The 55,498-nt window shown below is 70.1% G+C and carries 53 protein-coding genes, 1 tRNA gene and 1 pseudogene (2 of these 55 cut by a window edge); 21 read left to right on the top strand and 34 right to left on the bottom strand.

Annotated features, from left to right (window positions below; all coding sequences use genetic code 11):
- On the bottom strand, positions 1-549 hold the 5' end (the start) of the coding sequence (locus ABLE88_RS15195; RefSeq protein WP_348832521.1) for an MmgE/PrpD family protein. 816 nt of this gene lie to the left of the window's left edge; only the first 549 of its 1,365 coding nucleotides appear in the window; its start codon is at positions 547-549; its stop codon lies beyond the left edge, outside the window.
- Positions 550-725: 176 nt separating this feature from the next.
- Here ABLE88_RS15195 and ABLE88_RS15190 point away from each other — a divergent pair, with 176 nt between their 5' ends.
- Entirely contained in the window at positions 726-1,889 is a 1,164-nt protein-coding gene (locus ABLE88_RS15190; protein ID WP_348832520.1) for an acyl-CoA dehydrogenase family protein, read from the top strand.
- A gap of 60 nt (positions 1,890-1,949) precedes the next feature.
- Positions 1,950-3,041, top strand: coding sequence for a CaiB/BaiF CoA transferase family protein (locus ABLE88_RS15185; protein ID WP_348832519.1), 1,092 nt, complete (start codon positions 1,950-1,952; stop codon positions 3,039-3,041).
- 202 nt (positions 3,042-3,243) lie between these two features.
- On the opposite strand, the gene ABLE88_RS15180 is transcribed toward ABLE88_RS15185, so the two are convergent.
- Positions 3,244-3,318: transfer RNA gene (locus tag ABLE88_RS15180), tRNA-Gly, on the bottom strand.
- A 225-nt stretch (positions 3,319-3,543) separates the two neighbouring features.
- Here ABLE88_RS15180 and ettA point away from each other — a divergent pair.
- Both ettA and ABLE88_RS15170 read left to right on the top strand, forming a co-directional pair.
- Positions 3,544-5,199 (top strand): energy-dependent translational throttle protein EttA, encoded by a 1,656-nt coding sequence (gene ettA, locus ABLE88_RS15175; protein WP_348832518.1) that lies wholly within the window; start codon positions 3,544-3,546, stop codon positions 5,197-5,199.
- Positions 5,200-5,481: 282 nt separating this feature from the next.
- Positions 5,482-6,126: a hypothetical protein gene (locus tag ABLE88_RS15170; RefSeq protein ID WP_348832517.1), complete on the top strand. Its 645-nt coding sequence runs from the start codon at positions 5,482-5,484 to the stop codon at positions 6,124-6,126.
- A 318-nt stretch (positions 6,127-6,444) separates the two neighbouring features.
- Here ABLE88_RS15170 and ABLE88_RS15165 read toward each other — a convergent pair whose 3' ends face one another.
- From ABLE88_RS15165 to ABLE88_RS15140, 6 genes are all read right to left on the bottom strand, one after another.
- Positions 6,445-6,735, bottom strand: a complete 291-nt coding sequence (locus ABLE88_RS15165; RefSeq protein ID WP_348832516.1) for a GIY-YIG nuclease family protein — start codon at positions 6,733-6,735, stop codon at positions 6,445-6,447.
- A 257-nt stretch (positions 6,736-6,992) separates the two neighbouring features.
- On the bottom strand, positions 6,993-7,253 hold the full coding sequence (locus tag ABLE88_RS15160; RefSeq protein ID WP_348832515.1) for a BrnA antitoxin family protein: 261 nt from the start codon (positions 7,251-7,253) through the stop codon (positions 6,993-6,995).
- Entirely contained in the window at positions 7,237-7,539 is a 303-nt protein-coding gene (locus ABLE88_RS15155) for a BrnT family toxin (RefSeq protein ID WP_348832514.1), read from the bottom strand. The genes ABLE88_RS15160 and ABLE88_RS15155 overlap by 17 nt, the downstream gene beginning before the upstream one ends.
- A gap of 487 nt (positions 7,540-8,026) precedes the next feature.
- The gene (locus ABLE88_RS15150; RefSeq protein ID WP_348832513.1) at positions 8,027-8,407 is read right to left on the bottom strand and encodes a helix-turn-helix domain-containing protein; all 381 of its coding nucleotides are present in this window, start codon (positions 8,405-8,407) and stop codon (positions 8,027-8,029) included.
- 2 nt (positions 8,408-8,409) lie between these two features.
- On the bottom strand, positions 8,410-8,703 hold the full coding sequence (locus ABLE88_RS15145; RefSeq protein WP_348832512.1) for a type II toxin-antitoxin system HigB family toxin: 294 nt from the start codon (positions 8,701-8,703) through the stop codon (positions 8,410-8,412).
- 59 nt (positions 8,704-8,762) lie between these two features.
- The gene (locus ABLE88_RS15140) at positions 8,763-9,467 is read right to left on the bottom strand and encodes a hypothetical protein (RefSeq protein WP_348832511.1); all 705 of its coding nucleotides are present in this window, start codon (positions 9,465-9,467) and stop codon (positions 8,763-8,765) included.
- A 154-nt stretch (positions 9,468-9,621) separates the two neighbouring features.
- Between ABLE88_RS15140 and tam the strand changes: the two genes are divergently transcribed.
- Together tam and ABLE88_RS15130 are read left to right on the top strand one after the other, a co-directional pair.
- Positions 9,622-10,440: a trans-aconitate 2-methyltransferase gene (gene tam, locus ABLE88_RS15135; protein ID WP_348832510.1), complete on the top strand. Its 819-nt coding sequence runs from the start codon at positions 9,622-9,624 to the stop codon at positions 10,438-10,440.
- A 110-nt stretch (positions 10,441-10,550) separates the two neighbouring features.
- Positions 10,551-10,826, top strand: a complete 276-nt coding sequence (locus ABLE88_RS15130) for a hypothetical protein (protein WP_348832509.1) — start codon at positions 10,551-10,553, stop codon at positions 10,824-10,826.
- A gap of 10 nt (positions 10,827-10,836) precedes the next feature.
- On the opposite strand, the gene ABLE88_RS15125 is transcribed toward ABLE88_RS15130, so the two are convergent.
- The 5 genes from ABLE88_RS15125 to ABLE88_RS15105 form a co-directional block, all read right to left on the bottom strand.
- The gene (locus ABLE88_RS15125; protein WP_348832508.1) at positions 10,837-11,400 is read right to left on the bottom strand and encodes a TetR/AcrR family transcriptional regulator; all 564 of its coding nucleotides are present in this window, start codon (positions 11,398-11,400) and stop codon (positions 10,837-10,839) included.
- 12 nt (positions 11,401-11,412) lie between these two features.
- Positions 11,413-11,880 (bottom strand): nuclear transport factor 2 family protein, encoded by a 468-nt coding sequence (locus tag ABLE88_RS15120; RefSeq protein ID WP_348832507.1) that lies wholly within the window; start codon positions 11,878-11,880, stop codon positions 11,413-11,415.
- Between the two features lie 82 nt (positions 11,881-11,962).
- Positions 11,963-15,127: an efflux RND transporter permease subunit gene (locus tag ABLE88_RS15115; protein ID WP_348832506.1), complete on the bottom strand. Its 3,165-nt coding sequence runs from the start codon at positions 15,125-15,127 to the stop codon at positions 11,963-11,965.
- Entirely contained in the window at positions 15,127-16,320 is a 1,194-nt protein-coding gene (locus ABLE88_RS15110) for an efflux RND transporter periplasmic adaptor subunit (protein ID WP_348832505.1), read from the bottom strand. Before ABLE88_RS15110 ends, ABLE88_RS15115 begins: the two co-directional genes overlap by 1 nt.
- 125 nt (positions 16,321-16,445) lie before the next feature.
- Positions 16,446-17,003, bottom strand: coding sequence for a TetR/AcrR family transcriptional regulator (locus tag ABLE88_RS15105; protein WP_348832572.1), 558 nt, complete (start codon positions 17,001-17,003; stop codon positions 16,446-16,448).
- Positions 17,004-17,338: 335 nt separating this feature from the next.
- On the opposite strand from ABLE88_RS15105, the gene ABLE88_RS15100 reads away from it, so the two are divergent.
- From ABLE88_RS15100 to ABLE88_RS15090, 3 genes are all read left to right on the top strand, one after another.
- Positions 17,339-18,046, top strand: a complete 708-nt coding sequence (locus tag ABLE88_RS15100; protein WP_348832504.1) for a sulfate transporter family protein — start codon at positions 17,339-17,341, stop codon at positions 18,044-18,046.
- A 127-nt stretch (positions 18,047-18,173) separates the two neighbouring features.
- Positions 18,174-19,064 carry a cation diffusion facilitator family transporter gene (locus ABLE88_RS15095; protein WP_348832503.1) on the top strand — a complete coding sequence of 297 codons (891 nt, stop codon included), beginning with the start codon at positions 18,174-18,176 and terminating at the stop codon, positions 19,062-19,064.
- An 80-nt stretch (positions 19,065-19,144) separates the two neighbouring features.
- On the top strand, positions 19,145-20,098 hold the full coding sequence (locus ABLE88_RS15090; protein WP_348832502.1) for a glucokinase: 954 nt from the start codon (positions 19,145-19,147) through the stop codon (positions 20,096-20,098).
- 28 nt (positions 20,099-20,126) lie between these two features.
- Here the strand turns inward: ABLE88_RS15090 and ABLE88_RS15085 are convergent, their stop codons facing one another.
- A complete protein-coding gene (locus ABLE88_RS15085; protein WP_348832501.1) occupies positions 20,127-20,990 on the bottom strand; it encodes a LysR substrate-binding domain-containing protein in 864 nt (287 codons plus the stop codon).
- 97 nt (positions 20,991-21,087) lie between these two features.
- On the opposite strand from ABLE88_RS15085, the gene ABLE88_RS15080 reads away from it, so the two are divergent.
- Positions 21,088-21,999, top strand: a complete 912-nt coding sequence (locus ABLE88_RS15080) for a DMT family transporter (protein ID WP_348832500.1) — start codon at positions 21,088-21,090, stop codon at positions 21,997-21,999.
- Here the strand turns inward: ABLE88_RS15080 and ABLE88_RS15075 are convergent.
- The gene (locus tag ABLE88_RS15075; protein ID WP_348832499.1) at positions 21,977-22,771 is read right to left on the bottom strand and encodes a hypothetical protein; all 795 of its coding nucleotides are present in this window, start codon (positions 22,769-22,771) and stop codon (positions 21,977-21,979) included. The two genes, ABLE88_RS15080 and ABLE88_RS15075, sit on opposite strands and share 23 nt — an antisense overlap.
- 301 nt (positions 22,772-23,072) lie before the next feature.
- Between ABLE88_RS15075 and ABLE88_RS15070 the strand changes: the two genes are divergently transcribed.
- The gene (locus ABLE88_RS15070) at positions 23,073-23,843 is read left to right on the top strand and encodes a Bax inhibitor-1/YccA family protein (RefSeq protein WP_348832498.1); all 771 of its coding nucleotides are present in this window, start codon (positions 23,073-23,075) and stop codon (positions 23,841-23,843) included.
- Positions 23,844-23,986: 143 nt separating this feature from the next.
- Positions 23,987-24,508 carry a GNAT family N-acetyltransferase gene (locus ABLE88_RS15065; RefSeq protein WP_348832497.1) on the top strand — a complete coding sequence of 174 codons (522 nt, stop codon included), beginning with the start codon at positions 23,987-23,989 and terminating at the stop codon, positions 24,506-24,508.
- A 30-nt stretch (positions 24,509-24,538) separates the two neighbouring features.
- On the opposite strand, the gene argB is transcribed toward ABLE88_RS15065, so the two are convergent.
- Positions 24,539-25,438, bottom strand: coding sequence for an acetylglutamate kinase (gene argB / locus ABLE88_RS15060; RefSeq protein WP_348832496.1), 900 nt, complete (start codon positions 25,436-25,438; stop codon positions 24,539-24,541).
- A 264-nt stretch (positions 25,439-25,702) separates the two neighbouring features.
- On the opposite strand from argB, the gene ABLE88_RS15055 reads away from it, so the two are divergent.
- Entirely contained in the window at positions 25,703-27,292 is a 1,590-nt protein-coding gene (locus tag ABLE88_RS15055; RefSeq protein WP_348832495.1) for a DUF2339 domain-containing protein, read from the top strand.
- Between the two features lie 11 nt (positions 27,293-27,303).
- Here ABLE88_RS15055 and ABLE88_RS15050 read toward each other — a convergent pair whose 3' ends face one another.
- Positions 27,304-28,416, bottom strand: a complete 1,113-nt coding sequence (locus tag ABLE88_RS15050) for a DUF2125 domain-containing protein (RefSeq protein WP_348832494.1) — start codon at positions 28,414-28,416, stop codon at positions 27,304-27,306.
- 91 nt (positions 28,417-28,507) lie between these two features.
- On the opposite strand from ABLE88_RS15050, the gene ABLE88_RS15045 reads away from it, so the two are divergent.
- Positions 28,508-29,119: a gamma-glutamylcyclotransferase gene (locus ABLE88_RS15045; protein ID WP_348832493.1), complete on the top strand. Its 612-nt coding sequence runs from the start codon at positions 28,508-28,510 to the stop codon at positions 29,117-29,119.
- A gap of 24 nt (positions 29,120-29,143) precedes the next feature.
- Here the strand turns inward: ABLE88_RS15045 and ABLE88_RS15040 are convergent, their stop codons facing one another.
- The 5 genes from ABLE88_RS15040 to ftsE form a co-directional block, all read right to left on the bottom strand.
- A complete protein-coding gene (locus ABLE88_RS15040; RefSeq protein ID WP_348832492.1) occupies positions 29,144-29,569 on the bottom strand; it encodes a hypothetical protein in 426 nt (141 codons plus the stop codon).
- A gap of 82 nt (positions 29,570-29,651) precedes the next feature.
- Positions 29,652-30,410 carry a lysophospholipid acyltransferase family protein gene (locus ABLE88_RS15035; protein ID WP_348832491.1) on the bottom strand — a complete coding sequence of 253 codons (759 nt, stop codon included), beginning with the start codon at positions 30,408-30,410 and terminating at the stop codon, positions 29,652-29,654.
- A gap of 31 nt (positions 30,411-30,441) precedes the next feature.
- Positions 30,442-31,074, bottom strand: a complete 633-nt coding sequence (locus ABLE88_RS15030; RefSeq protein ID WP_348832490.1) for a YdcF family protein — start codon at positions 31,072-31,074, stop codon at positions 30,442-30,444.
- A 146-nt stretch (positions 31,075-31,220) separates the two neighbouring features.
- Entirely contained in the window at positions 31,221-32,195 is a 975-nt protein-coding gene (locus ABLE88_RS15025) for a cell division protein FtsX (RefSeq protein ID WP_348832489.1), read from the bottom strand.
- Positions 32,182-32,841, bottom strand: coding sequence for a cell division ATP-binding protein FtsE (ftsE, locus tag ABLE88_RS15020; RefSeq protein WP_348832488.1), 660 nt, complete (start codon positions 32,839-32,841; stop codon positions 32,182-32,184). The genes ABLE88_RS15025 and ftsE overlap by 14 nt, the downstream gene beginning before the upstream one ends.
- A gap of 133 nt (positions 32,842-32,974) precedes the next feature.
- On the opposite strand from ftsE, the gene hpt reads away from it, so the two are divergent.
- Positions 32,975-33,511, top strand: a complete 537-nt coding sequence (gene hpt / locus ABLE88_RS15015; protein ID WP_348832487.1) for a hypoxanthine phosphoribosyltransferase — start codon at positions 32,975-32,977, stop codon at positions 33,509-33,511.
- A 176-nt stretch (positions 33,512-33,687) separates the two neighbouring features.
- Entirely contained in the window at positions 33,688-34,017 is a 330-nt protein-coding gene (locus ABLE88_RS15010; protein ID WP_348832486.1) for a hypothetical protein, read from the top strand.
- Between the two features lie 54 nt (positions 34,018-34,071).
- Here the strand turns inward: ABLE88_RS15010 and ABLE88_RS15005 are convergent.
- The 3 genes and pseudogenes from ABLE88_RS15005 to ABLE88_RS14995 form a co-directional block, all read right to left on the bottom strand.
- Positions 34,072-34,644: pseudogene (locus tag ABLE88_RS15005) on the bottom strand (cytochrome-c peroxidase); the annotation flags it as partial.
- Between the two features lie 110 nt (positions 34,645-34,754).
- The gene (gene ppc / locus ABLE88_RS15000) at positions 34,755-37,535 is read right to left on the bottom strand and encodes a phosphoenolpyruvate carboxylase (protein ID WP_510182903.1); all 2,781 of its coding nucleotides are present in this window, start codon (positions 37,533-37,535) and stop codon (positions 34,755-34,757) included.
- 201 nt (positions 37,536-37,736) lie between these two features.
- Positions 37,737-38,594: a hypothetical protein gene (locus tag ABLE88_RS14995; protein WP_348832484.1), complete on the bottom strand. Its 858-nt coding sequence runs from the start codon at positions 38,592-38,594 to the stop codon at positions 37,737-37,739.
- Positions 38,595-38,884: 290 nt separating this feature from the next.
- On the opposite strand from ABLE88_RS14995, the gene ABLE88_RS14990 reads away from it, so the two are divergent.
- A complete protein-coding gene (locus ABLE88_RS14990; protein WP_348832483.1) occupies positions 38,885-39,400 on the top strand; it encodes a prolyl-tRNA synthetase associated domain-containing protein in 516 nt (171 codons plus the stop codon).
- A gap of 4 nt (positions 39,401-39,404) precedes the next feature.
- Here the strand turns inward: ABLE88_RS14990 and ABLE88_RS14985 are convergent, their stop codons facing one another.
- Positions 39,405-40,010 (bottom strand): hypothetical protein, encoded by a 606-nt coding sequence (locus ABLE88_RS14985; protein WP_348832482.1) that lies wholly within the window; start codon positions 40,008-40,010, stop codon positions 39,405-39,407.
- A gap of 72 nt (positions 40,011-40,082) precedes the next feature.
- On the opposite strand from ABLE88_RS14985, the gene ABLE88_RS14980 reads away from it, so the two are divergent.
- The gene (locus tag ABLE88_RS14980) at positions 40,083-40,637 is read left to right on the top strand and encodes a DUF2975 domain-containing protein (RefSeq protein ID WP_348832481.1); all 555 of its coding nucleotides are present in this window, start codon (positions 40,083-40,085) and stop codon (positions 40,635-40,637) included.
- 26 nt (positions 40,638-40,663) lie between these two features.
- Positions 40,664-40,906 carry a helix-turn-helix domain-containing protein gene (locus ABLE88_RS14975; RefSeq protein ID WP_348832480.1) on the top strand — a complete coding sequence of 81 codons (243 nt, stop codon included), beginning with the start codon at positions 40,664-40,666 and terminating at the stop codon, positions 40,904-40,906.
- A 44-nt stretch (positions 40,907-40,950) separates the two neighbouring features.
- Here ABLE88_RS14975 and ABLE88_RS14970 read toward each other — a convergent pair whose 3' ends face one another.
- Together ABLE88_RS14970 and ABLE88_RS14965 are read right to left on the bottom strand one after the other, a co-directional pair.
- Positions 40,951-42,642, bottom strand: coding sequence for an acyl-CoA dehydrogenase family protein (locus tag ABLE88_RS14970; protein WP_348832479.1), 1,692 nt, complete (start codon positions 42,640-42,642; stop codon positions 40,951-40,953).
- Between the two features lie 131 nt (positions 42,643-42,773).
- A complete protein-coding gene (locus ABLE88_RS14965; protein ID WP_348832478.1) occupies positions 42,774-43,991 on the bottom strand; it encodes an FUSC family protein in 1,218 nt (405 codons plus the stop codon).
- Between the two features lie 185 nt (positions 43,992-44,176).
- Here ABLE88_RS14965 and ABLE88_RS14960 point away from each other — a divergent pair, with 185 nt between their 5' ends.
- Positions 44,177-44,806 (top strand): 2-hydroxychromene-2-carboxylate isomerase, encoded by a 630-nt coding sequence (locus ABLE88_RS14960; RefSeq protein ID WP_348832477.1) that lies wholly within the window; start codon positions 44,177-44,179, stop codon positions 44,804-44,806.
- A 9-nt stretch (positions 44,807-44,815) separates the two neighbouring features.
- Here the strand turns inward: ABLE88_RS14960 and ABLE88_RS14955 are convergent, their stop codons facing one another.
- From ABLE88_RS14955 to ileS, 6 genes are all read right to left on the bottom strand, one after another.
- The gene (locus ABLE88_RS14955; RefSeq protein WP_348832476.1) at positions 44,816-45,667 is read right to left on the bottom strand and encodes a hypothetical protein; all 852 of its coding nucleotides are present in this window, start codon (positions 45,665-45,667) and stop codon (positions 44,816-44,818) included.
- A 175-nt stretch (positions 45,668-45,842) separates the two neighbouring features.
- The gene (locus ABLE88_RS14950; RefSeq protein WP_348832475.1) at positions 45,843-47,207 is read right to left on the bottom strand and encodes a M16 family metallopeptidase; all 1,365 of its coding nucleotides are present in this window, start codon (positions 47,205-47,207) and stop codon (positions 45,843-45,845) included.
- A complete protein-coding gene (locus tag ABLE88_RS14945) occupies positions 47,204-48,559 on the bottom strand; it encodes a M16 family metallopeptidase (protein ID WP_348832571.1) in 1,356 nt (451 codons plus the stop codon). The genes ABLE88_RS14950 and ABLE88_RS14945 overlap by 4 nt, the downstream gene beginning before the upstream one ends.
- Positions 48,560-48,677: 118 nt before the next feature.
- Positions 48,678-49,454, bottom strand: coding sequence for a hypothetical protein (locus tag ABLE88_RS14940; protein WP_348832474.1), 777 nt, complete (start codon positions 49,452-49,454; stop codon positions 48,678-48,680).
- A 102-nt stretch (positions 49,455-49,556) separates the two neighbouring features.
- On the bottom strand, positions 49,557-50,087 hold the full coding sequence (gene lspA, locus ABLE88_RS14935; protein WP_348832473.1) for a signal peptidase II: 531 nt from the start codon (positions 50,085-50,087) through the stop codon (positions 49,557-49,559).
- Position 50,088: 1 nt separating this feature from the next.
- Positions 50,089-53,178, bottom strand: a complete 3,090-nt coding sequence (gene ileS / locus ABLE88_RS14930) for an isoleucine--tRNA ligase (protein WP_348832472.1) — start codon at positions 53,176-53,178, stop codon at positions 50,089-50,091.
- A 574-nt stretch (positions 53,179-53,752) separates the two neighbouring features.
- Between ileS and ABLE88_RS14925 the strand changes: the two genes are divergently transcribed.
- On the top strand, positions 53,753-55,498 hold the 5' portion of the coding sequence (locus ABLE88_RS14925) for a glucan ABC transporter ATP-binding protein/ permease (protein ID WP_348832471.1). The gene runs 69 nt beyond the window's last position; 1,746 of the gene's 1,815 nt are visible here — the first part of the coding sequence; the start codon lies at positions 53,753-53,755; its stop codon lies off the right edge, out of view.

Genomic DNA, 55,498 nt, shown 5'->3' with positions numbered 1-55,498 from the left:
GGCGAAGGTGGTGCCGAACGCGTTCTGCAGCGTGTCGTCATCAAAGCCGAGGAGCTTGCCGGCGGCCGCGGTGGCGCCGAAGCCGCCGGCGACGCCCGGGCGGAAGAACTTCATGGGCCGCGTTCCGCCAAGGCCGATGGCGCACGCGATGTCCACGCCGGCGATGACGGCCTCCAGAAAATGCGTGCCGGACACCCCGCCCCGGCGCTCAGCGGTTGCGAGCGCCGCCGGCAGCACCGCCGTCATGGCATGGACGACGGCCTTCTCGTGAAGGCCGTCGAACTCGCAATTGTGGATCTGGTAGGCGTTCATGAGCGCCGCCACCGCCTCGGGGTATCGACCGGGGCGCCCGAAGACCCGCGCGTCTTCTCCCGCGCCCCAGGCCGCGGTGCAATCCGCGAGCTCCTGCGCCCATTGGCCGGCACTGCCGGCGATCCCGACGCCGATGCTGTCGAGCACGAACGTCTTTGCGCGTGCCACCACCGCGGCAGAAACATCCGGCAGCCGCACCGCCCTCACGTGGTCTGAAAAGTGTCGTATCGCGTCCATGCTGGATCCCCGCGCAAGAGCGGCCCGCGGCCGCCTGCCAGCGATACATGAGGCCACCCCGAGCCGCATATGCCGGCCGCTTATATCGGGTTTAGGCGGTCGGGCCCTTGCCGTTCGACCTCGAGCCGGCTTCCTCTATTTCGAGGCGTGCAGCCGCCAGGGAGGAACGAGGAACCATGCAGACCGTTGGCAGCGGCCAGTATCAGGAGATCCGCGATGCGGTGCGGGCCTTGTGCGCCGATTTTCCGGCCGAATACCACCGCAAGGTGGACGAGGCGCGGGCCTATCCCGAAGCGTTCGTCGATGCGCTGACCAAGGCCGGCTGGATGGCGGCGCTGATCCCCGAGGACCACGGCGGCTCCGGCCTCGGCCTCACGGAGGCGTCGGTGATCATGGAGGAGATCAACCGGGCGGGCGGAAATTCCGGCGCCTGCCACGGCCAGATGTACAACATGAACACGCTGGTGCGGCACGGCTCGGAAGAACAGCGCCGGAAATACCTGCCGAAGATCGCCGCCGGCGAACTGCGGCTGCAGTCCATGGGCGTCACCGAGCCCACCACCGGCACCGACACCACGAAGATCCGCACCACGGCGGTGCGCAGGGGCGACCGCTATGTCATCAGCGGACAGAAGGTCTGGATCTCGCGGGTCCAGCATTCCGACCTGATGATCCTTTTGGCGCGCACCACGCCGCTCGATCAGGTGCAGAAGAAGTCGGAAGGCCTCTCCATCTTCATCGTGGACATCGCCGAGGCCATGAAGGGTGGCATGCAGGTGCGCCCCATCCCCAACATGGTGAACCACGAGACCAACGAACTGTTCTTCGACAACCTCGAAATCCCCGCCGAGAACCTGATCGGAGAGGAAGGGCAGGGATTCAAGTACATCCTCACCGGCCTCAACGCCGAGCGCACGCTGATCGCCGCCGAATGCATCGGCGACGGTTATTGGTTCATCGACAAGGTGACGGCCTATGCGAAGGAGCGGGTCGTGTTCGGCCGGCCCATCGGCCAGAACCAGGGCGTGCAGTTCCCCATTGCCGAGGCCTTCATCGAGGTGGAGGCGGCGAACCTGATGCGGTTCGAGGCCTGCCGGCTCTATGACGCGCACCAGCTTTGCGGCACCCAGGCCAACATGGCGAAGTACCTTGCCGCCAAGGCCTCGTGGGAGGCGGCCAATGCCTGCCTCCAGTTCCATGGCGGCTTCGGCTTCGCCTGCGAGTATGACATCGAGCGCAAGTTCCGCGAAACGCGCCTCTACCAGGTGGCACCCATCTCCACCAACCTGATCCTGAGCTATGTGGCCGAGCATGTGCTCGACCTGCCGCGATCGTTCTGACGGGGGTCGAAGTTGGAGCCGGCTCCGGTTTTTCCAGCCCCGTTGCCCCTGGCGGGGCATGTGGTCGTCGCCATCGAGCAGGCGGTGGCCGCACCCTTGTGCACCGCCCGCCTCGCGGACGCCGGCGCGAGGGTCATCAAGATCGAGCGCCCGGAAGGGGACTTCGCCCGCGGCTATGACGACGTGGCCAACGGCCAGTCGAGCTATTTCGTCTGGCTCAACCGGGGCAAGGAAAGCCTCGCGGTCGATCTCGCATCGCCCGAGGGCCGGGCGCAGGTCGAGGCGCTCATCGCCAGCGCCGACGTGCTGGTGCAGAATCTGAAGCCCGGCGCGCTGGAACGCCTCGGCCTGGGGCGGGAAATGCTCAGGGCCGCCCATCCGCGCCTCATCATCTGTTCCATCTCGGGCTATGGCGATACGGGTCCTCTGTCCGACCGCAAAGCCTATGACCTGCTGGTGCAGGCCGAGAGCGGGCTCGCCTCGCTCACCGGCGGGCCGGAGGCGCCCGCCCGCGTCGGCATATCGGTGGTGGACATCGCCACCGGCGCCAGCGCCCATGCGGCCATTCTCGAAGCCCTGATCGCCCGCGCCGCGACCGGGCAGGGGGCGGACATCCGCGTCTCCATGTTCGACGTGACGGCGGAATGGCTCACCGTGCCGCTGCTGCAGCACGAGGGTGGAAAGCCGCCGCGCCGGATGGGTCTTGCCCATCCCTCCATCGCGCCCTACGGCGTGTTTGATACGCGCGACGGGCGTCAAATCCTCATCTCAGTGCAGAGCGACCGGGAATGGGCCGCGTTCGCGCGCCACGTGCTCGGGGCGCCGGAGCTTGCGGGCGACCCGCGCTTTGCCACCAACATCGCCCGCTGCGCGAACCGCGCGGAGACCGACACCACCGTCGCGACCGCCTTCGCCGCCCTCGATGCGGCCGTCTCGGCGCAGCGGGTGGAGGCGGCGGGCGTCGCCTTTGCCTTCATCAACGACATGGCAGGGCTCTCGGGCCATCCGCACCTGCGCCGGATCACCGTCGAGACGCCAAACGGCCCGGTCTTCCTGCCGGCGCCTGGCCCGATCTTCGCGGGCGCGCCGCGCACCTACGGCCCCGTTCCCGCCATCGGCAGCGCACCCCTGCTGGGCGACAAGACCCCCTGAGCGAGGCGTCCTGCCTCGTCGTCCGGGCGCGCCGACCGTCTCCGCAGGTCCGTCGGCACAGAGCCGCCGGACGCCCGCGGGGATTGCCGGCGACGGGCCTCGCGCCGCTTCCATTTTGTGCCGCGACGCACGGACAACGACAGAGAAAGCAGGAAACGCCCCGAAGGGCGCTTGCTAACTGTCTGATTTTCTTCGGAAAATTTGGAGCGGGCGAAGGGATTCGAACCCTCGACCCCAACCTTGGCAAGGTTGTGCTCTACCCCTGAGCTACACCCGCATCCATCGGCCGGCGGTGTCCCGCGCGGCAGGTGGGTGTCTATGCCAAAAGCGAAGCGGGAATGCAACAGGCTTTCTGCGCCGCTCCACATCGGCCCCGTCGCCCGGCCCCGTCCCGCGCGGCGGCGCCGGACGGGCCTGCTTATCCCGCCCGCCTTGCCCGGCCGCGCCCCGGACGCTAGAACGGCGCCAACTTTTCCGCACCCTTTTCAGGAGACGGCGGCCCATGGCCCCCTATCAGTACGCCTACCACATGCACGGCATGACCAAGGCCTATCCGGGCGGCAAGAAGGTGCTGGAGAACGTGCACCTGTCCTTCTACCCGGATGCCAAGATCGGCGTGCTCGGCAACAACGGCGCCGGCAAGTCCACCTTGCTGCGCATCATGGCCGGCATCGACAAGGATTTCTCCGGCGAGGCGCGCCCGGCCGAGGGCGTGCGCGTCGGCTACCTGCCGCAGGAGCCGCAGCTCGATCCCTCGAAGAACGTCCGCCAGAACGTGGAAGACGGCGTGGCCAAGCAGAAGGCCATCCTCGAGCGCTACAACGAGCTCGCCATGAACTATTCCGACGAGACCGCGGACGAGATGACGCGGCTCCAGGACGAGATCGAGGCGCAGGGCCTATGGGATCTCGACTCCAAGGTCGAGCAGGCCATGAACGCGCTGGGCTGCCCGCCGGACGACTGGGAGGTGACGCGCCTGTCGGGCGGCGAGCGCCGCCGCGTGGCGCTGTGCCGCCTGCTGCTGGAGCAGCCGGAGCTGCTGCTGCTGGACGAGCCCACCAACCATCTGGACGCCGAGACGGTGAACTGGCTGGAAGGGCACCTGCGCACCTATCCCGGCGCCATCCTGATCGTCACCCACGACCGCTACTTCCTCGACAACGTCACCGGCTGGATCCTGGAGCTCGACCGCGGCCGGGGCATTCCCTATGAGGGCAATTATTCCTCCTGGCTCGGCCAGAAGCAGAAGCGCCTGCACCAGGAGGGCCGCGAGGACGAGGCGCGCCAGCGCGCGCTCGCCCGCGAGCAGGAATGGATCGGCGCCTCCCCCAAGGCGCGCCAGGCCAAGAACAAGGCCCGAATCCAGCGCTACGAGGAATTGCTGCAGCGCGCCTCCGAGCGCCAGCCCTCCGCCACCCAGATCGTCATCCCGGTGGCCGAGCGGCTCGGCCAGAACGTCATCGCCTTCGACCATCTGAGCAAGGCGTTCGGCGACAAGATGCTGATCGACGATCTCTCCTTCAAGCTGCCGCCGGGCGGCATCGTCGGCGTCATCGGCCCGAACGGCGCGGGCAAGACCACCTTGTTCCGCATGATCACCGGCCAGGAGACGCCGGACGCCGGCACCATCGCCATCGGCGAGTCGGTCAAGCTCGGCTATGTGGACCAGAGCCGCGACGCGCTCGACGACAAGAAGACCGTGTGGGAGGAGATCTCCGGCGGCAACGAGGTGATCTATGTGGGCAAGCGCGAGATCCCCTCGCGCGCCTATTGCGCGGCCTTCAACTTCAAGGGCGGCGACCAGCAGAAGAAGGTGGGCATGCTCTCCGGCGGCGAGCGCAACCGCGTCCACCTCGCCAAGGTGCTCCAGCGCGGCGGCAACGTGCTGCTGCTCGACGAGCCCACCAACGACCTCGACGTGGACACCCTGCGCGCGCTGGAAGAGGCGCTGGAGGACTATGCCGGCTGCGCCGTCATCATCTCGCACGACCGCTTCTTCCTGGACCGCATCGCCACCCACATGCTCGCCTTCGAGGGCGACAGCCACGTGGAATGGTTCGAGGGGAATTTCGCGGACTACGAAGAGGACAAGAAGAGAAGGCTCGGGACGGATTCGGTGATCCCGAAGCGGATTCAGTATAAGAAGTTTTCGCGGTGAGGTGAGGGACGCGAGGGGGTGATTTCATTCGCCGCCCCCTTCTGGCGCCTCGGTCATTATTGATATGTATTAATTAAATTATGGATAGTTTATCGGACGCATTGATATATGTATAAACTTCAGAGACTTCAATCTGGATTATTGATATGGCAAGATTTTCGAAAATCTGTAAGAAACGTATTTTTTTATACTTCGTACCCGGACTTTCCGTACTCTACACACGGTGGAACTATTTTTGTAGTTTATTGCGATAAAAAGTGCTACGCAATAACGTGTAGGCATGTGCTTAAAGACTTCAATTGGAGTCAGATTGCGATCACTAATAGGCGTGGCGGGCGATGGCTCGCTGGTGTTGATGCGGTAATTTTGGCATCTAACCCGCAAGCTTATGCTGTCGATTCCGAAATTCTCGATGTTGCAGTTTTGGAATTGAGCGACAATGAAGGTATCTCATTTTTTTCTGATAATTTATACGTGATTGATGGAAATACGGTTTGTCGTAGTCAGTTTGGAGACGCGTTGTCGATCTATGGATCTCTGAAGAGAAATAGTTTTTTCTCGAATGATGCAATGCTGCCGACCTATGTGTCGATTTATGGTGTTGATTTTCCTGAATCTAGTCACGATCTGACGTTACGATGTGCTCGAGCTAACGTAAATAATCCAGAGATAGTTGATTTAATAGGTCTAAGTGGAAGTCCAGTTTACAATCTGAGTCGTTCAGGTTTGTCTGGAATGGTTGTTCGGGCTGGTATTAAGGATTGTATTGCTACATTTTGGTATATTGATATATATGATATAATGCAGTTGTTGTGCGCTGCTCATCGTGGCGAATCGGCTTTGAAGTATAACAAGGGTGTAATTTTTGTTTCGCGTTCTGTTTCGCCGGGGACTAGTTGGTTGGGTTCCCAAAATTGGCGCCGGTAAGTCGTGCGTGTTAGCCGTCGCTGTAAGGGTCGGACCTCCACGGGCCGCACGCGCAATAGTCGCGCCACCCCAGCTTGCCACCTTCTCCCCCATCCGCAAGCCCCCGCGCCCCGGCCGACTGTAACGCAGCGTAGCGCAGTGGAAGGAGAGCCGGGGCCCAGCGCAAGAGACCGCCGAAGGCGCTGCTGAAACCAGACGCCCTCAGGTTTTGCCCGCTACGCGGAATTTTCCCCTGGGCCCCGGATCGGCGCTCCGGCTGCGCCGTCGCTTGTCCGGGGCGCGCTCCGGCTGCGCCGTCGCCGGGCCGGGGAGCCGGGCTTACGGGAGCAAGTCCTCCGCGAGGTCGCGCCAGTGGGGATTGAGGCGCTCGATGAGGACGAGCTTCCAGGCGCGGCGCCATGCCTTCAGGCGGCGCTCGTGGGCGCGGGCGGCGTCGAGGTCGTCGAACAGGTCCACATGCACGAGGCGATGCACCCCATACTGCCGGGTGAAGCCCGGAACCGCGCCGGAGCGATGCTCGGACAGGCGGCGGGCGATGTCGTTCGTGACGCCCACATAGAGCGTGCCGTTGCGCCTGCTGGCGAGGATGTAGACGGCGAAGCCGGACATGAAGGGCGGGCTAGCATGGCGGCGGATCGGCACGCGATGGTTGTCCCACTTGCGCCCCGGCCGACTGTAACGCAGCGTAGCGCAGTGGAAGGAGAGCCGGGGCCCAGCGCAAGAGATCGCCGCAGGCGCTTCTGAACCCTGGCGTTCTCAGATATTGCCCCGCTGCGCGGAATTTTCCGCCAGCCCCCGGATCGGCGCTCCGGCTATGCCGTCGCTTGTCCGGGAGCGCGTGGGCTGGCGACCGTCGCGGGCGGCCCTTATCCCACCTTCTCCTTCAGCCACACCTTGATCAGCGACTGATAGGGCACGTCCCGCTTGTTCGCCTCCACCTTGATCCGCTCCAGGAGCGAGACCGGCAGGCGCAGGGAGATGGATTTGGTGGAGGGCTTCAGGTTCGGGAACCGCGCCCGCGCCGCCGTGGACAGATCGAGATGGTCCGCGCTGTCGTGGCTCTCCCAGAACCGACGCTCCTCAACCTCGTCGGCGAAGGCGGGGATGGGCTTAAGCTTCTTGGCCATAACGCTCCCTCTCCTTCCGGCTCATAGCCCGGGCGGAAATCACCCGGATCGGCGTGCCGTCGTCCCGCAGGGTGAATGCGATGTGCAGCAAGCGGCCGGCATCGGTCCGCCCGAACGCATGAAGCCGAAGCTCCGCGCCGCTGTGCCGCGCGTCGGCCAATAAAAGCAGAGGCTCGTTGGCGAACACCTCCTCCGCCTCGCTCTGGCTCACGGCATGCTTGTCGACGCTTTTGCGGGCGTTGCCGTCGTCCCATTGGAAGCCGACAATGCGGTCGAAATCGAGCATGGACGTATATTGTCAGCATATACAGGACGGTCAAGCGTGGGCGGCGCCGGAAGCGCCCGCGCGCCCCGGCCGACTGTAACGCAGCGTAGCGCAGGGAAAGAAGAGCCGGGGCCCAGCGCAAGCACCCGCCACAGGCGCTTCCGAACCCCACCGCCCTCAGGCATTGCCCCGCTGCGCGGGAGTCCTGCGCCAGCCCCCGGATCGGCGCTCCACCTTCGGTGTCGCTTGTCCGGGGAACGGCGCCGGCTGCGCCGGCGCTCGGCCGGGGAGCGGCTTCGGGCTCCGACTGCGCGGCCGTAGTTCCAGGACCCGCCCGCGCGCCCCGGCCGACTGCAACGGAGCGGCAGCGCAGTGGAAGGAGAGCCGGGGCCCAGCGCAAGGGACCGCCGCAGGCGCTTCTGAACCGCGCCGCCCTCGGAAATCGCCCGCGCCACGCAAGTCTTGCGCTGGCCCCCCTTCCGAAACCCCTTCCCCTCACGCCGCCCCCTCACGCCGCCCTCTTCGCCCCGATCAGCGTGTTGGCGTCCAGCCCCCATGCCTCCACCAGGGCGCGGATCATCGCCTTGGACAGCTCGCGCTTGCCGCCCAGCACCTCCGCCGCCCGGCTCGACGAGCCGAGCAGTCGGGCGAGGTCGGCCTGGGTGAGGCCGCGATTGTCCATGGACGCCTCAAGGTAGGCGACGGGATCGAGTGGAACGTCCGGCACCTGCTCGGCCTCGTAGGCCATCACGAGGATGGTGATGAGATCCAGCTCCTCGCTCGCCTCCGCGTCCGGCGCGGCGAGCAATTCGTCCATGCGCGCCACCGCCGCCTGATACTGCGCCTCGGTGCGGATCGGCTTCGGCGCGAAGATGGTCTTGGCGGCCATGGTCAGATCCTTCTTGCGTCCATGCGATCATAAGCGGCGTGGGTGCCCACGAAGCGGATGTAGAGGCGCCCCTTCGCCAGCAGGCACAGCACCACCAGGCGGTACTTGTTGCCGCCAATGTTGAACCCCACCCGGTTGTCGCCCACCGTGTCGGCGCTGCGGGCATAGGCCTTGATGTCGTGCAGGGTGCGCCAGTCGGCGCGCTCGGCATCCTTCAGCCACGCCCGAAGCGGCAGCTCGGCATCGGGATGAAGGCGCCAGAAGTCCTGAAGCGTCTTCTTCTTGATGACGTGCATGCTCCTTTATACTCCCAAAATGGGAGCGCGAGAAGCCGCGCTGGCCGAGATCATCCGCCCTACTTCCCCACCTCCCTGATCTCCGCCGGCCGCTGGTTGATGGTGGTCCCCGTGGCGTCGGGGATGAATTCCATCGGCACGGCGAACGTCCGCCCGCAGGCGGCGACGGTCCAGGTCTCGCGCCAGGGCCCGGCCTGCGGGGGCCGGCCGGGGCCGGGCGCGAGGCCGAAGCCTTCGAAGCTGGTGTCGGTCACCAGCATGTCCTTGCAGTCCGCCGGGGCGCGGGTGCCGGCGCCGACGAAGGCGTACATCAAAGCGTCGCGCTGGAGCACGACGTCGGCGCGGGTGGTGCCGGGCAGCGTCACCAGCGTGCGCACGCCCTCGCGGTCCGCCACGAACAGGATGTTGACGATGCGCTCCGCGCCGCAGCCGGAGACCGGGTAGCGCACCCACCAGGAGCCGGAGACCGGCATGCCGCGCCCGTCGAACGCCACGTCCTGGCGCAGCGTTGCGCTGATCTTGCCGTCGGTGAGGCTGGGGCAGTCCGGCAGCACCGCCTTGGGCACCCTCGCCCAGGCCTTCGCCAGCAAGGCGCGGTAGGCGTCCGAATAAAGGAAGCGCTGGAACCGCTCGGGGTCGGTCGTCGCCCCGGCCGGCGGCGCGGCGAGCGCCAGGGCGGCCGCGAGGAAGCCGGCCGCGAGGCGGGCGGCGCCGCGGCGGCCGGCCACGGAAAGGCAGGAAAGGCCGAAGCCCGCGTCGCGCATGGGGCACCGCACGGTCCCGGCCGCGCCGGAAGGCGCGGTCGCATTCGTTTGCCATACCACCGATGCGGGCGCGCCGCCATCGCCCGCCGCCTGTCGCGCCGCGCGGCCTTTGCTATAAGGAGCCACGCCCCGCCAGGCCCGCGAAGGAGCCCCCATGGCCGACTGGAACCCCGCCCAGTATCTGAAGTTTGAGGACGCGCGCACCCGCCCGGCGCGCGATTTGCTCGCCCAGGTGCCGGACCTGCCGGACTGCGCTCCGGATCTGGCGCCCGATCTGGTGCCGGAGGCGGCGCCGGCCCTGGTGGTGGACCTCGGCTGCGGGCCGGGCAATTCCACCGAGCTCCTGGCGGCGCGCTTCCCCGAGGCCGAGATCCTCGGCCTCGACACCTCGCCGGACATGATCGCCGCCGCCCGCGCGCGCCTGCCGGGCGCGCGGTTCGCGCTCGCCGATGCCGCCACCCTGACGCTGCCGCGGCCGGCGGCGCTGATCTATGCCAATGCGGTGCTGCAATGGGTGCCGGACCATGCGCGCCTGCTGCCGCGCCTGATGTCGCTGCTCGCGCCCGGCGGTGTGCTGGCGGTGCAGATGCCGGACACCCTGGAGGAGCCCGCCCACGTGGCGATGCGCGAGACCGCGCTCACCGGCCCCTGGGGCGACACGCTGCGCGACGCCGCCGGCGCGCGCACCCCGCTGCCGGCGCCGGGCGCCTATTACGATCTGCTCATCCCCCATGCCGCCCGCGTGGACATCTGGCACACCATCTACAACCACCCGCTCGACGGCGTCGGCGCCATCGTCGACTGGATGAAGGGCGCGGGGCTGCGCCCGTTCATCGATCCGCTGGAGGGCGACGCCCGCGCCCAGTTCCTGGAGGAATATCAGGCGCGCCTGCCCGCGGCCTATCCGGCGCGGGCGGACGGCAAGGTGCTGCTCGCCTTCCCGCGCCTGTTCATCGTCGCGACGGCGCGCTAGGAGGCGCGTTGCCCGACCGCGTCGGCTGGCGCCATTCGGCCCCGCGCCGGTCGCGCGGCGCGGCGCGGGCCGCTATAGAGGGGCGGTCAGATTGCGCCCGAGGTGATCCCATGTCCGAGACCGACCTGCCCGAAACGGACGAGGTGACGCTGGCGCTGCCCCGCGCCGCCGCGCTGGTGGCGTTCGATTTCATCGCCCGCCTGGTGGACGAGCAGGACCCCGAGGCGCAGAGCGCGCTGTTCGACGACCCGGCCGAGCCCGCCGCTTTGTGGACCCTGGTGGCCGCCTTCGAGCAGGTGCTGAACGAGCCGTTCGCGGAAGATTATCGCGCGGTGCTGGACGAGGCCCGGCGCAAGGTGCTCCAGACCCTGACCGACGGGTCCTGAGCGGCCGGCCTCACGCCCAGGGCAGGAGCCGGCGGCGCAGCCGCGCCTCCATGCGGGCGAAGGCACCGGGATCGTCGAGGGCGCGCGCCAGCACCAAAGCGCCCTGGATGGCGGCCACCGCCTCCTCGGCCAGGTCCGCCGCTTCGGCGGGGTCGTGCCCGGCGCGGGCGAGCGCGTCGGCGAGCGCGTCGCGCCAGCGGGCGAAGTAGCCATGCACCGCCGCGGCGAAGCGCGAGCGCACGTCGCCGAGCGCGAACAGGCCCACGAGACAGACGCGGCGACCGGACCGGAAATAGGCGGATATGTCCGCCAGCATCGCCGCCACGGCAGCCCGCGGGTCCTCGCCCGCGCGCAGGGGCTGGAACACATGGGCCTCGAACCAGCCGTCGATTTCCGCCAGCACGGCGCGCGCCATCTCCTCCTTCCCGCCGGGGAAGAAATGGTAGAGGCTGCCCTTGCCGAGCCCGGTCCGCTCGGTGATGAGGGCGAGGCTCGCGCCCTCGAAACCGTACTCGCGGAACACTTCGCCGAGCGCCGGCAGGACGTCCGCCCGCTCCATCACCATGCGCGCCATCTTGCCCTTCGCCTACATCCCCAGCTCTTCGAGACCGGGATGATCGGCCGGACGCGGGCCGAGGGGCCAGAGGAATCTGCGCTCGCCCTCTGTGATCGCCACGTCGTTGATCGACGCCTCGCGCCGGCGCATCAGGCCGTTCCCGTCGAACTCCCACTGCTCGTTGCCGTAGGAGCGGAAAAAGGCGCCGGCGGCGTCGCGCCACTCATACTGGAAGCGCACCGCGATGCGGTTGTCCTTGAGACCCCAGAGCTCCTTGATGAGGCGATAGTCGAGCTCCGTCGCCCACTTGCGAGCGAGGAAGGCGACGATGGCGGGGCGCCCGGCGAGGAATTCCGAGCGGTTGCGCCACCGGCTGTCCGGCGTATAGGCGAGCGCGACGCGCTCCGGATCGCGACTGTTCCAGGCGTCCTCGGCGAGGCGCACCTTGGCGGCGGCGCTCTCCGGCGTGAAGGGGGGCAAAGGCGGGCGTTGGGTCATGGCGGCTCCTGTACCGATCGGTTTTAATTTTACCGATTGGTACAGAATTGATTGACCCCGTCAAGGGCTCCCAAACGGGCCCTCACTCCGCCGCGCGCGGCATGCCCGGACGCATGGGCTGGTGCGGCGCCTCGCCGTGGTCGTCCGGCCCCGCGCCCGCCTCGGGCGCCTCGTCGCGGGCGCCGACGAAGCGGCCGAACACGTGGCCAAGGAAGCGGCTGACGTCGTCCATCACCGAGAACACCGCCGGCACGAACACCAGCGACAGCACGGTGGAGGTGATGAGCCCGCCGATCACGGCGATCGCCATGGGGGCGCGGAAGGAGCCGCCCTCGCCCAGGGCCAGCGCCGAGGGCACCATGCCCGCCACCATGGCGATGGTGGTCATGACGATCGGCTGCGCCCGCTTGTGGCCGGCCTCCATCAGCGCCGTGGTGCGGTCCATGCCCTGCGCCATGGCCTCGATGGCGAAATCCACCAGCAGGATGGCGTTCTTGGTGACGATGCCCATCAGCATCAGGAAGCCGATCACCACCGGCAGCGAGATCGAATTGTCGGTGATGAGCAGGGCGATGAACGCGCCGCCCACGGACAGCGGCAGCGAGATCAGGATGGTGATGGGCTGCAGCACGTCGTGGAACAGCAGCACCAGCACGGCGAGCACCATCATCAGGCCCGCCGCCATCGCCATGGCGAAGCCGGAGAACACCTCCTCCATGATCTCGGCGTCACCCGCCTCCTTCAGCGTCACGCCGGCGGGCAGGTTGCGCGCCGCGGGCAAGGCCTTCACCTTCTCCAGCGCCGCGCCGAGCGGCGTCGCGCCGACCAGGTCCGCCTCCACGGCCACACGCCGCGCGCGGTCGTAGCGGTCGAGCGCGGTCGGGCCCTTGCCGAAGGTGACGGTGGCCACCGCGGAGAGCGGCACCGCGGCGCCGGAGGCGGTGGGCACCTTCAGCGCGTCGAAGGTGGCGAGCCGCGTGCGGGCGCGCTCGTCGAGCTGCACCCGGATGTCGATCTGCCGGTCCTTGGCGGAGAACTTGGCGAGGTTGGCGGAAATGTCGCCGATGGTGGCGATGCGCACGGTCTCGGCGATGGTGTCCACCGAGACGCCGAGGTCCGCCGCCTCGTCGAGCTTCGGCACGATGCGGATCTCCGGCCGGTCGAGGGCGGCCGAGGACACCACGTTGGCGAGTTCCGGCACCTGGTCGCGCATCTGCTTTTCGAGCGCGAGCGCGGCGGTCTCCACCGCTGCGCCGTCGCTGCCGGAGAGGATCACCTGGAAGCCGCGCTGCGCGTTCTGGCCGTCGCGACTCCAGGTGAAGCGCAGATCGGGGATGGCGGCGAGCGGCGCGTGCAGCGCGCTCTCGAAGCTCTTCTGGTCGATGTCGCGCTCGGCGCGGGGCCTCAGGTTCACGACGATCTGCGCCTTGCGCACCTCGCCGGCGACCATGGACAGGCCGCCCTGCCCGCCGGCGCCGGCGGTGGCGTAGACGCTGCGCACCTCGGGCCGCGCCAGCATCATCTGCGTGATGCGGTCCGCCGCGCGCTGGGTCTCGGCCAGCGTCGTGCCCGGCGGCAGCTCGATGGACAGCATGGAGCGCGAGATGTCGTTGGTGGGCAGGAAGCCGGAGGGCAGCAGCGTCGACAGGAAGACCGAGCCGACGAAGATGGCGAGCCCCATGGCGATGGTCACGAGGCGGTGCCGCACCGACCAGGCGAGCAGGCGCTGATAGCCGCGCATGGCGAGCCCGTCCTTGTGGACGTGGCCGCTGTCGCGCAGGAAATAGGCGGCGAGCAGCGGCGTGATGAGCCGCGCCACGGCGAGCGAGAACAGCACCGCGATCGCCACCGTGATGCCGAATTGCTTGAAGTACTGCCCGGCGATGCCGCCCATGAAGGACACCGGCGCGAACACCGCGACGATGGTGAGGGTGGTCGCCACCACCGCGAGGCCGATCTCGTCCGCCGCCTCGATGGCGGCGCGGTAGGGCGACTTTCCCTGCCGCATGTGGCGCACGATGTTCTCGATCTCGACGATGGCGTCGTCCACCAGGATGCCGGTGACGAGGGTGATGGCCAGCAGGCTCACCCCGTTGAGCGAGAAGCCGAGCAGGTCCATCACCCAGAAGGTGGGCAGGATCGACAGCGGGATCGCGAGCGTGGTGATGAGCGTCGCCCGGAAGTCGCGCAGGAACAGGAACACCACGATCACCGCCAGCACCGCGCCCTCGATCAGGGTGTGCATGGCGGACCGGTAGTCCGACTTGGTGTAGCGCACCGTGGTGTCGATCTCGGTGATGGTCACGTCCGGATAGGCGCCGCGCAGCGTCGCCAGGTCCTTCTCCACCCGGTCGTAGACGTTGACGTCCGAGAACCCCTTGGCGCGGTAGACGCCGAACGCGACCACGCTCTTGCCGTCGAGGCGGGCGAAGACGCGCGGCTCGGCCGCCCCGTCGCTCACCGTGCCGAGGTCCTTCAGGCGCACCGAGCGGCCGTTGGAGAGCGCGATGCGGGTGTCGGCGAGCTCCTCGACGCTGGCGGCGCCCGCCAGCGTGCGGATCGACTGCTCCTGCGTGCCCACCTCGCCGCGTCCGCCGGACACGTCGAGATTGGTGGCGCGCAGCTGCCGGCTCACGTCGGCCGCGGTGACGCCGAGCGCCATCAGCCGGTCGGGATCGAGCGCGACCCGGATCTCGCGGTCGACGCCGCCCTCGCGCTTGACCTGGGCGACGCCGCGCACGCCCTGGAGCGCGCGCGCCAGCGTGTCGTCCACGAACCAGGACAGCGCCTCGGGCGTCATGGCGGGCGAGGACACCGCGAAGGTGACGATGGGCAGGCCCTCGATGTCGACGCGCTGGATCAGCGGCTCGTCGATGGCGCGCGGCAGCTCGCTGCGGATCTTGGTGACGGCGTCGCGGGTGTCGTTCACCGCCCGGTCCACCAGCGTCTCCAGGTGGAACTCCACCGTGGTCACGCTGGTGCCCTCGGAGATCGAGGAGGTGATGTGCTTCACCCCGGCGACGCCGGCGATGGCGTTCTCCACCTTCTTGGTCACCTGGGTCTCGAGCTCGCTCGGCGCGGCGCCCGCCTGGGTGACCGTGACCATGACGATGGGCACGTCGATGTTGGGCATCTGCGTCACCGGCAGCGAGCGGAAGTGCACGATGCCGAGCGCGGTGAGAATGACGAACAAAACGAGCGAGGGGACCGGCTTGCGGATCGCCCAGGCGGAGACGTTGAGAGCCATCAGCGCACCTCGTTCGCGGCGGTCTCGACCGGGTTCACGCGATCGCCGTCGCGCAGGAAGCCGCCGGCACGCGCCACCACCTGTTCGGTGCCCGAGAGCCCTTGGGTGACCAGCACCCGCCCGGCGTTCTTGAGCGCCACCGTGACGGGGCGGCGGGAGACCGTGCCGTCGTCCACCCGCAGCACATAGGCGCCGGCGGCATCGAACATGACCGCCGACTGGGGCAGCGAATATCCGCTCCTGGTGCCGAGCGCGATCACGCCGCGCCCGTAGGCGCCGGGCTTGAGGCGGGGATCGGCCGGCAGCGCGATCTTCACCCTGCCGAGACGGGTGGACTTGTCCACCTCCGCGGAGACCAGCCGCACCGTTCCGGCGAGCGGCGCCTCGAAGCCGGCGGGCGTCACCGCGGCGCTCAGGCCGACCTTCATGCGCGGCATGGCGTCCTCCGGCACTTCGGCGTCGAGGTCGATGGCGCCGTCCTGGGCGATGCGGAACAGCGGCTCGCCGCGCGCCGACAAGGCGATGGCGCCGAGCCGCGCGGTGCGGGCGAGGACGACGCCGGAGGCCGGGGCGCGCACGTCGGTGCGCTTAAGCCTGACCTCGACCTCGTCGCGCTGGGCCTTCACGAACACTTCCTCGGCCTCGGCGGCGGTCAGCGCCTCGCGGGCGGCCGCCACCTGGGCGCGCGCGACCTTCACGGCCCGCTCGCGCTCGTCCAGGGTCTCCTGGGAGGCGGTGCCGGTCTTGCGCAGCTGGCGCGTGCGCTCCACCGCGGCGCTGGCCTCGGTCTCCTGGGCCAGCACCTGATCGAGCGCGGCGCGCTGCTGGGCGATGGCGGCGCGGGCCTTGGCGGCGCTCGCGGTGTTCTGGGCGAGCTGGGTCTCCAGCACCTCGCGGGACAGGCGGGCGAGCACCTGCCCCTTCGCCACGCTGTCGCCGACCTCGACCAGGATCTCCATCAGGCGGTAGCCCTCGATCTCCGGGCCTACCTCGATCTCCTCGCGCGGCAGCAGCGATCCGGTGACCAGCAGCGTCTCGGTGACCTCGTCCTCAACCGGCCGCACGACCGTGACGCTGAGGGCGGTCGGCGCGGCGCCGGTGGAAGCCTCGGCCCGCGCGCGCGGGGCTGCGGCGCCGGCGGCAAGCGTGGCCAAACCGAGGACGAGGAAAGCGGAAGCGACGGCGCGGGCCATGACGGGACGGACTTTCGACGGTGAGGGCGGCGCAACATGGTGGCGAACGACGGCAATCCCGTGGCCGGACGCGCGCGCGCCGCCACTTCGCTTATCCGGGTGGACGGGGGCGGCGGACGCCATGCTCAGCCCTCCCTGCCGGCGGGAGCGAGCATCCGCACCACCAGGCGGTGGATGTCCGGCAGGCGCGCGGTGATCCGCCATTCGGGGTGGAGCTGGTGGTTGAGGATGATGCCGTCGCCCATGATCTGGAGCAGGATCATCACCTCGTCGAGCGACAGGCCGGGGTCGATCTCGCCGCGCGCGACCGCCTCCTCCAGCGCCGCTCTCAGATGGACGCGCGTCTCCTCCTCGCACGGCTCCACCGCGGCGCGCAGCGGCGCGTTGCGGATGGCTTCCGCCATGATCTCCGGACCCAGCGTGGCGGTGGGCAGCGTCTGCTCCTCCAGCAGCTGGCGCAGGCATCCCATCAGCCCGCCCAGGATGGTGGGCGCCTTGCGCACCTCGTCGAACACGTGCAGGCGGTCGGCGCGCTCGTCCTCGACGATGGCGGCGATGATCGCCTCCTTGGAGGGGAAATGGCGGTAGAGCGCGCCTGGGCTCATGCCGGCCTCGGCGCAGATCTTCTGCATGGAGGCGCCGTGGAAGCCGTCGCGGGCGAAGCAGGCCATGGCGGCGGCCAGGATGCGCTGCTGCTGGGGGCTGCGCTTGGGCGCCGACGCGCCCGTCTCGAGCGCCGCGATGTCGGGGCCGGCGGCGGCGGGCGCGGTGGTGTGGGGCAGGGCGGAGGACTCCGGCAGCGAATGAACGTTCGCTCTCGTCTAGCGCAACCCCGGCGCCGGCGCAAGAATGAACGTTCACTCTCGCTGCCTGTGGCCGCGGCCGGCCGGTCCGCGCGGGTCGCGCGGATCGCGCCCGCAGCCTTCCCCGCCCCCCGGGACGTGCCGTGGCCGGCCCCGCCCTTGAGAGACCGGCCGCGAGCGCTTACCTCTGCACCTGACCGCCACCGGGACGTCCCATGTTCGCCGCCGCCTTCCTAGCCCTGGGCCAGACCTTCTCGCCGCTCCTGCGCGGCCTGCTGCTCAAGTCCGTCGCCCTCGCCATCCTGGTGCTGGCGGCGCTCGCCATCGGCCTCGAGGCGGCGCTCGCTTATTTCGTCGACATCCCGAGCTATCCGTGGATCGAGACCACGCTCGCCGTGGTGGCGGGGCTCGGCCTGGTGTTCGGCGTGTTCTACCTGGTGCCGGCGGCGTCCTCGCTGGTGGCGGGTTTCTTCGCCGACGACGTGGCGGAGCGGGTGGAGGCGCAGAGCTATCCCGACGCGCCGCCCGGCCGCCCGCAGCCGGTGCTGCGTTCGGTGGCCTTCACGCTGCGCTTCTTCGGCGTGGTGCTGGCGGTGAACCTCGCCGCGGTGCTCCTGCTGCTGGTGCCGGGCGTCAATCTGGTGGTGTTCTACGTGGCGAACGCCTACCTGCTCAGCCGGGAATATTTCGAGATGGCGGCCATGCGCTATCGCACGCCGGAGGAGGCGCGGGCGCTGCGGCGCGCGAACGCCCCGGCGATCTTCCTCGCCGGCCTCATCATCTGCCCCATCCTCCTGGTGCCGATCCTCAACCTCATCATGCCGGTGTTCGGCACCGCCTACATGGTTCACCTGCACCGGCGGCTCGCGCCGCTGCCGGCGCCGGGCGCCAAGCGCATCGAGGCCACGGCCGAAGCCTCCTGAGGAGGCCGCCGGCGCGCTCATGTTGCGCCGCGGCCGGAACCGGGCTACAGCGCGGGATGCGGGCCGAGGCGCGGACCGAGGCGCGCCCGGGGACGACTTCTTCCATCTCGCGCGCCGGGAGGCGTAGATGAAACGCACCACGCTCTGGGTGGCGGTGGCAAGCGTCGGCGTCGGCCTCACGGTGCTCGGCCTCAAGACGCTCGCCTACCTGGTTACTGGATCGGTGGCGCTGCTCTCCGACGCGCTGGAGAGCATCATCAACGTGGCCGCGTCGGGCACCGCTCTGGTGGCGCTGCACATCTCGGCCCAGCCGGCGGACGCCAACCATCCTTATGGTCACCACAAGGCGGAATACATCTCGGCGGTGATCGAGGGCGTCCTGGTGGTGCTCGCGGCGTTCACCATCATGCGCGAGGCCTATTTCGGCTTCCAGGATCCGCGTCTGCCCGAACAGCCGCTGAAGGGCATGCTGCTCAACGGCGCCGCCACCGCCCTCAACGCGGTCTTGTGCCTGGTGCTGCTGCGGGTGGGCCGGGCCAACCGCTCGCCGGCTCTGGTGGCCGACGGCAAGCACATCCTGACCGACGTGGTGACCTCGGCCGGCGTGCTCGCCGGCTTCGTGCTGGTGCCGGTCACCGGCTGGCCGCAGCTCGATCCCATTCTGGCCGGCCTGGTGGCGCTCAACGTGCTGTGGACCGGCTGGGGCCTGATGCGGGAATCGGTCGGCGGGCTGATGGACGCCGCGCCGCCGCCGGACGTGGTGGCCCGCATCCGCGAACTGGTCTCCACCCATGCGGAGGGCGCCATCGAGGCGCACGATTTGCGCACCCGCCATGCCGGGCGCATCACTTTCGTGGAATTCCATTTGGTGGTGCCCGGCTCCATGACGGTCGCCGCCGCCCACGACATCTGCGACCGCATCGAGCGCGCGCTCGAGACCGACATGGACGACACCGAGGTCACCATCCACGTGGAACCGGAAGCCGAGGCCAAGCATAGGGGCGTGGTGGTGCTGTGAACCGCGCCACGCGCGGCGGGGTCATTTCCTTCCCCGCGCCGTGCCCTTAAAGTCCGCCTCCCGCATCCTCCGGATTGCCCATGCCTTCCAAGCTCCTTCTCGCGGACATCGGCGGCACCACCACGCGCCTCGCGCGCGCCGGCGCCGACGGCGTGCCGTTCGACGTGCGCATCGAGACCAACGATTCCTATGCCAGCCTCGAGGAGCTGGCGGGGGCCTATCTCGCCGGCCTCGGCGGCGCCCGCCCCGCGCTCGGCGCCTTCGCCGTGGCCGCGCCGGTGGACGGGGAGGAGGTGCGCCTCACCAATCGCGACTGGCGCTTCAACCGCGCCGACCTCGCACGCGCGCTGGGCCTTGCCGAACTGGCGGTGGTCAACGACTTCGCCGCGCTCGCCCATGCGGTGCCGCTGCTGACGCGCGAGGACCTGATCGAAGTGGGCGCCGGGCGCGCCACGCCGGGCGATCCGGTGCTGGTCTGCGGCCCCGGCACCGGCCTCGGCACCGCCGTTCTGCTGCCCCGCCCCGAGGGCAACATCGTGCTCGCGAGCGAGGCCGGGCACATGCGGCTCGGCGCCGTGACCACCGACGAGGCCCGCGTGATCGCCCATCTGGTGCGCGACCTGGGGCCGGTGGCGGTGGAGCACGTGCTCTCCGGCCATGGGCTGGTGCGGCTGCACCGCATCCTGTCGGGCGAGAGCCTCACCTCCCAGGCCATCATCAAGGCCGCGGTCCACGGCCAGCGCAGCGAGCGCGAGACCTGCGACGTGTTCCTGCGCATTTTCGGCCGGGTGCTGGGCGACCTGGCGCTCGCCTTCGAGGCCAAAGGCGGCGTGTTCGTCGCCGGGGGGCTGGGTCGCGCCATGGCCCACATGTTCGCCGACAGCCCGTTCCGCGCCGCCTTCGACGATCACCCGCCTTATACCGACCGGCTCACTTTGATCCCGATCCAGGTGGTGATGCACGCCACCCCCGGCCTGCTGGGCGCGGGGCAGGTGGGCCGCGCCATGCTGGCGCGCCGCGCGGCCGGCGCCTGAACGGGCGGTCCGCAAGGGGCGGACCGTCCTAGGCGGCGCGCGGGCGGGCCTCCTCGGCATCGCAGAACGCGCAGATGAGGTCCACGAGGTCGCCCGCCGCGCCGGTGAGGTCCGCGCTGACGCACAGCGCGAGTTCGGTGGGTGCGATGTCGGGCCAGAGCCGGGTATCGGTGAGGATGCGCTGTCCGGCATCGATGGCGCGACGGGTGAGCACCGCGACGCCGAGCCCGCCCTCCAGCGCCGCCTTGATGCCGAGCAGCGCCGAGCTCTCATAGGCGATGCGCCAGGGCCGCCCCGCTTGCTCCAGGGCATGCACCGCGCGGGCGCGGTAGAGGCAGCCCTGGCGAAACGCCACGAGCGGCACCACGTCGGCCCTGGGCTCCACCGCCGCGCCCGCGACCCAGACCAGGCGCTCGCGCCAGACCCGGTGCGCCGGCCCGCTCATCGGCTCGCGCTTGGCGAGCACCAGATCGAACTCGCCGCGCGCGAGGCCCGCCAGCAGGTCGGCGCTGAGCGCGCACTGGACCGCCAGGCGCACGTCTGGCCGCGCCAAAGCGAAGCGGGAGATCACTTCGGTGAGCGCGGCCACGGCGAAATCATCGGGAATGCCGAGCCGCACGATGCGCGCCGGCGGCGCGGCGGCCAGAGCGGCCTCCGCTTCGGCATTGAGGCTGAGGATGCGCCGGGCATAGCCGAGCAGCACCTCGCCTTCCGCCGTGGTCCGCACGCCCTTGCCGTCGCGCAGCAGCAGGCGGCGGCCGAGCTGGTCCTCGAGACGCCGGATCTGCTGGCTCACGGTGGACTGGGTGCGGTGGACGCGCGCGCCGGCGCGGGTGAAGCCCCCGGCATCCACCACACTGACGAAGGCCCGCAGAAGGTCGTGATCCGGCATGGCGGCGGCACTGATTGATTTTTCGAATGCCGATTATGTCAACATTGAATTTCCAAATGCAAGCGCGCCGTGCTCTCTGCCCTCAGGGAGACTTGCCATGCACGCCGCCGCCGCCCTGCGCAGCCGGGACCACACGCCGGTCCTGATCCTGGCCTTCTGCCTGCTGTGGAGCTCGGCCTTCGCGGCGGCGAAGATCGCGCTCATCTATTGCCCGCCGCTGCTGCTGCTCGCGGGGCGCTTCCTGCTCGCCGGCACGCTCATCCTCGGCGCCTGCGCCCTCTTCGGGCAGTTGCGGCGGATCCCGGCGCGGGAGGTGGCCGCCCTCGCGCTCATGGGCGTGCTCAACAATGCCTGCTATCTCGGCCTCAGCTATGTGGGGATGACCACTGTCTCTTCCGGCTTCACGGCGGTCCTCATCAGCGCCAATCCGCTGCTCACCGCGCTCGCGGCCGGGCCGCTCCTGGGCGAGCGGCTCAGGCCGCTGAAGCTCGCGGGCCTCGCCCTCGGCATGGCGGGAGTGGCGATGGTGGTGCGTTCGCGCCTCGGCGGCGGGGCGGAGGACGTGACCGGCACCCTGTTCGTGCTCGCCGCCCTCGTGACGCTCGCTGCCGCGACGCTGCTGTTCAAGCTGGTGCGCACCGGCGCGCCTTTGTGGATGGGCAGCGGCATCCAGTCCCTGGCGGGCGGCCTCGCGCTCGCGCCGGCGGCGCTGCTGACGGAGACTGTCGGCGCGATCCAGCCCTCGCTGCCGCTCGCCGCCGCCTTCCTCTATCTCACGCTGGGCGCCTCGGTCGCCGGCTTCAGCCTGTGGTTCTTCATCCTGTCGCGGGCGAGCGCCACCAAAGCGAGCGCGCTGCATTTCCTGATGCCGCCGCTCGGCCTCCTGTTCGGCTGGCTGCTGCTGGGCGAGCGCGTGCCGCCGCTCGATTTGCTTGGCATCGTGCCCATTGCGCTCGGCATCCGCCTCGTCACCGCAGGCCGCGCGGTCAGAAGCGGTATTGTGCGCTGAGGACCAGGCCGTTCTCCTGCGGCGCGTTGCGGGCGAAATAGGTGCCCACCACCGCGAGCTGGAGCGTCAGCGCCGCCGACCAGTCGTAGGCGGCGCCGAGCTGGAGCTTGTAATAGGCGTAGGAGACGCCGAAGAACGGCCCCTCCCCGGCGCCCTCCGAGATCACGTTGAAGGACTGCACCAGCAGCTGCCAGCGCTCCGCCACCCGCACGCCCAGCGTCGCGTCGAGACGGAACTCGTCCGGCGGCGGGCCGTAGCGCTGGCGCTGGGCCGCCTGGAGATCGACATAAGCCGGCTTGCCGAACATCTCGAACGAGACACCGGCGAGCAGGCGCAGATCGAGCTCGGCGTCCTCATAACCCACCGCGGCGGCGCTCTGCGAGCTTCCGGTGCCGGGAATGCGCGCCACCACCTGGGCGGAGAGAGCGCCCGCCCCGCTTTGATAGAGCCGCACCCGGCCGCCGAGGCTGGTATAGCCCGGCCCGGCATAGGAGGCGGGCGCCGGCGCCCCCAGATGGACGGCGAGGAATTGCGGCGCGGCGATCAGCGTCAGCCAGTCGGTGGCGCCATATTCGAAGACGAGGTCCACCTCCACCTTCTCGTAAGGCCGGCTCGAGAGCAGGTCCGAGGAGGGACCGAATTCCTGGTTGGCGCTCGCGGCGGTGGTCTGGAGGATGATCTGGCCCTCGCCGGCCCCGAGCGTCCAGGCTCCGGCCTGCGCCGCGCTCGGCGCGAGCGCCAGACAGAGGACGGGACAGGCGACGAGACACAAGATGCGCCAGCCGATTGGCCGCCGCCCGCGCGCATGGCCCGGCGGCCGCGCGCGGCGCGCGCCCGGCCCCCCTCCGCACCCCGATCCAACGTGCCAGCGCCCCCCCATGGCCCGCGCTCCCCGACCGGGGACACTATAGGCCGCAATTGTGTCGTTCCGCACGCGGCGCGGGTTATCTCACCTTGCGTAAATTTCATTTCCCTCGTCTTGCCGCCTCATTTCGAACCCACCATATTAGCGCCGGACCGCCTTGCGCCCGTTGGCGTCAGGACGGTTGGAAATGTCTTTAAGGGGAACGACGATGTCCGATTATGATCGCAACGTCGCCGGGCGTTGGAACACGACGGTGGCGCGCTCGGAGGCCGCGATCGACCAGGGCCTCCGCTCTTATATGCTGAGCGTCTACAACTATATGGCGCTCGGCCTCGCCATCACCGGCGCCGCCGCGCTCGGCACCTTCATGATGGCGGTGACCACGGATCCGGCCACCGGTCGCATGGCTCTGACCGCAGTGGGTCAGTTCCTGTTCCAGAGCCCGTTCCGGTGGGTGGTGATGCTCGCGCCGCTCGGCGCGGTGTTCTTCCTGAGCTTCCGCGTGGAGCGCATGAGCGTGTCCGCCGCCCAGCTGACCTTCTGGGTGTTCGCGGCCATCATGGGGATCTCGCTGTCGACGATCTTTCTCGTCTATACGCACGAGAGCATCGTCCGGGTGTTCTTCATCACCGCCGCCTCCTTCGGCGCGCTGAGCCTCTACGGCTACACCACGAAGAAGGACCTCTCCGGCATGGGCTCGTTCCTGATGATGGGCCTGTTCGGCATCATCATCGCCTCGTTGGTGAACATCTTCCTCGGCTCCACGATGCTGCAGTTCATCGTGTCGGTCGTGGGCGTGCTGGTGTTCGCGGGCCTCACCGCCTACGACACCCAGCGCATCAAGGAGATGTACTTCGCCGGCGACGATACCGCCGTCATGGGCAAGAAGGCCATCATGGGCGCGCTCGCGCTCTACCTGGACTTCATCAACCTGTTCATGATGCTGCTGCAGCTGTTCGGCGGCCGCAACCAGGAGTGATCCGGCGGCCGCAAGGCCGGCCCGGCGAATGCGAGGAAAAGCCCCGGCCCTGCCGGGGCTTTTCTGTTTGAGTGGCCGGATGGCGGCTGTATGCTTCGACGGCCTGTCTACACCGGCGGGCGCCCGTCCGCGCCACCAGCCCCATGAAAATCCGCACCGCCACCCCCGCCGACCTCGACGCCATCACCGCGATCTATGCCCAGGCCGTGCGCGAGGGCACGGCGAGCTTCGAGCTGGTGCCGCCCGGCCAGGACGAGATGGCGCGCCGCATGGCGGCGATCGCGGCGCACGGCGGCCCCTATCTCGTCGCCGAGCTGGACGGCGTTCTCGCCGGCTACGCCTATGCCAGCGCCTTCCGCCCGCGCGCGGCCTACCGGCACACGGTGGAGGATTCCATCTATGTCGCCCCCGGCTTCCAGGGGCGCGGCCTCGGCCGGGCGCTGCTCACCGCGCTCATCGAGGCCAGCGAGCGGCGCGACTACCGCCAGATGGTGGCGGTGATCGGCGACAGCGGCAATGAGGGCTCGATCGCGCTGCACCGCGCCTGCGGCTTCGCCCACATGGGCACGCTGGTCGCCACCGGCCTCAAGTTCGGCCGCTGGATCGACACCGTGCTGATGCAGCGCCCGCTCGGCGCCGGCGCGGCCGACCTTCCAGGAATGTGAAGGGTCGGCGCGCCGGACCCGCGGCCCCGATCAGCGGGTGAACAGCGTGCCGACGCCGTGGTCGGTGAGCAGCTCCAAGAGCACCGCGTGGGGCACCTTGCCGTCGAGGATGACGACGCCCTCCACGCCCTGCTCCAGGGCGTAGATGCAGGTCTCCACCTTCGGGATCATGCCGCCGGAGATGGTGCCGTCGGCGATCAGCGCCCGCGCCTCGGCGATGGTGAGACGCTCGATCAGCGCCTTCGACTTGTCGAGCACGCCGGGCACGTCGGTGAGCAGCATCAGGCGCTTGGCGCCGAGCGCGCCGGCGATGGCGCCGGCGAAGGTGTCGGCGTTCACATTGTAGGTGCCGCCGTCCACCGCCGCCGCCACGGGGGCGAGCACGGGGATCAGCTCGCGGCCGAGGATCTGGTCCAGCACCGTGGTGTCCACCGTGTCCGGCTCGCCCACGAAGCCGAGATCCACCACCTGCTCGATCTTGCTGTCCGGGTCCACCAGGGTGCGGGTCGCCTTGCGGGCGCGCACCATGTTGCCGTCCTTGCCGCACAGGCCGATGGCCTTGCCGCCCGCCTCGTTGATGAAGCCGACGATCTGCTTGTTGATGGAGCCGGCGAGCACCATCTCGACGATCTCCACCGTCGCCTTGTCGGTGATGCGCAGGCCGGCGGCGAACTGCGACTTGATGCCGAGCTTCTCCAGCATGGCGCCGATCTGCGGCCCGCCGCCATGCACCACCACCGGGTTCACGCCGGCCTGCTCGAGCAGCACGATGTCCTGGGCGAAATGGCGCGCCACGTCCTCGTTGCCCATGGCGTGGCCGCCATATTTCACCACCACGACGGCATCGTCGTAACGCTGCATGTGCGGCAGCGCCCGGGCCAGGACCTCGGCCTGGAGTTGCGCCTCGGTGGCGGGGATCGGCTCGCTCATGGAAGGCTCGCTCTCGGGGTCTGGCGGTGCGCCGGCGGCAGGCGGGCGCCGGCCGCGGACCTTCTAGCCGGTTCACCGGCGGCGGGAAAGACCGGCGCCTGCCGGGCAGCGACGCCGGGGCAGGCGGCGATGGCCCGCGCACGGCCATCGGCGGGCCTTGGCGGCACCACAATCTGGCTGTCAAGAGCGCACCCTGGCGGCATCGCTCCGGCGCATCGGCGCGCGGCGCGGCGCGGCCGCCGTCCTTCCCGCAGGGCCCGATCCATGGACGCAAGAGCCGCTCCCTCCGCCCCGCCCGCCGGCCCGCCGTCCTGGCGCCGCCCGGCGCACGATCTGCCGGGCGGCGCCATTGCGTTCGCCTTCCTGGCCTGCCTCGCGCTGGTGGCGATCCCGATCGTGACCCACCCGATCCCGCCGCTGTCGGACTATGTGAACCACCTCGCCCGCATGCGGGTGATCGCGGTGCTGCCGCACGACGCCGACCTCGCCCGCTTCTACAGCCTCGAATGGGCGGTGATCCCGAACCTGATGATGGACCTCGTGGTGCCGGTGATCGACCACGTCACCAGCGTCTATGCGGCAGGCGAGATCTACACGCTGATGTGCTTCGCGCTCATCGCCGGCGGCTCCATGGCGCTGCATCGCGCCTTGTTCGGGCGCTGGTCCTCGCTGCAGCTGCTCGCCTTCCCGCTGCTCTATAACGGCGTCTTCCTGATCGGCGTGATGAACTATTATTTCGGCATCGGCCTTGCCCTGTGCGCGCTGGCCGCCTGGGTGGCGTTGCGCGAGAAGCCGTGGCCGTGGCGCTTTGCGGTCTCGACCGCATTCGTGGTGGTGCTGTTCTTCTGCCATCTGGTGGCGGCCGGCATCTACGCCATCGGCGTCCTCGCCTACGAGGCCCTGCGCCTGTGGCAGGGGCACGGCCGCCCGCTCGGGCCGCGGCTCGCCGCCTTCGTCGCCGCCGGACTGCCGTTCGCGGCGACCGTGCCGCTGATGCTCGCCAGCCCCACCTGGGGCCTTTCGGGCGAGAACTATTGGGAGCCGAAGGGCAAGATCGACGGCATCGAGCTCGTCCTCAATGTCTATTTCGACTACGTGGCGTTCGCGCTCACGGCGATCGTGGTGGCGGCGGGCGTCTGGGCCGCGCGGCACCGGCTGCTGCGCATCCACCCGCTGCTCGCGCCGCTGCTGCTGGTCTCGGGCGCGGTCTATCTCGCCATGCCGCGCGTCGCCTTCGCCACCTACATGGCCGACCAGCGCATCCCGGTCGCCATCGCCTTCATGGTGCTCGCCACCGTCGGCGTCGACCTCAGGCACCGGCTCGCGCGGCGCGGCTTCCTGGTGGTGCTGCTGGTGATGATCGGCGTGCGCGTCGCCGAGGTGCAGGTGGTGTGGGACCAGCTCACCCGCTGGACCTTCGACTTCCGCCGCTCGGTGGGCGACATCCGGACCGGCTCGCGGGTGCTGGTGGCCTATGGCGACGTCACCGGCGGCCAGGACGTGCGCGACCTAGGACTGATGCACGCCGCCTGCCTCGCCATGATCGAGAGGTCGTCCCTGGTCTCGACCGCCTTCACCGTCAAGGGCAAGCAGATCCTGCGCGTGAACCGGCCCTACGCCTTCAGCGTGGACACCGAGGACGGCACGCCGCCGCAGGTGGAGCAATTGCTGCTCGCCGCGGACGAGCCCTCCGTCGACGGGCCCCATTATTGGGACCTGTGGCCGCAGAACTTCGACTATCTCTATGTGCTGTTCACCGAACCGGACGCGCCGAACCCGGACCCGGACCGCCTGAAGCTGCGCTTCGCGGGCGAACGGTTCCAGCTCTACGAGGTGATCCCGCCCGGCGGCTGAGCCCGCCCGCCTCAGAACAAGGGCGGCACGAACCCCACCGGCAGCGGGCCGAACTTCAGCGCCCCCTTGGAAAAGGTCAGGGCGAAGCTCACCCCTTTGCGGCCTTCCACCGTGGCCGGCTTGCCGACCATGGCGAGGGCGCCGACGATGGGGGCGAGGTCCGAGGGAATCGCGCGCGCCCGGCCGAGCCCCGCGACCAGTTCCTGGAAGCCGGCAAAGCCGAGGTCCAGATTGCCGTTGAGCAGGCCCGCCGTGTCGACCGAGAGGGTGCCGGAGGCGGTGGCGGCAACGGAGGGGGTGGTCAGCGTCAGCCGGTCGAGGCGGGCGACGCCGCCGGCCGCGGCCCAGGCCTTGAGGCGCTGCTCCACCGCCATGGGGCGCAGGTCCGCCGCCGCCGTCACCGTGCCCTGGACGGTCATGTCCAGCGGCCCGGGGCTGCCCGCGAGATCGAGCACCGCGGCGCGCGCATTCTTCACCCCGATGGCGTAGTCGACGCTGTCGATCGAGCCTTCCACGCCCGGCGTCCGGCGCACGTGGAACTCGAACAGATGTGCGCCCAGCACCGGGTTTGCGGCCGCCGTCCCCGCCGCGGAGCCCGCTGCCGGGGTGGTCGGGGGCGCCCCCGGCCCGGCGTCGCGCGCCTCCTCGAGGCGCGGCTCGGTGACCTGGAGCGAGAAGCGCTGGGGGCGACCGGAGAGGTCGCCCACCCCGCTCATCTGCAGCAGCGACCAGGTGGCCGCGTAGGTCTTGCCGGTGCCCCGGTCCACCACGCGGGCGGGCGGCTCGAACTCGGCGACGATGTGGCTCGGCGCCCAGATCTGGGCCACCGCCTGGGCCGAGGCGGCGGTGACGACGATGGGATCGCCGCCGCGCGTCTCCAGGCTCGGGCCGCGGCACTTCAGCTCGAAGCGGAACGGATAGCCGGCAAGATGGCGTTCGGCGCAATTCCAGATCCGGCCGAGCCGGCCCTCGCGGGCGATCCAGGCGTCGATCTCGCGCTCGGCGCGGTTCGAGCCATAGAACCACACGCCGCTCCACACCGCGGCCAAAAGGACAAACACGGCGAGGGGAACGAAGACGACCCAGGACTTCCTGCGGACGGGCGGTGCGGCTTGATCGGACATCGGCGACCTGGCTCGTGCTTGCGGCGGGGCTCCGGCGCTGTTAGGCGACGCTCTTCGCCGTCTGTCAACGTTCCCCTACGAGCCGTGCCGCATGCCGTCGGATCATGTGCCGCCGAGCGATCGGCCCAACGCCGCGCCCCCGCCCAACGCGCCGGGGGGCGATCTGGCGCGGGATCCCTGGGTCTTCGCCTATGGTTCCCTGATGTGGAATCCGGGCTTCCCCTTCGCCGAGCGGTGCGAGGCCCGGCTCATCGGCGCGCACCGGGCGCTGTGCGTGTATTCGTTCCACCATCGCGGCACGCCGGAGCATCCGGGCCTGGTGCTGGGGCTCGATCTCGGCGGCGCATGCCGAGGCATCGCCTATCGCGTTGCGGCAAGCGACTGGCCGCAGGTCGACGCCTATCTGACGGCGCGGGAGCAGATTTCCGGGGTCTACCGCGAATGCACCCGCCGCATCCGGCTGCTGGACGGCTCGCGCCGGGACGAGCCGGCGCTCGCTTATTTGGTGAACCGGGCCCATCCCCAATATGCCCGCGGGCTCGGGCTCGAGGAGCAACTGGCTTTGGTGCGGCGCTCGCACGGCAAATCGGGACCCAATGCCGACTATGTGGTGGCCACCGTGGCGGCGCTGGAGGCGCTCGGCCTCGCCGATCCGGGGCTCACCTGGATCGCGCACCAGCTGCGCCCGCGCCACGGCGCCTGAGGGTCCCGCCGCCGGCGTCGCCGCTCAGGCGGCGGCGCGTCGGGTGATGGCGAGGCCGAGCGGCATGGCGGTGCCGGTCTGGCGCGGCTGGGCGCGTTCGCGCTCGATCGGGGCGCGTTCGCGGATCAGCCCGCGCAGCGCCGGGGCCGGCGCATCGCCGAACACGTGGATGTGGATTTCCTCGGCCTCCAGCCGCTCGGCCATGCGCCGGGCGTCGGCGCCGGGCCGGCCGGCCCACATGGCGATCGGCCCCGCCGGCGTGCGGCGGGTGACCAAAGCGATGGCGTCCGGATATTCGGGCGCCTGGTCGGCCGGGTAGACCGAGAATACGTGGCGGACACCGTCCGCGTCCCGCCAGAAGCGGTAGCGCGCACCCAAAGCGCCGTTTTTCAGGCCGTTGAGCCGGCCCGCATCGGCCAGGGGAAGGAGGAGCGAATCAGTCGCGTTCATGAGAACGAAACTAGAACGGCGGCCGCAGGCCTTCAAGAGTTTTCCACAGAGTGTGGATAACAGGGCGTTTCCACCGGGCCTCTCATCCCTCCCGTCCGGTGCCCGGCGCCTCGGCCAGCGCGGCGCGGCCTTCGGCCAGGAGGCGGTCGCTCGCGGTCTCGATCTCGCGCTCCATGCGGGCGAGGAACTCCTCGCGCCGCAGCCCCGGCGGCAGGGCCGGCAGGAATTCCACCTTGATGGTTCCGGGCCGGAAGTTCAGCGCCCGGCGCGGCCAATAGAGACCGGAATTGAGCGCCACCGGAAGGCACGGCACGCCGAGGCTGGCATAAAGATGGGCGACGCCGAACTTGTAGGCCGGCGGGGCGCCCGGCGGACGCCGCGTGCCCTCCGGGAAGATCAGGATCTGCCGCCCGCCGGCGATCTCGGCGCGGGCGGCGCGCGTCATCGCCTTCAGCGCGGCGGAGCCGGCCGAGCGGTCCACCGGGATCATGCGCGCCTTGGCGGCGAACCAGCCGAAGATCGGGATCCTCATCAGCTCGCGCTTCAGGATGAAGGCGGGATCCGAGAAATAGGGCAGCAGCGCCAGCGTCTCCCACGCCGACTGGTGCTTGGCGGCGATCAGCAGCGGTCCTTCGGGAATGTGCTCGGTGCCCGTCACCTCGGCGCGGATGCCGACCAGGACGCGCAGCAGGACCGCCACCGCGCGCACCCAGCCGAGCACGCCGATCCGCCACAGGGTCTGCCGCGAGATGAAGGGCAAAGCCGGCAGCAGCGCCAGCATGTAGAGGAGGGTCACGACATGGAAGGCCACCTGGAACAGGGCCGAGCGGATGGCCGTCACGGCGTCGCGCTCCCGCAGCCCGCCGGGTCCCTTACGGCGCCGCGCGCGCCTGCGCGCCGGGCGCGGCCACCGCCGGGGCGGGCCGAATCTTGACCGCAGCCATGACGTACTTGAGGTATTCCTTGAGGATCAGCTTCAAGGTCGGGAGATCGCGCCACCATTGCTCCGCCTGCATCCGCGTGGAAACCACGGGATAGGGCACAAACTCCACCTCGGGCAAGGCGCGCCCGAGCTCCAGCATCGCCCGCGGCATGTGCCAGGAGCTGGTCACCACCAGGATGGAGCGGAAGCGCAGGCTGCGCGTCCATTCCGCCGCCTCGATGGCGTTGCCCAGCGTGTTCAGGGCCCTGTGGCCGAGATCGACGCAGCATGTGATGAGCGCGTCGCCGTCCTGGCCGGTCAGGCTACCGCGCAGCATGTCCGGCGAGGTGGCGGGATTGACGCCGGTGATCAGCAGCCGCCGGCCGTGACCCTCGGCGAGCAGCGCCAGGGCATCGGGAATGCGCGAGGCGCCGCCCGTGAGCACGACGATGGCGTCCGCCTTCTTCACGCTCGACGGCTCGCGCGCCGCGATCTGGGCGGTGAAGACCAGGAAGCCGGCGACGCCGGCGACAACCACGAGCCCCACCGCCAGGACCGCGAGCGTCAGCGCACGGCGCAGCAAAGCGCGCGGCCTCCCGGCCTTGCCCCCTTCCGTTTCCGCCCGGCGCGGCGCCAGGGCTCCGTTGGACAGGCTCATGCGACGGACAATGACGCCGGAATGCGGCGCTCGCGAGGACGTCGGGGCGGCGCGCTCGCCTGCCGCGCGCCTCATTGAATTGTCCTCAGCGTCCGGTAAACGGTCATCCGCGAGGTGAGCGCGGTGGCGAGCGCCACCGTCACCACGGCGAGGCCGATGCCGGCGAAGCCGAGGGGACCGGGATCGAGCCAGCCGAGGAAGGCCGACTGGTCCTCCCCGGTGGACAGCAGCCCGGAGCGCGGCAGGAAGGCGATGGCGAGGAACACGGCGCACGCCGACAGCCCGCCGATCAGCCCGCCCTCGGCGCCGATGCGCAGGAAATGGCGCTGGAACTGGGCGGCGATGAAGCCGTCGCGGGCGCCCACGAAATGCAGCACCTCCACCACCGCGCGGTTTGTGGCTACCGCCGCGCGGGTGGCGAACACCACGGTGAGGATGGTGGCGAGCGCCACCAGGCCCAGCAGGCCCGCCCCGGTGACGGTGACGCTCTGCGCCATCAGGCCGAGCCGCTCCGACCAGGCGCGGTGATCGTCCAGGCTGGCGGTGGGGATGCGGTCGGACAAGGTCCGCTTCAGCCGCGCGAGGTCGGCCCGGCCGGTGCCGTCGAGGCGCAGCACGATCACCCGCGGCACCGGCAGATCGGCGAGGTCGAGGCCGCTGCCGAGCCAGGGCTCGAGCAGCCGCGAAGTCTCCTCGGGCGTGAGCACATGGACCGCGGCGATGCCCGCCGTCGCCTTGGCGAGGTCCACCGCCGCCTGGACCTGGGCGTCGGTCGCCGCCTTCTCGCCGGCGCGCACCTGGATCGTCACCTCGCGCTTCACGTCGGAGCGCCATTCGGTGGCGGTGGCGCGCACGGCGAGGGCGGTGCCGATGGTGATGGAGGCGAGGAAGGTCATGATCGCCACCACCGCCACCAGCGCCCGCCCGGCCACCGTGGCGCGCGGCACGATGGCGGCGGCGCGCGAGGGCCGCGCCGGCCGGCCCGCCGCCCCAGGCGGGGCGCCGGAGATGGCCCTCTCGACCCGTTCGGTCTCAGTCGTAGACATAGAGCCGTCCGTCCGCGATCACGAGGCGCCGCGCGTCGAACTGGTCCATGAGCGCGATGTCGTGGGTGGCGATGAGCACCGATGTGCCCGATTTGTTGAGCTCGATGAACAGGCGCAGCAGGCGCCGCGCCAGCGTCGGGTCCACGTTTCCCGTGGGCTCGTCGGCGAGCAGGAACTCCGGCCGGCCGATGAGCGCGCGGGCGATGGCGGCGCGCTGCTTCTCGCCGCCGGAGAGCACCGGGGGCAGGACGTCGGTCCGGTCGCCCAGCCCCACCCACTGAAGCAATTCCGTCACCTCCGCGCGGTAACTCGACTCGTCCTTGCCGAGCACGCGCAGCGGCAGGGCCACGTTCTCGTAGGTGGTGAGATGGTCGAGCAGGCGGAAATCCTGGAACACGATGCCGATCCGCCGGCGCAGCACGGCCACCTCGTCGGGGTCGAGCGAGGACACGTCGCGGCCGAACAGGGTGATGAGCCCCCTTGTCGGCTTCAGCGACAAGAACATGAGGCGCATCAGCGTGGTCTTGCCGGCGCCCGACGGTCCGGTGAGGAATTGGAACGAATTGGGCTCGATGCCGAAGGACACGTCCTTCAGCACTTCGGGTCCCATCCCGTACCGCAATCCCACATTTTCGAACCGGACCAACGCCGCCACCCCCCGCGAATCGTCCAAGCCGCACCACGACAAGCATAAACCAAGCGGGGCGCGGCGAAACCGCCCCGCCCCTGGACGCGCCCGGAGCGGCGGTCCATGCTCGACGCCCCCCTGACGAGGAACCATGTCGCTGCCCAAGATCACCGTCCTCTACGACGAGAACCGCATCGCCGCCCGCAACCACGCCCTCGCCGCTGAGATCGCGCTGGCGCGGCCCGAGCGCCTGCTGGCGGTCGCGGTGCTGAAGGGGTCCTTCATGTTCGCCGCCGATCTGCTGCGCGCGCTCCACGCCTCCGGCCTGACGCCCGAGGTGGAGTTCGTGCATCTGTCGTCCTACCGGGAGGCCACCATCTCGTCGGGCCAGGTGACGATCCTGAAGGACATCGAGAGCGACGTGCGCGAGCGCGACGTGCTGCTGATCGACGACATCCTGGAATCCGGCCGCACCCTCGCCTTCGCCAAGGACCTGCTGATGGCGCGCGGGGCGCGCCGGGTGCTGGTGTGCGTGCTGCTGGAGAAGCCGGGCAAGCGGGCGGTGCAGATCGACGCCGACTTCGTCGGCTTCGCCTGCCCCGACCTGTTCGTGGTGGGCTACGGCATGGACGTCGCCCACGCCTGCCGGCAGCTGCCGTTCATCGGCCATCTCGAGGGGCTGGACTGAGCCCCGCGGCCTCTTGCCGAACGGCCAAGCTTGTGGAATCGCTCTCGGCACTCTCGCGCCCGGCAGAACGCTGGCGCGCCGGGGTCGGAGCCGGCACGCAGGTCCGGCGCGGCGTCGACTGCATTGCGGGCGGGATCTCTGCGCGCCGGGCGGCCGCGCCCGGGGGGTCCTCGAACATGCGCATCCATCTTTTGCCCGTGGCGGCTCTCGCCGCGCTGCCTTTGGCCGCCCTGCTGCTGGCCGCCGGGCCGGCCTCGGCCGACGTGGTGTGGCATCAGGCCAACGGCCAGTCCTGCCGCGACGTCTGCGGCATGAAACGCATGGAGCCGGTCACGACCGGTGCCTGGAAGAACAGCCAGAACCTGTTCTATGTCTGCGCGGCCAACCATAACGGCGAAGGCTGGCGCCCGGGCTTCAACCTGACGCCCCACTGGGCCAATGTGTGCATGGTGCCCTTCGGCAAGCAGGAGGTGCGCGCGTCCTCCTACAGCTGCGCCTGCCAATAGCGGCCCGGCCGCGGGATGCGGGCGCCGCCGGCGCCCGCCCCGCCTCGGCGGTGGTCAGGGCTTCACCACCTCGGCGGTGGGCCTCGGGGGCGCCGCCATCTCCGCCGGCAGCACCGGATAGACCACCTGCGGCGCCTTGCCGGTGAGCGAATAAAGGAAGGCGGTGACGAGCTTCACCTCCTGCGGGTCGAGGTCGGCGCCGGGCTGCGAGGTGCCCATGATGGCCACCGCCTGCTCCAGATTCCACACATTGTCGGAGTGGAAATAGGGCGCGGTGACGGCGACGTTGCGCAGCGGCGCCGTGCGGTAGACCTATTCGTCGTCCGCGGTCTTGGTGACGGCGAAGCGGCCCTTGTCGTTGGCCGGCAGGATCTCCGCCCCGGGCTTTTCCACCAAGCCGAACCGATGATAGCCGTGGCCGCCCACGTTGACGCCGCTGTGGCAGGCCGCGCAGCCCTTGTCCATGAACAAGGCAAGGCCGGTCTTCTGGTCCGCCGTGAGCGCGTCGTCGTCGCCGTTGAGGAAGCCGTCGAAGGGCGCCGGCGTCACCAGGGTCGCCTCATGGGCCTCGATCGCCTTCGCCATGTTGTCGAAGGTCACCGGGTCCTGCTCGGCCGGGAACGCGGCCAATGGCACACCCCCAATGGCGACCGCGCGGCGGAACATTCTTGAGCCAGCTGCGCAAGAGCCGCGCGCTCCTGGAGCGGATCGTCGCACAGCGTTCATCCACCGCCCGCTCAGCCGGAATTGCGCAGGCCGGCGGAGATGCCGTTGATGGTGAGCTGGATGCCGTGCAGCACCTTGTCGTCGCCGCCATTGCCCCGGTTGAGCTTCAAGAGTTCGATCTGCAGGTGGTTCAGCGGGTCGAGATAGGGAAAGCGGTTGCGGATCGAGCGGTCGAGCAGCGGGTTGCCCTCCAGCAGCCGGCTCTGGCCCAGGATGGCGTTGAGGTGGGCGATGGTCAGCTCGTATTCCGCCCGGATGCGGCCGAAGATCTCCCGCCGCAGCCGCTCGTCCGGCACCAGCTCGGCATAGCGCGAGGCCACCGCCAGCGAGCTCTTCGAGAGCACCATGTCCATGTTTGACAGCAAGGTGCGGAAGAACGGCCATTCCCGCTGCATGGCCTGGAGGAACGAGAGCCCGTAGTCCGGCCGGCGCGCGGCGAACCCCTCCACCGCGGTGCCGAAGCCGTACCAGGCCGGCAGCATCAGCCGGCACTGGGCCCAGGAGAACACCCAGGGGATGGCGCGCAGCGAGGTGATGGCGCGGGTCTTGGCCCGCGAGGCCGGACGCGAGCCGATGTTGAGCGTGGCGATCTCGGAGATCACGGTGGAGGACCAGAAATACTCCTCGAACCCCTCGGTCTCGTAGACGAGGTCGCGGTAGGCGCGGAACGCCTGCGCTGAAATCTCCTCCATGGCGCTCAAAAATTCCGGCCGCGGGGCGCTGTGCTGCGGCTGGATCAGGGAGGCCTCCAGCGTCGCCGAGACCAGGATCTCGAGGTTGCGCCGGCCCACGTCCGGATTGGCATATTTCGACGAGATGATCTCGCCCTGCTCGGTGATGCGGATCTGCCCGTTCACCGCCCCGCCCGGCTGGGCGAGGATGGCGTCGTAGCTCGGGCCGCCGCCGCGCCCCACCGAGCCGCCCCGGCCATGGAACAGGCGCAGGCGCACGCCGTGCTTGCGGAACACCTCGATGAGGCCGATCTCGGCCTTGTAGAGCTCCCAGCCCGAAGTGACGAAGCCGCCGTCCTTGTTGCTGTCGGAATAGCCGAGCATCACCTCCTGCACGTCGCCGCGGCTCGCCACCAGCGCGCGAAAGGCCGGGATGGCGAAGGCGCGATCCATCACCGCGGCGCAGGCCTGGAGGTCGGCGATCGTCTCGAACAGCGGGATGATGTTGAGCGCGCTCGTGCCGTCGGCGGTCACGAGGCCCACCTCCTTCAGCAGCATGGCCACCTCCAGCAGGTCCGAGACCCCCTCGGCCTTGGAGATGATGGCGTTCGGGATCACCGCGCGGCCGAGGGCGGCATGCGCCTGCGCCGCCGTGCGCAGGATCGCCAGCTCGCCGAGCGTCTCGTCCCCATAAGCGAGGAACGGGGAGGCCAGCGGGCGGGCGGTGGCGAGCTCCTTGAGCAGCAGATCGATGCGCGCGCCCTCGGCGAGGCCGAGATAATTGGTGCCGGGGGCGACCTTCTCGAACAGCTCCGCCACCACGCGCTCGTGCACGTCGGAATTCTGCCGCAGGTCCACGCAGGCGAGGTGGAAGCCGAAGCAATCCACCGCGCGCCGCAGCAGGCGCAGCCGCCCGCGCGCGAGGATGGCCGAGCCGTTGTCGGTGAGCGAGCGGTGGATCACGTCGAGATCGGCCTTCAGCTCCGCCGCCCCGGCATAGGGCCGCTCGGCGGGGGCGTCGGACGCCGGCGCGGCGGCGTCCTGCCCGGCGAGGCGGCGCGCGGTCGCCGCAAGCCGCGCACGCACGTAAGCAAGCACCAGGCGGTAGGGCTCCTCGCGATGCTCCAGCGAGCGGTCGGGCGAGCAGGCGGCGAGCGCCGTCAGCTCGTCGGAGACGCAAACGAGGCGGCCGGCGAGCGACAGCTCGGCGCCCAGCGCCTCCAGCTCGCCGTCATAATAAGCGAGCACCCGCTCGCGCTGCATCCGGACCGTCTCGGAGAGCACCTCGGCGGTGACGAAGGGGTTGCCGTCGCGGTCGCCGCCGATCCAGCTGCCGATGCGCAGAAACGAGGGCAGCTCCACCGTGCGCCCGTCCCCCGCCATGCGGGCGAGCTGGTCCTCCAGCTGGCAATAGAGGCGCGGCAGCTGGGACAGGAAGGTGTAGTCGTAATAGGATAGCCCGTTCGCCACCTCGTCCAGCACCGTGAGCTTGATGCGGCGCAGCAGAGCGGTCTGCCACAGGGTGAGCACGGCCCGCCGCAGTTCCTCCTCCTGCTCCTCGCGCTCCTGGGGCGTCGGCTCCATGCGCTCGGCGCGCTCCAGCAGGTCGGCGATCTCCATCTCGCGGTTGAGCGTGCTCTTGCGGCGCACCTCGGTGGGATGGGCGGTGAGCACCGGGCTCACATGGGCGCCGGCGAAGAACGCGATCAGGGCATCGGCGCCGATGCCCTTCTCGCGCGCGCGGCCGAAGGCGTGGGCGAGGCTGCCGGCGCGCGGCGCCGAGCCGGCGATGGCGTGGGCGCGGTTGCGGCGGATGTGGTGCTCGTCCTCGGCGATGTTGGCGAGATGGGAGAAGTAGCTGAAGGCGCGGATGATCTCCACCGCCCGCTCGGGATCGAGGCCGGCCAGCAGGCCCTCCAGCTCGTCGCGCGCCGCCTCGTCGTCGTCGCGATGGAAGCGGATGGAGATCTGGCGGATGCGCTCCACCAGGTCGAACACCTCCTCGCCTTCCTGCGCGCGCACGGTGTCGCCGAGGATGCGGCCCAGCCGGCGGATGTCCTCGCGCAGGGGCTCGTCCTTGGTGTCGCTCACTCCGGTCGCAATCGCCGCCGCTTTCGTCATCTGGATGCCCCGCCACGCCGGGCCGCTCCCGGCCCCCGACCCGAGAGCCCGTGACGGGCCCGCTCCCAGGAGACGGAGACACGGCGTCCGCGCGCATACGGTCGCGAACCCGGCTCCGGCGCACGCCCTCGCGGCGCGCCCCATCCCCCTCATCAGTCTAGGCGATTTGTGCGGAAGCGAAAGATGTTGTGCGCTGCATCCTCACGCCGCGCGGGCGGCGCGGTGCGCGTGCAGCGCCCACCTCGCGCAGCATTCGAACAAGGTGAACATGGCGACGACGAAGTCCTCGACGGCCGCATGGCCCTCGGCGGTCAGCGCGAAGCCGGGCCCGGCGTCGACGGGCACGCCGTCCTCCAGCATGCCGGCCCGCACCACCAGGCCGATCCCCTCGGCGTGGCGCAGGATCTGCAAGGCGTGGGTGCGCGAAAGGGAGAAGCGGCGCGCAAGCCCGGTCACGGTCGGCGCCCGCCCGCTGCTGCGCGCCGCGCCGACCAGGGCGAAGACCACCAGCATGCCGCCGTCGTGCTCACAGATCGTCGCGAGCTTCGGCGCGTGGTCGAGCAGGCGAAAGCCGGCGCGATAGACCGAGCCGAAGCAGACGGCGAGGCGGGTGAAGAATTCCGGCTCGTCGAGCAAAGCGAGGCTCTCCTCCGCCGCGCCGCCGAGCGCACGCAGTGCGGAGAACTGGGCCCTCCAGCGCAACTGGAACAGCTGGCGCATGCGATCGGTGGGGGCGAGCGGGCGTGCGCGCCGGTCGCCGCGGGGCGCCGCGGGCTCCAGATAGCCGCCCCATCGCATGAGCGCGAGCAGAGCCTTGGCGCGGCCGCGGCTGCACAGGCCGGTCTCCTGGCACAATGCCACCATGCGCGCGGTCGTGAGCCCCATTCCGCCGGCATCGGCCGTGGCGTCCAGATAGAGCACGAAGAAGCCGAACACCGTGCGGCCGCGATCGTTGAGAATGCGATTGAGCAGGGGATTGTGGTCATGGAGCGTCACGACGCCGTCGGCGGCGGCGCGCATGGCCTCGCGCAGCCCCGGGTGCGCCCTGATCCTGGCCATGGCGTCGGGACCGGCGCATGCGGCGAGCCAGGACGCCGCCTCGTCGACATCAGGTAGGTGCGTCGGGGCACGGGCAGCCCCAACCGTCGAAGGTGCCATGCCGCTCGGTCCGGAATGCGGGGAGATCGCAGCGCCCTGCGCTCCGCGTTGCTGTCAAACTAGCCTCGCGCCCGCTGGCGGAAAAGCGAAATCCGCGGGCATCTGCCGCTGCGGCAGGGGCACCGCCGCGGGCTTGCCGAGGACACGGCGCTCCGGCTATTGCCGGCACCGCCCATCAGCTACGCTCCGTCATGCTCGATCCCGATTCCCTCCTCGCCCTTCTGGCACGCCACCACATCGCGGCCGAGACCTACGATCATCCGCCGCTGCGCACGGTGGCGGAATCGAAGGCGCTGCGCGGCACCTTGCCCGGCGTGCAGACCAAGAACCTGTTCCTGCGCGACGGGAAGAAGCGTTATTTCCTGCTCACCGTGGCCGAGGACGCGCCGGTGAACCTGAAGGCGCTGCGCGAGCCCCTGGGCGCGCGCGGCTCGCTCTCCTTCGCCGCGCCCGAGGCGCTCTACGAATTGCTCGGCGTGCTGCCGGGCTCGGTGAGCCTTTTGGCGCTCGCCAACGACGAGGCCCGGCTGGTCAATTTCGCCATCGACCGCACGCTGCTGCGCGCCGAGGCCATCGGCTGCCACCCGCTCACCAACACCCGCACCACCGTGCTCGCGCCGGAGGCGCTGAAGGCGTTCCTGAAGCTGACCGGGCATCTGGCGCAGGAGATAGACGTGCCGCCCCCGCCGGCGGCGGCGCAGAGCTGACCGCTCACGGGGCGCAGGGCTCGATCGGCGGCGCTCCGGCGCCGGCCTGCGCGGCGAGCGCCTTCACATCGAGGTCCACCGTCAGGGGAATGAAGTCGCCCGTGGGTTCGGTCCGCAGATAGGTGCTGAGCAGAAGCGGCCCATCAGGCAGCGCGCCGGCGGCGCAGGCTTTCGCGCCGACCGAGAGCGAGCCCCGGACGCGGCTTCCTGTCGTGGCCTCGCGCGCCTTCAGATTCCGCACCTCATCGCGGGCCGCCTCAAGCCGGCGGCGTCCGTCCTCGGAGAGCCGGAACACGGTGATGCGGAAACCCGGTTTCTCTTCCGCCTTCAAGGCCGCGCGCGCGACGGCGGTATCTTCCTCCAGCGCCGCGTCGATGGTGGTCTTTCGCGTCTCCGCCCCGGCGACCCAGAACGACATGGTCAAGGTGGCGCCGCCCGGCTCGGGACGCAGCGTGTCCGGCGCGCGCATCGCCGCCCGCAACGCCGACAGATCGAGCGCCGCCGGATCGAGGCTCGCGAGCTTGGGAAGACTGGTGAGCGGGATGTGCGAACAGCCCGCGGCGAGAAGGAGCAGGGCAAGAGCGGCGGGCCAGGCAAGGAGCGATCGCATTGGGATCTCATTAGCAGTTGAATATTTATCGTTTTACGATAATTTATGAATGCGTCAAGGAAAGGTCCCATCATGTCGCACAGCGTTCTCGATCCCCGCCTCGCCCGCCTTCGGCGGCGCGGACGGCTGCTCTCCATGGTCACCCTCGTCGTCCTGGTGGCCCTGGTCGCCGGCGGTCTCGGCATCTGGCTCAACCCGGCCTGGATCGAGGCCACGGTGGCGCCACGCGTGGGCATCTCCGGCTTTCCGATGGCGCTGAACGGCCTGAGCTGGACGCTGGGGTTCCTGATCTCGACGGTGCCACTCGCGATCCTCGCCTACGGGCTCAACGAGGTGCGCCTGATCTTCCGCGATTTCGGGCAGGGCGAGACGGTGTCGGAGACCCTTGCCAAACGTCTGGAGCGGTTCGGCGCGGCGGTGGCGCTCCAGGCGCTCATCAATCCGCTGGTATCGACCCTGCTCGGCCTGACGCTGACCTACGGCAACCCCGCCGGCAAGCGCGTCGTCGCCGTCAGCCTGTCGAGCCATGACGTGATATCGGTGCTGGTGGGGCTGCTGGTGATCGGCGTCGGCGCGGTGATGCGCGAGGCGGCCCGCATCGCGCGGGAAAATGAAGGCTTCATCTAGGCCGGACAGGAAGGGCGGGAAGCCTCATGCCCATCGTGGTCAATCTCGACGTCATGCTCGCGCGGCGCAAGATGCGCTCGCGCGAGCTCGCCGAGCGCATCGGCATCACCGAGCAGAACGTCTCGCTGCTGAAGTCCGGCAAGGTGCGCGGCGTGCGCTTCGACACGCTGGCGCGCATCTGCGAGGCCCTCGGCTGCCAGCCGGGGGACATCCTGGAATATCTGCCGGGAGAGGAAGGGGAAGGGGAAGGGGAAGGCGAGGCGGGCTGAGCCGCACCCGCCCCCGAGAGGCGGCGATGCGCCGCCCCGCGCCCTCAGTTGCCGCCGTCCAGCAGGCGGCGGGCGATCACCTGGGCCTGGATCTCGGCGGCGCCCTCGAAGATGTTGAGGATGCGCGCGTCGCACAGGATGCGCGAGACCGGATATTCGAGCGCGAAGCCGTTGCCGCCGTGGATCTGCAGCGCGTTGTCCGCCGCCGCCCAGGCGACGCGGGCGCCCAGCAGCTTGGCCATGCCGGCCTCGAGGTCGGTGCGGCGCCCCTCGTCCTTGGCGCGGGCGGCGAAATAGGTGATCTGGCGGGCGATCATGGTCTCCACCGCCATCATCACGATCTTGTCGGCGACGCGCGGGAAGGCGATCAGCGGCTTGCCGAACTGGATCCGCTCCTCGGCATATTTCAGGCCGACCTCCATGGCCGCCTGGGCGACGCCCACGGCGCGCGCGGCGGTCTGGATGCGGGCGCTCTCGAAGGTGGTCATGAGCTGCTTGAAGCCCTGACCCTCCTCGCCGCCGAGCAGGTTCGCCGCCGGCACGGCGAAGCCGTCGAAGCCGATCTCGTATTCCTTCATGCCGCGATAGCCGAGCACCTCGATCTCGCCGCCGGTCATGCCCTGCGCCGGGAACGGATCTTCGTCGGTGCCGCGCGGCTTCTCGGCCAGCAGGATGGACAGCCCCCTGTAGCCGGGCTCGGCCGGATTGGTGCGCACCAGCAGCGTCATGATGTCGGCGCGCACCGGATGGGTGATCCAGGTCTTGTTGCCGGAGACCTTGTAGACGTCACCCTCCTTCACCGCGCGGGTGCGCAGCGAGGCGAGGTCGGAGCCGGTGTTGGGTTCGGTGAAGACGGCCGTGGGCAGGATTTCGCCGGAGGCGATCTTGGGCAGGAAATGGCCCTTCTGCGCGTCCGTGCCGCCGGCGAGGATGAGCTCGGCCGCGATCTCCGAGCGGGTGCCGAGCGAGCCGACGCCGATATAGCCGCGGGACAGCTCCTCGGTGACCACGCACATGGCTTCCTTCGGCAGGCCGAGGCCGCCGAATTCCTCCGGAATGGTGAGGCCGAACACGCCCATCTCGGAGAGCTGGGCGATGATCTGAAGCGGGATGTAGTCGTTCTTCAGGTGCCAGTCGTGGGCGTAGGGGGCCACCTCCGCCTCCACGAAGCGGTGCATCTCGGTGCGCATCGCCTCCATGGTCTCGTCGAGGCCCGCCTCGCCGATGGTGCCGGTGGGATGGGCGGCGCGCACGATGTCGGCGAGCGCGGCCCGGCTCGCCGCCGTGTTGCCCCCGGCGATCAGCGCCGCGATGGCCGGATCGGCGCGCAGCGCCTCCTGCGTCTCCTGCGGCACGTAGAGGTCGGCGAGGCGCACGGTCTCGCCCTGACTCATGGGGATGCCGCCCAGAATCTGGGCCACATATTCCCCGAGGCCGATCTGGACGATGAGCGTCTCGAGCGCGCCGAACTTGCCCATCTCGCTCAGCCGGTCCGCATAATGGACCAGCTCGCGCACCGAGAAGACGTAGGTCGCCAGCCAGGCGAGGCCGTGGGTGGCGCGCTGCTCGGCTTCCAGCAGCGCCGGCGAGAGGCGGCCCGCCTCGCTCACCCGCGCGCGCACGCCGGAGGTGGCCTCCGCCAGCAGCTTCTCCAGGCGGTCCGTGGCCGCACGGCCGAGGGACACCGCGTCAAGGGGTTCGGCGGCCGGGGACCGGAGGGCGGCGCTGGCGGACATGGACGGATCACTCCCAGATTGTGCAATGCGGAACTGCCTATCCTTGCCCCGGAACCGTTCCAAATCAACGCCTGTTTCCCGGGGCGCGTCGCGACGCGCTTGCCGGGGCGTTGCTGATGCGATGCTTGGCCTCAGCCGTCGGCGCCCTTGACCTCGTCGAGGCGCGCGGACAGGTCCTCCAGATTCTCCTCCACATGCGCGCAGGCCGAGACCGCGGCGAACAGAGCGGCCAAGGTCTCGCCGCTCGCTGCGTCGAGCGCGCCCTCGGCATTGAGGCGCTCGGCCTCGGCCTCCAGCGCCGCCACGGCGGAGCGGGCGGCGCCGACCGTCTGGCCGAAGCCCTCTGCCACGCCGCCTTCGAGGCGCGTGGCGAGCGCGTCGATATGGGCGCGCAGCGCCGCCACCGCGGCGTCCAGATGGGGCGCGAGGCGCGAGGCCAGCGGCTCGGCCAGCGGCTGGTCGGCGCCGCGCAGGAGGATGATGACGGAATGCCACAGGCGCCGGCAGGTGCGCACCACCGGCGCGGGATCGGCATGGCTCGCGAGCCGGCCGGCCCGCTCCGCGCGGGCATCGGCGATCCGCGCGTCCGCCGCCCGGAGCGCCTTGCGGACGCCGGCGTTCAGCCGGTCGAGGGCGGCCGGGTCGAGCCCCCGGCCGAGCATGCCGTCGCGGCCGTGCTCCAGCAGGCTGGCCGACAGCCGCAGCGCGGTGGCGCAATAAGGGAACAGGTTGACCAGCGCCCGCTCGGGGAGGATCAGGATCGCGCAGGCGACGCCCACCACGCCGCCGACGGCGATCTCCAGCACCCGATGAAGCCCCGAGAGCAGCGGCTCGGCGTGGCTCGGGTCGGAGAGCAGGACGATGCCGACCGTCACGGGGGCGAGCTTGAAGCTCGCAAAGCGCGCCGCGAGCGTGCTGGTGAGGAGCACACCGACGCCGAGCGCCAGGAAGGTGAGCGGGACCGAGGGGCCGACGAGGTCCGCCGCCGCGACGCCGATGACGCCGCCGACCACGGTGCCGAGCGCCCGGTCCACCGCCACGGACAGGCTCGCGCCGAGGGTCGACTGCACCACCAGGATGGCGGTCAGCACCGCCCAATAGCCGTTGGGCAATGCGAGGAAATACGCCAGCCCGTAGGCGGCGACGGCGGCCACCGTGGCGCGCAGGCCGAGCTTCAGGTGGGCCCAGCCGATAAGGCCTTCCAGGCGGTCGCGCCAGCGCGGCGGCGCGACCGGGGGAACCGGATCCGGCGGCGCGCCAGGGGACGACGCCCGCCGGACGGCGGGCGCGGGCGCGCGCGGCGCGGCGCGGCCGGCGTCGGGATCGTGATCGGGACTGGGTGCGGACATGGATGCTCCCGCTCGGGCGCCGGGCGGCGCAACCCGCCCGCGGACCGCGGCCCGGAACGGCGCCGCGGTCCGCGCCTGCGATAGACCAACCCTGCGCCGACGGCAAAGCCGCCCTGCGCCCGGGGCGCTTGAACCCGGGACGCCGCCGCACGACACTTCGGCAAACGAAGCTGGTGGAGGCGCGCATGTCCGGGGCATCCCTCGATTTCTTCTATGAGTTCGCCTCGCCCTATTCCTATCTCGCCGCCATGCGCATCGCCCCGCTGGCGGAAGGTGCCGGCGTCGAACTGCGATGGCGGCCGTTCCTGCTCGGCCCGATCTTCCGGGCGCAGGGCTATGCCGCCTCGCCGGGCGAGGTCTTCCCGCTGAAAGGCGCGCACATGTGGCGCGATCTGGCGCGGCTGGCGAAGATCGCGCATTTGCCCCCCGTCACCCGGCCCGAGCCGTTCCCGCCCAACGCGGTCCTGGCGGCGCGGGTGGCGGTGTGGCTCGACGATGCCTCCCGGCCGGCCTTCTCCCGCGCGGTCTTCGCCGCCGCGTTCGCGCAGGGGCGCGACATCGCCGCACGCGAGACCATCCGCGAGCTGCTCGCCGGGCTCGGCCATTTCTGCGACGACATCATCGCCGAGGCGGAAGCGCCGGCCAACAAGGAGCGCCTGCGCGCCGAGACCGAGGCGGCCGGGCGCCTCGGCATCTTCGGCGCGCCGAGCTTCGTGACGCGGGACGGGGAACTGTTCTGGGGCAATGACCGCCTGGAGATGGCGCTGGACCACGCCCGCACCGCGGCCGCGGCGACGACGCGCGCCAGCGCCTGAGGGCCCGGCTCAGCGCGGCGGCGGAGCAAAGCCGTCCGAGGCCGGGGCCGGCGGCGGGGCGGCGGCGGCGCCGGACGAGGCGCCCGAGGTCGGGCCCGACGGCGGCGGCCCGAACACGTCGTCCTTCGGCGCGCCGGGATCGCTCGCCGCCGGCTTCGGCTTGGCGGCGGCACTCGACGGGGACGAGGACGCGCTGGACGCGGCGGGACGGGACGGCGCGCTGGACGTGCGCGGCTGCGCCGACCGCGCCGGGCGCACCTTGGGCTCACCCTGCGGGTCGTAGCCCACATAGATCACGTAGCGCTCGACCTCGGCCGGCTTCGTCAGCGGGAAGGTGACCTGGTCCTCGACCACGGCGAAGGTCGAGCTGGCCTGGCCCGCCGGAATCTCCAGCGGAACCACGAAGAACTTGGTGGCGATGGTCTTCGGCGTCGGCCCTTCCTGGACCACGGCGATGCGGATCGGCACTTCCAGGGCGCCGGGCGTGCCCTTCTCGCCCAGAAGGACGCGGCCCTCGATGCCCACCTTCACCGCCATGGAGCCGCCGGCGATGCTGCATTCGCGGGCCAGCTGCCCGATGGTGCCCTGGTAGCGCAGGCCGCCTTCGCGGGCCTGGACCTGCCAGGTGGCCGCGCCGGTGCGCACGATCACCTTGGGACATTCATACGCGACCGCGTTCGGACCCGAGCCCACGGTGAGCGTTCCCGGGGTGCTGGAAACGCCGGCGCTCGTGCCGGCGACGCCCACATCCTGGGCGCCGAAGGCGCCGTCGAGGCCCTCCCCGCCGCCGCAGCCGGCGAGCGCGAGGGCGAGCGCCAGCACCGCCGGCGCGGCCCCGGCCGCGCGGGACCGGGCCCGCATCTGCTTTTCCTCGTTCCCGCGCGTCAGCACGGCGTCCGTTGCAAGGGCCATTGCCGATAAACTCCAAAGCCTTGCCGCGCCCCGGGCGGGGTTATAGCAAGAAGCGCGCTGAGGCCGAAACACCTTTGGCCAGTCGGCCGGTCGGCAGGCCCGCACGCGCCGTCGGGTGGTGGGCTCAGCCGCCGGAGAGGCCGGCCGGCCGCCCGACCACCACCACCAGCGCCTTCCTGGCGTCGGTGAGACGCTGGGCGACGCGCTTGAGGTCCTCGACCGAGACCTGCTCGATCAGTGCGTTGCGCTTGTCGATATAGTCGATGCCGAGATCGTCGAGCTGGATCTGGAGCAGCTGGCCCGCAACCTTCGAGGAGGTGTCGAAGCGCAGCGCGTAGCTGCCGACAAGGAAGCTCTTGGCCTCGCTCAGCTCGGTCTCGCTCGGCCCCGCATCGAGGATGCGGCGGAATTCGCTCTGGATCAGGGCGATGGATTCGGCGGCGCGGTCATTCTTGGTGGCGGTGCCGGCGAACCAGAGCCCCACATGGTTGAGGGCCACCTGATAGGAATAGACCGAATAAGCGAGCCCGCGCGCCTCGCGCACCTCCTTGAAGAGGCGCGAGGAGAAGGCGCTGCCGCCGAGGATGTGGTTGAGCACGTAGGCGGCCATGAAGTCCGGGTCGGGCCGCTCGAGGCCCACCGTGCCCATGACGATCACCGATTGCGGCACGTCCAGGGGAATGACGTCGGTGGTGCCGAGGCCCTTCGGCGTCACGTCGGCCACCGGGACGAGGTCGGCCTTGGCGGGCAGGGCGCCGAACACGGCATCGAGCCGGCGGCCCAGCTCCTCGGCGGTGATGTCGCCCACCACCGCCACCCGCAGGTTCGAGCGGGCCAGGGTGCGCGCCGCGAACGCCTTGAGGTCGGCGCGGGTGAGGCCGGGCAGGCTCGCCAGCGTGCCATCCACCGGCCGGCCGTAGGGATGGTCCGGAAAGGCGAGGGCGAACCAGCGTTCGTTGGCGATCGAGTTGGGATCCGTGGAGCGGCGCCGCAGCACCGCCATCTGCCCCTCCCGCACCCGGTTTATGGCCTCCTCGTCGAAGCGCGGGGCCGTCACGGCGAGGCGCAGCAGGTCGAAGGCCTTGTCCTTGTTCTCCGAGAGCGTGCGCAGGGAGCCGCGGGTCTCGTCGCGGCCGGCGTCGAAGCGCAGCTCCACCGCGGCGTCGGCGAGCGCGCTCTGGAACGCCTGGGCGTCGAGCTCGCCCGCGCCTTCGTCGAGCAGCGCCGCCATGAGATTGGCGACGCCGGGCGTCTTCGCCCCGTCCTGGGCCGCGCCGCCGAGGAACGCGAACTCGACCGCGATCAGCGGCAAGGTCGTGTCGTGCACCAGCCACGCTTTGATGCCGCCGGGGCTCGTCACCTCGGTGATCCGGCTCGACTGGGACTGGGCCGCCGGGGCGGACAGGAGGGAAAGGGCCATCGTCACCATCATGATCGAGAAGGAACGGGCGCAGGCGCGCGACGCCGGAAGGCGGGCGAAGGCGCTCACGAGCGATCATCCTTCTTGGCCGGCGCCGGCTTAAGGTAGCCGGTGACCGCGCGGTCGAGAATGAGATAGCGCCGGGCGGCCTGCTTCACGTCGTCCGCGGTGACCGACTTCACCCGGGCAGGCCATTCGCGCACGTCGTCCGCGCTCTGGCCGGTGGCCCATGCGGCGCCGTAGATGCGCGCCAGCGTCGCCTGGTTGTCCTGGGAATAGATGGCGTCGGCGGTGAGCTGGGTCTTGGCGCGGGCCAGCTCCAGATCATCCACGCCCTTGTCGGCGATCTCGGCGATCACCGCATCGAGCGCGGTCTCCAGATCCTCCAGCGTCACGCCCGGCCGCGGGGTGGCCGAGACCGCGAAGCGGGTGGGATCGAAGGACGTGCCCTGGTACCAGGCGCCGGCGCCGGCCGCGAGCCCCTTCTCCACCACCAGCTTGCGGTAAAGCCGGCCGGTCTGGTCGCCGCCGAGGATCTGCGCCAGCAGGTCCAGCGCCTCGGCCTCGCGCGGGGCGGCGGTGCGGTAGGACGGCACGAGATATGAGCGCGACAGGCTCGGCTGGGCGACGCGCCCGTCGGCGAGCGAGACCCGCCGGTGCGCCTGGGGCTCGGGCTCCTGCGGGCGGGCGCGCGGCGGCGTGTCGGCGCGCTTCACCTTGCCGTAGGTCTGCTCGGCGAGGGCGCGCACCTCTTCGGGCGCCACGTCGCCGGCCACCACCAGCACGGCATTGTTGGGGGCGTAGAAGCGCCGGTAGAAAGCGAGCGCGTCCTCGCGGTTGAGCTGCTTGATCTCGTGCTCCCAGCCGATGATGGGGTGCTGGTAGGGATGGTTGACGTAGCTCGCCGCCTGCATGGCCTCGGAGAGCCGGGCGCCGGGCTGGCTGTCGGTGCGCATGCGCCGCTCCTCCAGCACCACGTCGCGCTCGGGCAGCACCACCTCGTCGGAGAGCTTCAGGCCGGTCATGCGGTCGGCCTCGAATTCCATCACCTTCGCCAGATGCTGCTTGGCGACGCGCTGGAAATAGGCGGTGTAGTCGGTGGAGGTGAAGGCGTTCTCCTGCCCGCCGAGGCGCGCCACGGTATCGGAGAACTGGCCCTGGGGGTGGGCCTCGGTGCCCTTGAACATCAGGTGCTCGAGGAAATGGGCGATGCCCGACTTGCCGGGCTGCTCGTCGGCCGAGCCCACCTTGTACCACACCATGTGGGTCACCACCGGGGTGCGGTGGTCGGGGATCACCATGACCTCCAACCCGTTGTCGAGGCGGAACTGCGTGACCTTGGGCCCTGCGGCGTCGGCGATGCGGGGCGCGGCGACGGCAGCGCCCGCGGCGAGAATGGCGACCATGGCGATCCGGCTCATCAGCACGTTGTGAATCTTTCGAGCATACCGGCACCGCCGGCCACGGGAATATGGGCTTCCGCGCCCCTGCGCGCCAGCCGGGGCCGGAACGTCGCCGGTCGCCGCCCGCGCCGGGCGGTCAGTTGCTGTGAAGGTCGAAGAAGTTGGGAATCTTGAACTCTTCTTTCTTCTTCTCCACCACGCCATAGGGCGCGTTGGGGGCCGGGGTCTGGTAGCCCGGCGGCGGCTGCACCAGGCTCTCGCGCTCGGGCTCGCCGTTGAAGGTGAGCGGCTTCTCCTTCCCGGGATCGGAGCTGCCGATGCCGGCCCAGCCCTTGAACCCGAGCTCGCTCGGCATGACCTCGTCGCGCTTGGTGCCGGTGGCGACCGGGTCGTTGCTGGCGGCGTAGTTGGGCGCGGTCTTGCGGCGGCCCTTGTTGAGCTCGGAGGGCATCAGCGGCTGACCGGGATCGTCGCGCACCACCGGCGCCTTGGCGGCGGCGGCCCGCGCCCGCTGGTGCGCCAGATCCGGATCCTTGGGCCAGTTGGGGTTGGCGGCGGCGGCGCTGGTGGTGGGCGGCGGCAGGCTCTCGGGCGTGGTGGGCGGCACCACCAGCGGGGCGCGCTCGCGATAGTCGATGTCGGGCTTCTCCTCCTCCTCGGTCAGGCCGAGCATCTGCAGGGTGTTCTTGAGGAAGTCGCCTTCGAAGCCCTGCGCGGCGGCGGGCGCCGCAGGCAGCGCGCTGAGCCCTGCCGCCAGAGCCAGCGCCGCGAATGCCGATCCGCCGAACGCCGGCGGCACGAGGGCCAGGCCGCGCCACCGCGCCTTGCGCGTCAAATCCTGGGCGACGTCCCGGTCGACGCCCGGAATGACGTCCGTGGTGGCTTCCAGATTTGACGGCGTGCTGACGCGCATGGGTTCGTTCCTCTGCGGCTCGCGCTCTCGGATCGCGCTCTCGGGTCGATGACCGGCCGGGCCGGTGCGGGCCGATCGCGCGCGTCCGGCCTGTCGCGCCGGCTATGGTGCGGCTGAGGGCGGCGATTTTGAGGCGCGCGCAAAGACGGTATCGTACAGGAGCAGCCCCACCCCCACAACGACGGCCACGTCGGCAAGGTTAAACACGTACCAGCGGTAGCCGAAGGCGTGCAGGGACACGAAGTCGAACACCGCCCCGTAGACCACCCGGTCCACCGCATTGCCGAGCGCGCCGCCGATCAAAAGACCGAGCGCGACCGCATCGAGGCGCCGCGCGGTGCGCGCGAGCCACACCGCGAACAGCAGCGCCGCCACCACCTTCACCGCCACCAGCACCCAGCGGCCCTGCTCCCCCTGCGGAAACAGGCCGTAGCTGATGCCGTAGTTCCAGAGCGCGACGAAATCCATGAACGGCGCGATGGGGTGGAGCTGCGTGCCCCAGCCGAACGACCATTGCAGCACCGCCGTCTTGCTCGCCTGGTCGGCCACCAGGATCAGGACAGCGACCAGAAGGCCGAGGCGCAGATGGCGCCCGGACCCGCCCGGGGCGTCGGCGATGGGTTCGCCGGCCATGCTATTGCGCCGCCTCGCGGGCGGCGTGGAACTCCCGCAGCGCCGCCGCGTCGCGCGGCGTCACGTCGGGAAATTCCGCATCCGTGCCCACCAGCGGCGAGATCTTCCACGAGCGCGCGCACTTCCTGCCCTGGGCGCGGGCCGGCTCGACGGCGACGCCCGGCACCTCCGCCAGGCGGAAGGCGTCCTGCGGGCCCTCGTCCTTCAGCAGCACGGCGTCGGAGGTGATGCAGATCTCGGCGAGGTCGAGCCCCTCCAGCGCCGCGGCGAGCGCCGGATCAGCCACATGAACGCGCGGCGCCGCCTCGAGCGAGGAGCCCATGCGCTTTGCGGCGCGCTCCACCTCCAGCGCCCCCAGCACCACCCGGCGCACCAGGCGCGCGCGGCGCCACTGGTCGGCGAGGGCCTCGTCGCGCCATTCGGCCGGGGTCTGCGGGAAGGTGGCGAGGTGCACCGAGCCTTCCTCGTCCCCGGTGCGGGCGAGGTACGCCTCCTCGCAGGTGAAGCACAAGATGGGCGCGAGCCAGGTGACGAGCCGGTTGAACACCGCGTCGAGCACAGTGAGGCAGGCGCGGCGCGTCACCGACGACAGGGGATCGCAATAGAGCGCGTCCTTGCGCACATCGAAATAGAAGGCGGAAAGCTCGATGTTCATGAACTGCGCGAGCAGCGCGTGCACCTTCTTGTAGTCGAAGGCGGCATAGGCTTGGCGCACCTCGCCGTCGAGCTCGGCGAGCCGGTGCAGGATGAAGCGCTCCAGCGAGGGCATGTCGGCGAACGCCACGCGCTCGGAGGGGCGGTAATGGTGCAGCGAGCCGAGCAGCCAGCGCAGGGTGTTGCGCAGCTTCCTGTAGGTGTCGGCGGTGGTCTTGAGGATCTCGGGGCCGATGCGCAGGTCGTCGGCATAATCGGAGGCGCACACCCACAGCCGCAGGATGTCGGCGCCCGAGGCCTTGATCACTTCCTGCGGCGCGGTGACGTTGCCCAGCGACTTGGACATCTTGCGCCCGTCCTCGTCGAGCACGAAGCCGTGGGTCAGCACCACGTCGTAAGGCGGGCGCCCGCGCGTGCCGCAGCTCTCCAGCAGGGAGGAGTGGAACCAGCCGCGGTGCTGGTCCGAGCCCTCCAGATACATCACCCGGTCACGGCCCTGCGGCGGACGCTCCGCCTTGAGGTCGGCGCGCACCTCCAAAGTGAAGGCATGGGTGGAGCCACTGTCGAACCACACGTCGAGCACGTCGTCCACCTTCTGCCACGGCTCATCCGCCCGCGGGCCGAGGAAGCGCGCCCGGGCGCCCTCCCGGTACCAGGCGTCGGCGCCCTCGGCCGCGAAGGCGTCGGCGATGCGGGCATTGACGTCGGGGTCCTTGAGGAGGGTGACGGTGCCGTCGCCATTGTCGGCGATGAACACGGCGATGGGCACGCCCCAGGCGCGCTGGCGCGAGACCACCCAGTCGGGCCGGCCCTCGATCATGCCGGTGATGCGGTTCTCGCCCGCTGCGGGCACCCATTCTACGGCCTTGATGCCCGAGAGCGCGCGGGCGCGCAGGGTGTCGGGCACGTTGCTCCCCCGTGCCAAGCCGCCGTCATGCTCCGGCTTGACCGGAGCATCCATTGCCGCCGCGCCGATGGGCCCTCCGGTCAAGCCGGAGGGCGAGGGCAGGGAGGCGTCGGCGATGGGCTGGTCCATGGCGATGAACCATTGCGGCGTGTTGCGGAAGATCACCGGCTTCTTGGAGCGCCAGGAATGGGGATATTGATGCTTCACCCGCCCGCGGGCCAGCAGGTTGCCGGCCTTCACGAGGGCGTCGATGACGGCGCCGTTGGCGTCGCCCTTCTCGCCCTTCTCGGTGATCACGCGCCTGCCTTCGAAGCCGGGCGCCTGGGCGGTGTAGAACGAATCCTCGTCCACCGTGTAGGGGATCGCCGGGCTGATGCCGCGCTCCATCAGCCACTGGCGATGGTTGACCCAGGCCTCGAAGTCCTCCCGGCCGTGGCCCGGCGCGGTGTGGACGAAGCCGGTGCCGGCGTCGTCGGTGACGTGGTCGCTCTCGATCAGGGGGACCTTGAAGTCGTAGCCGCCGAGGCCGAGGGACGCGAGGGGGTGGAAGCACTGGAGCTCGGCGAGTTCGGCCTCCGCCACGTCGCGCACCTTCCGGAACCCGGTGACGCGCGCCTGCTTGAAGACCTCTTCGGCCAGCTTGTCGGCCAGCAGCAGCTTGTCGCCCGCCTTGGTCCAATTGTCCTCGGGTGCCTCGGTGACCTCGAACAGGCCATAGGCGATCTTGTTCGAGAACGAGATGGCCCGGTTGCCAGGGATGGTCCACGGCGTGGTGGTCCAGATGACGACGGAGGAACCTTCAAGATCGCCGGCGGCCCGCACCGGAAACTTCACCCACACCGTGTCCGAGGTGAAATCCTGATACTCCACCTCGGCCTCGGCGAGCGCGGTCTTCTCCACCACCGACCACATCACCGGCTTCGAGCCGCGATAGAGCAGGCCGTTTTCGGCGAACTTCATGATCTCGCGGGCGATCTGGGCTTCCGCCATGAACGCCATGGTGGAATAGGGGTGGTCCCAGTCGCCTTCCACGCCGAGGCGCTTGAACTCCGCGCGCTGCACGTCGAGCCAGTGCTCGGCATAAGCGCGGCATTCCTGGCGGAACGCCACCATGGCGGCGGCGTCGGTGAAGTCGGGCTTGGCCTTGCCCTTCTTGCGGTAGTTCTCCTCCTCGATCTTCCACTCGATGGGCAGGCCGTGGCAGTCCCAGCCGGGCACGTAGTTCGAATCGAAGCCCAGCATCTGCTGGGAGCGCGTCACCACGTCCTTCAGGATCTTGTTGAGCGCGTGGCCGATATGGATGTTGCCATTGGCGTAAGGCGGGCCGTCATGCAGCACGAAGCGGTCGCGGCCGCGGCCGGCCTCCCGCAGCCGGGCGTAGAGGCCGAGCCGCTGCCAGCGCTCCAGCAGCTCCGGCTCCTTCTGCGGCAGGCCGCCGCGCATGGGAAAGGGCGTCTGCGGCAGCAGCAGGGTCTTGGAATAGTCGGTGGTCTTGGTGGTCTGGTCGGACTTGGACGGAGTGTCGGTCATGGGGTCGGGCCGCTCGGCGATGAGGGGGCATGGGAATGAGGCGCTTGCCCGGCGGCCCCGCGCGCGCTCAGGCGCGCCGGCGGGGGGCCGGGCCGATAATTCGCCGCTGGGCGGAAACGCGCCGCCGGTTCATTCCAAAAGCCATGGCGGGCTTCTAGCAGGCGCATAAGGCGCGGGAAAGAGCGCCCTTCCGCGCGGGGCCTTGCCGGGGGCCTTGGCGCAATAGCGCCGTCTCTTCCCGGGCCACCCCTCCCCCTTGTGGGGAGGGGCAGGGGAGGGGGTGTTGGGGATGCGAGGGTGTTGGCGCACGGCCGCGCGCCTTGCGGCCGGGACGATGCATCGGGTCGAGCCACCCCCCACCCTGCCCTCCCCCACAGAGGGGGAGGGTGGCCAACGGCGTGCGCGGCGCAGAGCTTCAGCCGGGGGGTGCGCGCCGTGGGCGGGGGTGCGACCGTGCCCGGCCTGTCGCACCGGGAGCACGGCGGGCAAAAAAGCGCGACTGCCGCAAGGTTCGCGCTTGTGCGGCGGGCGGCGCGGCGCTCATCTCAAGCCATCGGTCGATCCGGCGGCGCCCATGAACCTGTTGCGCATCTATGCCCGCACCATCTCCCTCCTCGGGCCGCAGGCCAAGGTGGGGGCGGTGCTGGTTGTCTCGAACCTGCTGCTCGCCATCGCCCAGTTCGCCGAGCCGATCCTGTTCGGCCGCATCGTCGAGGCGCTCTCGGGCGCCCAGGCGGCCGGACGCATGCCCACCTTCGCCGATCTGACGCCGCTGCTCGCCGCCTGGGTGGGCTTCGGCCTGTTCAACATCGGCGCCGGGGTGCTGATCTCGCTCCACGCCGACCGGCTGTCGCACCGGCGCCGTCTCGGCGTGCTGACGCAATATTTCGAGCATGTGCTCGAGCTGCCCATGAGCTATCACGGCGAGACCCATTCCGGACGCCTGCTGAAGGTGATGCTCGAGGGCGTCGACGCGCTGTGGGGCCTGTGGCTCTCCTTCTTTCGCGACGACTGCGCCGCCATCATCTCGCTCTTGGTGCTGGTGCCGGTCGGCATCTTCATCAACTGGCGGCTCGGTTTGGTGCTGATCGTGCTGATGGGGGTGTTCGGCATCGTCACCGCCTTGGTCATCCGCCGCACCGAGGCGATGCAGCGCGAGGTGGAGGCCTACAATTCCGACCTCGCCGAGCGCACCTCGGACGCCCTGGGCAATGTGGCGGTGATCCAGAGCTACACCCGCATCGAGGCGGAGGTGTCCGGCATGCAGGACACCGTGAACCGGGTGCTGGCGGTGCAGATCCCGGTGCTCTCCTGGTGGGCCATGGTCTCCATGGCCACCAAGGCGGCGACCACGTTGACCATCCTTTCCATCCTGCTGATCGGCACCTGGCTCTACACCCAGGGCCTCGCCAGCATCGGCGACATCGTCACCTATGTGGCGTTCGCCAACATGCTGATCGCCCGGCTCGACCACACGGTGAGCTTCTTCAACCGGCTGATGATGTCGGGCCCGCGCCTGTCGCAATTCTTCGACGTGCTCGACACCGTCGGCGCGGTGCGCGAGAAGCCGGGCGCCGCCGAGCTCGGCAAGGATGCGCCGGTGAACGGCGACGTGGTGTTTTCCGACGTCTCCTTTTCCTATGACGGCAAGCGCCCGGCGCTGGAGGACGTGTCGCTGCACGCGGCGCCGGGCCAGACCTTCGCCTTCGTCGGCACCACCGGGGCGGGCAAGTCCACCGCGCTGGCGCTGCTGCACCGGGTGTTCGACCCCCAGTCGGGCGCGATCCGCATCGACGGCACGGACATCCGCGACGTGACCTTGGCCTCGCTCCGGCGCGCCATCGGCGTCGTGTTCCAGGAGCCTTTGCTGTTCAACCGCACCATCGAGGACAATCTCAGGGTCGGCAAGCCGGACGCCACCGAGGCGGAGCTGCGCGCGGCGCTGGAGCGCGCCCAGGCGCTCGAGCTGATCGAGCGCAACCCCATGGGGCTGAAGGCGGTGGTGGGCGAGCGCGGGCGCGCGCTCTCGGGCGGGGAGCGCCAGCGCCTGTCGATTGCCCGGGCGCTCTTGAAGAATCCGCCGATCCTGATCCTCGACGAGGCGACCAGCGCCCTCGACGCCGCCACCGAGCAGAAGGTGCAGGCGGCGCTCGACGCCGTGATGGCGGACCGCACCACCTTCGTCATCGCCCATCGCCTGGCCACCGTGCGCGATGCGGACCGCATCCTGGTGTTCGAGCGCGGCCGCGTGGTGGAGGCCGGCACCTTCGAGGAGCTGGTGGCGCAGGGCGGCCGCTTCGCCGCGCTTGCGCGCGCCCAG

Source organism: Xanthobacter luteus (assembly GCF_040049235.1).
Lineage (GTDB): Bacteria > Pseudomonadota > Alphaproteobacteria > Rhizobiales > Xanthobacteraceae > Xanthobacter.
The sequence above is the reverse complement of the archived record's forward strand: the minus strand, read 5'-3'. Positions and strand labels throughout refer to the sequence as shown.

Coding starts and splice junctions, on each gene's coding strand:
- ABLE88_RS15190 (WP_348832520.1), top strand. CDS start 726: ATGCAGACCGTTGGCAGCGGCCAGTATCAGGAGATCCGCGATGCGGTG.
- ettA (WP_348832518.1), top strand. CDS start 3,544: ATGGCCCCCTATCAGTACGCCTACCACATGCACGGCATGACCAAGGCC.
- ABLE88_RS15165 (WP_348832516.1), bottom strand. CDS start 6,735: ATGTCCGGCTTCGCCGTCTACATCCTCGCCAGCAGGCGCAACGGCACG.
- ABLE88_RS15160 (WP_348832515.1), bottom strand. CDS start 7,253: ATGGCCAAGAAGCTTAAGCCCATCCCCGCCTTCGCCGACGAGGTTGAG.
- ABLE88_RS15155 (WP_348832514.1), bottom strand. CDS start 7,539: ATGCTCGATTTCGACCGCATTGTCGGCTTCCAATGGGACGACGGCAAC.
- ABLE88_RS15150 (WP_348832513.1), bottom strand. CDS start 8,407: ATGGCCGCCAAGACCATCTTCGCGCCGAAGCCGATCCGCACCGAGGCG.
- ABLE88_RS15145 (WP_348832512.1), bottom strand. CDS start 8,703: ATGCACGTCATCAAGAAGAAGACGCTTCAGGACTTCTGGCGCCTTCAT.
- ABLE88_RS15140 (WP_348832511.1), bottom strand. CDS start 9,467: ATGCGCGACGCGGGCTTCGGCCTTTCCTGCCTTTCCGTGGCCGGCCGC.
- tam (WP_348832510.1), top strand. CDS start 9,622: ATGGCCGACTGGAACCCCGCCCAGTATCTGAAGTTTGAGGACGCGCGC.
- ABLE88_RS15130 (WP_348832509.1), top strand. CDS start 10,551: ATGTCCGAGACCGACCTGCCCGAAACGGACGAGGTGACGCTGGCGCTG.
- ABLE88_RS15125 (WP_348832508.1), bottom strand. CDS start 11,400: ATGGCGCGCATGGTGATGGAGCGGGCGGACGTCCTGCCGGCGCTCGGC.
- ABLE88_RS15120 (WP_348832507.1), bottom strand. CDS start 11,880: ATGACCCAACGCCCGCCTTTGCCCCCCTTCACGCCGGAGAGCGCCGCC.
- ABLE88_RS15115 (WP_348832506.1), bottom strand. CDS start 15,127: ATGGCTCTCAACGTCTCCGCCTGGGCGATCCGCAAGCCGGTCCCCTCG.
- ABLE88_RS15110 (WP_348832505.1), bottom strand. CDS start 16,320: ATGGCCCGCGCCGTCGCTTCCGCTTTCCTCGTCCTCGGTTTGGCCACG.
- ABLE88_RS15100 (WP_348832504.1), top strand. CDS start 17,339: ATGTTCGCCGCCGCCTTCCTAGCCCTGGGCCAGACCTTCTCGCCGCTC.
- ABLE88_RS15095 (WP_348832503.1), top strand. CDS start 18,174: ATGAAACGCACCACGCTCTGGGTGGCGGTGGCAAGCGTCGGCGTCGGC.
- ABLE88_RS15090 (WP_348832502.1), top strand. CDS start 19,145: ATGCCTTCCAAGCTCCTTCTCGCGGACATCGGCGGCACCACCACGCGC.
- ABLE88_RS15085 (WP_348832501.1), bottom strand. CDS start 20,990: ATGCCGGATCACGACCTTCTGCGGGCCTTCGTCAGTGTGGTGGATGCC.
- ABLE88_RS15080 (WP_348832500.1), top strand. CDS start 21,088: ATGCACGCCGCCGCCGCCCTGCGCAGCCGGGACCACACGCCGGTCCTG.
- ABLE88_RS15070 (WP_348832498.1), top strand. CDS start 23,073: ATGTCCGATTATGATCGCAACGTCGCCGGGCGTTGGAACACGACGGTG.
- ABLE88_RS15065 (WP_348832497.1), top strand. CDS start 23,987: ATGAAAATCCGCACCGCCACCCCCGCCGACCTCGACGCCATCACCGCG.
- argB (WP_348832496.1), bottom strand. CDS start 25,438: ATGAGCGAGCCGATCCCCGCCACCGAGGCGCAACTCCAGGCCGAGGTC.
- ABLE88_RS15055 (WP_348832495.1), top strand. CDS start 25,703: ATGGACGCAAGAGCCGCTCCCTCCGCCCCGCCCGCCGGCCCGCCGTCC.
- ABLE88_RS15050 (WP_348832494.1), bottom strand. CDS start 28,416: ATGTCCGATCAAGCCGCACCGCCCGTCCGCAGGAAGTCCTGGGTCGTC.
- ABLE88_RS15045 (WP_348832493.1), top strand. CDS start 28,508: ATGCCGTCGGATCATGTGCCGCCGAGCGATCGGCCCAACGCCGCGCCC.
- ABLE88_RS15040 (WP_348832492.1), bottom strand. CDS start 29,569: ATGAACGCGACTGATTCGCTCCTCCTTCCCCTGGCCGATGCGGGCCGG.
- ABLE88_RS15025 (WP_348832489.1), bottom strand. CDS start 32,195: ATGTCTACGACTGAGACCGAACGGGTCGAGAGGGCCATCTCCGGCGCC.
- hpt (WP_348832487.1), top strand. CDS start 32,975: ATGTCGCTGCCCAAGATCACCGTCCTCTACGACGAGAACCGCATCGCC.
- ABLE88_RS15010 (WP_348832486.1), top strand. CDS start 33,688: ATGCGCATCCATCTTTTGCCCGTGGCGGCTCTCGCCGCGCTGCCTTTG.
- ppc (WP_510182903.1), bottom strand. CDS start 37,535: ATGACGAAAGCGGCGGCGATTGCGACCGGAGTGAGCGACACCAAGGAC.
- ABLE88_RS14995 (WP_348832484.1), bottom strand. CDS start 38,594: ATGGCCAGGATCAGGGCGCACCCGGGGCTGCGCGAGGCCATGCGCGCC.
- ABLE88_RS14990 (WP_348832483.1), top strand. CDS start 38,885: ATGCTCGATCCCGATTCCCTCCTCGCCCTTCTGGCACGCCACCACATC.
- ABLE88_RS14985 (WP_348832482.1), bottom strand. CDS start 40,010: ATGCGATCGCTCCTTGCCTGGCCCGCCGCTCTTGCCCTGCTCCTTCTC.
- ABLE88_RS14980 (WP_348832481.1), top strand. CDS start 40,083: ATGTCGCACAGCGTTCTCGATCCCCGCCTCGCCCGCCTTCGGCGGCGC.
- ABLE88_RS14975 (WP_348832480.1), top strand. CDS start 40,664: ATGCCCATCGTGGTCAATCTCGACGTCATGCTCGCGCGGCGCAAGATG.
- ABLE88_RS14970 (WP_348832479.1), bottom strand. CDS start 42,642: ATGTCCGCCAGCGCCGCCCTCCGGTCCCCGGCCGCCGAACCCCTTGAC.
- ABLE88_RS14965 (WP_348832478.1), bottom strand. CDS start 43,991: ATGTCCGCACCCAGTCCCGATCACGATCCCGACGCCGGCCGCGCCGCG.
- ABLE88_RS14960 (WP_348832477.1), top strand. CDS start 44,177: ATGTCCGGGGCATCCCTCGATTTCTTCTATGAGTTCGCCTCGCCCTAT.
- ABLE88_RS14955 (WP_348832476.1), bottom strand. CDS start 45,667: ATGCGGGCCCGGTCCCGCGCGGCCGGGGCCGCGCCGGCGGTGCTGGCG.
- ABLE88_RS14945 (WP_348832571.1), bottom strand. CDS start 48,559: ATGAGCCGGATCGCCATGGTCGCCATTCTCGCCGCGGGCGCTGCCGTC.
- ABLE88_RS14940 (WP_348832474.1), bottom strand. CDS start 49,454: ATGCGCGTCAGCACGCCGTCAAATCTGGAAGCCACCACGGACGTCATT.
- lspA (WP_348832473.1), bottom strand. CDS start 50,087: ATGGCCGGCGAACCCATCGCCGACGCCCCGGGCGGGTCCGGGCGCCAT.
- ileS (WP_348832472.1), bottom strand. CDS start 53,178: ATGACCGACACTCCGTCCAAGTCCGACCAGACCACCAAGACCACCGAC.